The sequence below is a fragment of the Actinoallomurus sp. NPDC052274 genome (genome assembly GCF_040679475.1).
Lineage (GTDB): Bacteria > Actinomycetota > Actinomycetes > Streptosporangiales > Streptosporangiaceae > Actinoallomurus > Actinoallomurus liliacearum.
On the sequence record NZ_JBFAUT010000030.1, the window covers coordinates 1 to 56,736 of the forward strand.

Below are 56,736 nucleotides of genomic sequence, written 5' to 3' on the forward strand. Positions count from 1 at the left end.
TCGTCCGGCGCGCCCATCAAGCCGAAGCACGCAGGCACCACGTCAAGCGACGACTGCGCCTCCAGGTCATCCAGATCTAGCTATGTAGTACTAGGTGTTGGTGATCCCTGGTGTTCGCTGCTCTCTAGGGGCAGTGAACACCAGAGATTCGGCCCGGCGTCATCATCATTCCGCCTGGTGCTGCTCCGCTTCCCCGCCGGTCGGTCGGTCAGAGGGCCAGGCGGAGGAGGATGGTGACGAGGACGCCGCACAGGATGGCGGGCAGGTCGGGCCAGCGCAGCAGGCGCGCGGCGCCCGCGCCGCCCAGGCCGGCCACGACGGTCCAGTCGAACTTGCTCCAGTGCGCGCCCGCGACCTCGGCGACGATGAGGGCGGCGAGCAGGGCCGGCGCCAGCATCGCGATGACGTCCCGCACCCGCTGCGGCAGGGCCCGCCCGCCCAGCACGGTGGGGCCGAGGGCCTTGAACAGCACGTTGATCACGGCGACCGCGAAGATGGCCGGCCACAGGGACATGATCACTCCTTCTCTGCGTAGCGGTCGGCGGGCTCGTCCGTCACGTCTCCGGCACGGTCGTCGGCGGCGCGGTCGTCGCGCGTACGGTCGCCGGCGGCGCCGCTGGAGGGGAGGAGACCGAGCAGCGCCGCCGACGAGGCACAGAGCAGCGCCACCCCGGTCGGGACCACGAGGACGAGCAGCGCGGCGATCACGGTGGCGAGGGCGGCCGCGCGCCGCGCCGCCGCCGACTCGCGGAGCTCGTCGATCAGCAGGACCAGGAAGAACGCCGGGAAGATCACGTCGAGGGCGAAGGTCTGGACGACGTGCGGTGACGGGTGCAGCACCGCGCCGATCGCCGTGCCGCACACCCAGGCCGGCCACTGCGGGAGCGTCGCGCCGATCATGCGTTCGGGATCGAAGCGGCCCTCCCCCCGGTGCGCCGCCACCCACGAGCCGTCGACCACCGTCTGGCCGATGAGCGCCCGGCGAAGGACGCCGCCCCGCAGGCTCGGCGCGACCGCCACCGCCATGGGGATGAACCGGGCGTTGATCAGCGCGGCCGCGGCCACCGCCGGGACGGCTCCGCCTCCTCCGGCGAGCGCGGTGGCGAGCGCGAACTGCGCGGAGCCGGAGAAGACGACGAGCGAGCACACGATCGCCGGCGCCATTCCCCAGCCGAGCGTCCGGGCGCTCGCCCCGAACGTGATCGCGAGCGCGAAGGACGCGGCGGCGAGGCCGAGGCCGGTCCAGATCCCCTCGCGCAGCCGCTGCCGGGGCGTGCCTTCGAGGCGCGGCTCAGCCGGCGAGACGTCGGGCATGGAGCATCTCGTAGAAGGGGAGGTGGTGGCGGAGGTGGTCGCCGTAGACGGGATGCGCTTCCACGTCGATGTCATTCTCCTCCGTGATCCGGGTGAAACCGGTGCTCTTGGCGGCGTCGGCGTGCCAGCGCCCGGACGGCGCCCATTCCTTGCGCTCCCCGGCCTCCCAGGACATCGCCTCGGGCAGGAAGGGGATGCCGACGCGCTCGCAGTAGGACTTGACCACGGCCTCCGGCCGGTCGAGCAGGTCGTCGGAGTCGATGACCACCGGCTCACAGCCGGTCACGTGCTCGACCTGCGTGAAAAGCTCGTACTGCGTCTCGAACCCGATCTGGTGCCGGACGACGTCGGGGTTGAGCCTCTGGTAGGAGGCGATCGTGTCGCGCGGGTGCCGGATCAGGAAGGTGTGCACCGCGTCGGTGGTGAGGAACTCCCGGTCGGCGAGCACCCCCGGGTAGCGCTCGTCGGTCGTGTCCTTGATGAAGACCGGCTTCCGCGCGGCGAGCGACCGCAGCCGTTCGATGAGCGCGGGCTCGGACGTGACGCGGTCGCCGTCGATATCGACGTATCCGAATTCGGCCAGATAAGAGAATGGCTCGTGCACCGGCGTGAAATCGCCGCGCTCGGCCATCATGCGGAAAAAGGCGGTGGACCGGCTGCGCGGCGCGCTCCACAGCACGAGAATTCCGGGCAGCGAGGATCGGTCTGACATGGCTGCTCCCGCAGACGGGCGACGTGAACGGAATCGCCTCCAGTCCATCCCGAGGCGCCGCCCGAGGGGGTAATCACCATGACGAACCTCCTCGTCACAGCATCAACGCGGGGCCGATTCGGTTACCGGCGGCTCTCCCTACCGTGGATCGTGAAGTCGAAGGAAAGGGAGAACCGTGCCTACCTGTCCCGAATGTTCCGCTCAGATCGGTGTCGACAACGAGCCCCAGCTGAACGAGATCGTGCAGTGCCCGGAATGCGGTTCCGAACTCGAGGTCGTGAAGACGTCGCCGGTCGGGCTCGCCACCGCTCCTGACGTCGAGGAGGACTGGGGGGAGTGAGCGGGGCCGCGGAGTCGGGGCCGATCGGCATCGTCGCGTCACGCGTGCGCCTCGACGAGAAGCGCATCATGGCGGCGTTCGACCGCCGGGCGGTGAAGTACGACTACGTCGACAGCCGTACCTGCTGGTACGAGCTGGACGGGACAGCCCCGCGATGGCCCGTCGCGCTCAACCGGGAGATCGGCCAGGTCCGTGCCGCCGCGGCGGCGCGGGGCCTGGAGGCGAACGGCGTCGAGGTCCTCAACGGCTCGGCCGCGATCGAGCTGTGCGGCGACAAGTGGCGCACCTCGGTCGCGCTGCGCGACGCCGGCCTGCCCGTGCCCCGCACCGCGCTCGCCCTGACCCCCGAGTCCGCGCTGGAGGCCATCGAGCGGATGGGATACCCGGCGGTGATCAAACCGCTCACCGGGTCCTGGGGCCGGCTGGTCACCGCGCTGCATGACCGGCACGCCGCGACGGCCGTCCTGGAGCACGTCGCGGCGCTCCCGTCCCCCCAGTCCCACATCGTCTACGTGCAAGAGATGGTGCCGACGCCCGAACGCGACATCCGGGTGATCGTCGTCGGCGGCGAGGTCATCGGCGCCACCTACCGGCGCGGCGACCAGTGGCGTACGAACGTCGCACTCGGCGCCACCACCGAGGTCTGCCCCCTCACCCCCGAGCTGGAGCACCTGGCCCGGTCCGCCGCGCTGGCGGTCGGGGCCGACATCGCCGGCGTCGATCTGCTCGAGGAGCCCGACGGCCGGCTGCTGGTCCTGGAGGTCAACTCCGGCGTGGAGTTCTCCGGGTTCCAGGCGGCGATGGGCGACCATGTCGACGTCGCCGGCCGAATAGCCGACCACGTGTTGACAAGGATGGTCTGATCATGCTCAGGGTCGCCGTAGTCGGCGGTTCCGGATACATCGGCGGTGAGCTGATCCGGATTCTGCTCGGTCACCCCGAGGTCGAGCTCTGCGCGGCCACGTCGAACCGGTTCGCGAACCGGCGCGTCGACTCGGTCCACCCCAACCTGCGCAACGTCTGCGACCTCACCTTCACCCACCCCGAGGACCTGGGGACGTACGACGTGGTCTTCCTGGCCGTCCCGCACCTGGAGAGCATGAGGCAGGCGTCGGGGCTGCTGAAGCTGGGTGACGTCGTCATCGACCTCACGGCCGACTTCCGGCTGCCGGACGAGGAGGTCTTCCGGCGCTACTACAAGGTGCCGCACGAGGCCCCGGAGCTGCTCGGCGAGTTCGTGGGCGGACTGCCCGAGCTGCACCGCAAGGAGCTGCGCGACGCCGACCGGATCAGCGTGCCCGGGTGCATGGCCACCGCCGCGATCCTCGCGCTCTGGCCGGTCGCCGACGTGGGCCTGCTGGAGCCGGACGTGTCCGTGGACGCGCGCACCGGATCCAGCGGCTCGGGCGCGTCGAGCGGCCCCGCCGACACCCACTCCGAACGCGCCAACGTCCTTCGGGTGTTCGCCCCCATCGGGCACCGCCACGAGGCCGAGATCGAGCAGGCGACCGGATTGCGGGTGACCATGACGGCCACCGGCGTCGACGCGGTACGCGGCGTCCAGGTGCTGTGCCGGGGCCGGTTCGTCGGCGAGGTCGACGAGAAGCTGCTGCGGACGATCTACCGGGAGTACTACGGGGACGAGCCGTTCGTCCGCGTGGTGGCCCAGCGCCGCGGCGTCTACCGCCTGCCCGAACCCAAGATCCTGTCCGGTTCGAACTTCTGCGACGTCGGCTTCGCGCTGGACACCGCGGAGCGCCGCCTCGTGCTGATCGGCGCGCTGGACAACCTCGTCAAGGGCGGCGCGGGCAACGCGGTGCAGTGCATGAACGTACGGTTCGGCTGGCCCGAACGGCTGGGACTGGAGTTCCCCGGCCTGCATCCGAACTGAGCCGGCGCCCGAGTCGAAGGGGAATTCCAATGGCCGGGATCACGGTGATCAAGTGCGGCGGCCACGAGGCCGTCGATCCGGGAGCGGTCTGCGCCGATGTGGCGGAGCTGTACCGCCAGGGACGGGACGTCGTCCTGGGCCACGGCGGGTCCGCCGACATCGAGTCGCTGGCGGAGCGGCTGGGCGTCCAGCGGCGTCGGCTCGTCTCGCCCGACGGCGTCTCGGCCCGGTACACCGACGACGCGATGCTCGAGGTGGTCACGCTGGCGCTGGCGGGCCGGGTGAAGCCACGGCTGGTCACCGCGCTCGCCGCCCACGGCGTTCCCGGCGTCGGGCTGACCGGGCTGGACGGCGGCCTCCTGCGGGCCCGCCGCAAGGCCGTGCACCGGGCCGTCGTCGACGGCCGGCGCGTCCTCGTCCGCGACGATCACAGCGGCCGTGTGAACGCCGTCCGCGCCGACCTGCTGACGGGACTGCTCGACGCCGGTCTCGTCCCGGTCGTGTCGCCACCGGCGCTCGCCGAGGACGGCACCCCGGTCAACACCGACGCCGACCGGGCGCTGGCCGCCGTCGCCGCCGCGCTCGGCGCCGAGACGCTGATCATGCTCACCGGCGCACCGGGCGTCCTCGCCGACGTCTCCGACGAGCGTTCCGTGGTGCCGGTCTACCGGGTCCCGGCCACCGGCGCGCCGTCGGACGTGTCCGGCGGGATGCGGCTCAAGCTGGTCGCCGCCCGTGAGGCGCTGCTGGGCGGCGTGACGCGGGTGCTGATCGCCGACGGCCGCTGCGCGAACCCGGCGGCGCGAGCGCTGTCCGGAGAGGCGACCCGGATCGAACTGGACGAGGACAACACCGAGGAGATGACGGCGTGACCGACATGAGGACGGAGGAGTCCCCCCGTCAAGACGATCCGATAACGGAGGAGTACGCGGTCGACCTGCTGCGCCGGATGCTGGAGATCCCGTCACCGTCGTACGAGGAGGGAGCGCTTGCGGAGTTCCTCGTCGAGCGGATGCGCGGGCTCGGATTCTCCGCGTACGTCGACGAGGCCGGCAACGCCATCGGCGAGATCGTTTACGGCGACGGGCCGACGGTCATGCTGCTCGGGCACATGGACACCGTGCCCGGCGAGGTCCCCGTACGCTTGGAAGGCGGCAGGCTGTACGGCCGCGGCTCGTCGGACGCCAAGGGCCCGCTGGCCGCGATGATCTGCGCGGCGGCCCGCGTCACGGACCTGCCCGGCCGGGTGGTCGTCGTCGGCGCCGTCGAGGAGGAGACCGCGCTCTCGCGCGGGGCGATGAAGATCCGCGAGTCGCTCCCGGCCCCCGACGCTCTGATCATCGGCGAGCCGAGCGGCTGGTCGACCGTCGTGCTCGGTTACAAGGGCAAGCTCGACCTGCGGTACGAGGTGGAGTGCGAGCCGATGCACCCGACGCGGCCGCTGCCCAAGGCCGCCGAGCTGGCCGGCCGCTGCTGGGCGACGCTCCTCGACCTGCTCGGCCCCGACGTCGGCCACGACTCGTTCGACCGGCCCGGCGCCGACCTGATCTCCTTCTCCGGCGACCTGCTCCGCGCGGACGCCGAGTTCAGCATCCGCACGCCACCGGGCTTCGACGCCGAGGAGTTCGTCGAGCGGCTCCGGGCACGGACGCCGCACGGACGGCTGACCGTCATCAACTCGGTGGCCGCGCACCGCGTCGGCCGTACGGACCCGGTGGTGCGGGCGCTGAGCGCCGGCATCCGCGCCCACGGCGTACGCCCCGGGGCCAAGCTCAAGACCGCGACCGCGGACCTCAACATCCTCGCCGAAGAGTGGCACGTGCCGATGGCCACGTACGGGCCGGGCGACAGCGAGCTCGACCACTCCGCCCACGAGTCGACCGAGGTCGCCGACTACCTCCGCGCCATCTCCGTCCTGACCACCGCGCTGTACCGGCTCGCCGACGGCCCGGCCGGCGACCGGGAGCCCGCGCGCCCCCTCCCGCTGCGCCGCCCCGCCGACGACGCGGCCGGTACGGATGACGGGAGCGGGCAGACCGATGGCACGTCCGGTAAGGACGACCCGCGGGGACTGACAGAGCTCGAAGACCGCGCCGCCCGGATCCGCGAACGGATCATCGAGATGTGCACCGGGCGCAGCGGCGGCCACCTGGGCGGGTCGATGTCCCTCGTCGAGATCCTGGTGACCCTGTACTCGCGGGTGCTCCGGATCGACCCGGACGACCCGGAGGCGCCCGACCGCGACGTCATGATCCTCAGCAAGGGGCACGGGGCGATCGGCCTGTACGCGACGCTCGGTGAGTACGGCTTCTTCCCCGCCGAACGGCTCGGGGACTACGGAAAGCCAGGGTCGCCGTTCATGGCCCACCCGAACACCCGCCTGCCCGGCGTCGAGGTGCCGTCCGGCGCGCTCGGGCACGGGCTGCCCCTCGCCATCGGCTTCACCCTCGCCGCCAGGCTCGACGGCGCCGACCGCCGGACCGTCGTGCTGATGGGCGACGGTGAGCTTCAGGAGGGTTCGGTCTGGGAGGGCGCGATGGCCGCGAGCAGCCTTGGCCTGGACCGGCTCACCGCCGTGATCGACCGCAACCGGCTGCAGATCACCGGCGGCACCGAGGACGTGGTCGGACTCGAACCGCTGGCCGACCGCTGGCGAAGCTTCGGCTGGACGGCGCGGGAGGTGGACGGCCACGACCTGGGCGCGCTGCTCGACGCGCTCACGGCGCCGCCCGAGCCCGGCCGCCCGACCGTGGTCATCGCCCGGACCGTCAAGGGCCGCGGCCTGCCCTACATCGAGGGCGACGTGCGCAGCCACTTCGTGAAGTTCAGCGACCGCCAGCAACGGCGCGCCCTGACGACCCTGCAGAAGGCCACGCGGAAGGAGGAGGCATGAGCGAGCCTCTGGTCACTCCCCCGACGAAGGAGGACGCATGAGTGATGAGACGCCTCCGGACCGGAACGTCTTCCGCGACACGCTCGTGCCGCTGATGGCCGAGGACCCGCGGCTGGTCTGCCTGGACAGCGACACGGGCCTGTACAACGGCACGGACTTCGGCCCGGCCGCCGACCGGTACATCAACCTGGGCATCGCCGAGCAGGACCTCATGGGCGTCGCCGCGGGCCTGGCCAAGAGCGGCCGGATCCCGGTGGTCAACACGATGGCGACGTTCGCGAGCACCCGGGCGCTGGAGTTCGTGAAGATCGACATCGCGTACAACGCGGTGCCGGTGCGGATCGCGGCGACGCACAGCGGACTGTCCGCGGCGAGCCTCGGCCCCACCCATCACAGCCTGGAGGACCTGGCGGTGATGCGGGTGCTGCCGAACATGACGGTGCTCGTCTCGACCGGTGGGGAGAGCACCGCGCAGCTCTTCCGGCAGAGCGTCGACCTGCCCGGCCCCGTCTACCTGCGGCTGGGCCGCGGGGCCACGCCGCAACTGCCCGAGGACGCGCCGCCGGTCCGGATCGGTGAGGCGCAGGTCCTGCGGCACGGCGAGGACGTGACGCTCGTCGCGTGCGGCCCGTATCCGGTGCACGCGGCGCTCCTGGCCGCCGAGCGGCTCGCCGAGCGCGACCTGTCGGCGAGCGTCCTGAACATGCACACGATCAAACCGCTCGACGTGGCCACGCTCGTGGAGCACGCGCGCGAGAGCCGGCTGGTGATCTCCGTCGAGGAGCACTGGGAGCACGGCGGTCTGGGCGCCGCCGTCAGCGAGGCGCTGGCCGGCCGGCTGCCCGTGCTGGTCCGCCGCGTCGGAGTGTCCGACGAGTTCGTCTCCATGGCCGGCGACCATCCCTACCTCCTGGAACGGAGCGGCATTACGCCGGACGCGGTGGTGGACGCGGTTCTCGAGGCGCTGGGCGACATCGACTGAGGGGCGATACCGGGATGACGGTGACGGAGAGGGAAGACCGACTCGAGGACGTGCGGCGGGCGCTCCTGGACCTCCGGTGGCGCCGCAGCCGCGCGGCGCAGCACGCCGCCGCGCCCATCACCCCGGTGGACCGGGGCGGCCGGCACCCGCTCACGTTCGAGCAGGAACGCCTGTGGTTCGACGCGATGGCCGGGCTGCCGCCGGAGGTCGCGGTCGAGGTGGTGGCCGTGCGCCTGCGCGGCCGGCCGGACGCGGTGACGATCCGGCGCTCGCTGGCGGCCGCGATCGCCCGGCACGAGCCGCTGCGGACGCGCTTCGACAGCGCGCACGGCGTTCCCCACCAGATCGTCGATCCCCCGCCGGACGGCCTGCCCTCGGACGCGGTCCCCGTCGTGGACCTGCGCGGGGCCGACGGGCCGGACCGCGACCGGCGGTGCGCCGAGGTGCTGCGCGCGGCCGTCGAGCACCCCTTCGACCTCGCCGCGGGCCCGCTCCTGCGGTTCCGTCTCCTCCTGACGGGAGAGGACGAGAGCGTGCTCGTCCTGGCCGCCCACCGGATCGTCGCGGACGCCTTCTCCCTCCGCGACGTCGTACGGGAGGTGTGCGGCCGGGTCCCCTGGGAGGGCGGTGGCCCGGCGGCGCAGTCCGTGGACTTCGCCGCGTGGCAGCGGACGTACCGCGGCGGGGAGCACCTCGAACGCGAGCTGGACCACTGGACCGAACGCCTCGCCGACCTGCCCGCCCTCGACCTGCCGACCGACGCCCCGCGGCCCGCCCGGCGGTCGTGGGCCGGGGCCGTGCACGAGTCCGCGCTGCCGCCCGAGCTGTACGCGAAGGTCCGCGGCCTCGCCGACCCGCGCGGCGTGCTGCTGGCCGGGCTCCTCCTGGTCCTGGCCCGGTACACCGGCCAGGACGACTTCGCCGCCGCCGTGGTCGTGGACGGCCGGACCCGGGAGGCGCTGCGGGGGGCGGCCGGCCCGTACGCGCGGACGCTCGTCGTGCGCGCCGACCTGTCCGGCGACCCGGCCTTCGGCGAGCTCGTACGACGCGCCGAAGAGTCGCTCACCGAGGCCCTGGACCACCGAGACACCCCGTACGGGACGCTGGCCGACGCGCTCGGCGCCGACCCGGCGCAGGTCGCGTTCTCCCTGGTCGAAGGGGTGCACGAGCGGTTCGGCGAGCTGGCCGTCGAAGAGCTGCCCGTCGCCTGCGGCGGCGACCGGTTCGACCTGACGCTCCAGGTGGTCGAGACGCCGGACGGCGGGGCGCGGCTCCGCATCGCGTACGCGACGGAGCTGTTCGAGGCCGGCCGGATCGAGCGGCTCGCCGGTCACCTGCGCACGGCCCTGGACGCGGCCACGGACGACCCCGACCGGCCCATCGGCCGCGTGCCGATCCTCGGCGCGGACGAACGCCGGCGGATGCTGTGGGAGTGGAACCCCGAGCCCCGGCCGCACCCGACCGACGGGCGGCTGCTGCACGAGGTCGTCGCGGAGCGGGCGGCCGAACGGCCCGACGCGCCCGCGGTCCGCTTCGAGGGCCGGACGGTGTCCTACGCGGAGCTGACGGAGCGCTCCGACCGGCTGGCCCGTCTGCTGGCCGAGGAGCACGGCGTCGGCACCGGGCGGCTCGTCGCGCTGCTGCTGGACCGCGGCCCCGACGCGCCGATCGCGCAGCTCGCGGTCGTCAAGGCCGGCGGCGCCTGGCTGCCGCTCGACCCGGGGTACCCGCCGAAGCGGATCGCGTTCCAGCTCGAGGACTCCCGCGCCGACCTGGTGATCACGACGAGCGCCCTGGCCGACCGGCTGCCGGACGGCGTCGACCTCCTGCTCCTGGACGACGACGACCTGCGAGACGCGCTCGCGAGCCGGGAACCGGGCCCACCGCCCTGCCCGGCCGGCCCCGACGACCTGGCGTACGTCATCTACACCTCCGGCTCGACCGGCACGCCGAAGGGCGTCATGATCAGCCACCGCGCCGTGGTGAACTTCGTGGCCAACTGCCGGGACCTGTTCGGCATCACCCCCGACGACCGGATCCTGCAGTTCGCGAACCTGGCCTTCGACGTCAGCGTCTTCGACATCTACGCCGCCCTCGGACACGGCGCCGTGGTGGTCGCGGCGCCGCGCGAGGAGCTCCTCGACCCCGACCGGCTCACCGCGCTGATGCGCGAGGAGCGCGTCACGCTGTCCGACCTGCCGCCCGCCGTCCTCAAGCTGCTCGACCCCGAGGCGCTGCCCGACCTGCGGGCGCTGTTCGTGGGGCTGGAGCCGTTCCCCGGCGAGCTCGTCAACCGGTGGAACACCGAAGGGCGGCAGTTCCACAACGGGTACGGGCCGACCGAGGCGACCGTCGCGTGCATCGACTACCGGTGCCCGCACGAGCCGCTGCGCGCGATGCCCCCGATCGGCCGCGCGATGGGCAACCACCGCGCGTACGTCCTGGACCGGAACTTCGAGCCGGTGCCGGTGGGAGTGCCGGGCGAGCTGTTCATCGGCGGCACCGGGCTGGCCCGCGGCTACCTGAACCGCGCCGAGCTCACCGCCGAACGGTTCATCAAGGACCCGTTCACGCCCGGGGAGCGGATGTACCGCACCGGCGACCTGGTGCGCTGGCGGTCCGACGGCAACCTGCAGTTCGTCGGCCGGGCCGACGACCAGATCAAGATCCGCGGCCTGCGGATCGAACCGGGCGAGGTCGAGCACGCGCTGACCTCCCGGCCGGAGGTGCGCGAGGCCGCGGTCGCGGCGCAGGACGGCCCCGGCGGGCAGCGCCTCGTCGCGTACGTCGTCGGGGACGGGTTCGACGCCGACGCGCTGCGCGACGGCCTGGCCGACGAGCTGCCCGCGCACATGGTGCCCGCCGAGCTGATCCCGCTCGAGGAGATCCCGCGCAACGCCAGCGGCAAGCTCGACAAGTCCCGTCTCCCCGCCGCGGGCGAGGGGGGATCGCCCGGCCCGGCTCGGGACAACGCCGCCGACCGGCCGCCGACCGCGACCGAACGTACGCTCATCGACCTGATCCGCGACGTCCTCGAGCTCGGCGACGACCCGGTCGGCCCCGGCGACAACTACTTCTCCGTGGGCGGCAACTCGCTCAACCTCATCCGGCTCCTCAACCGGATCGAGGAGCAGACCGGCGTACGGCTGGAGAACCGCGACGTGCTGCTCGCCCAGGACATCCGGAAGATGGCGTCGCTGGTCGACGAGCGCGGCGGAGGCGGCGCGACGGACGGCGACTCCGGCTCCAGCTCTGGCTCCGGCTCTGGCTCCGGGCCGGCGACGCCCGACTGGCTCGTGCCGATCCGCACCGAGGGCGACCGCACCCCGTTCTTCTGCATGCACCCCTCCGGCGGGTCGGCCGTCCCGTACCTCCGGCTCGCCGGGCTGCTCGACGAGCGGCAGCCGTTCTACGGCATCGAGGCCGTCGGCCTGCACGGCGAGGCCGACCCGCCCGACGTCCCGGGGATGGCCGCCCGCTACCTGGAGGCCGTGCGCGAGATCCAGCCGCACGGCCCGTACCTGCTGGGCGGCTGGTCCATCGGCGGGACGCTGGCCTTCGAGATGGCCCGGCAGCTCCAGGCCGACGGCGAGACCGTACGTCTGGTGGTGCTGATGGACTCGGCGGTGCCTCCGCAGCTGAAGGAGCCGCCCACGCACACGGAGATGCTGGAGTCCTTCGCGCACGACCTGTCCGGCCTGCAGGGCAAGGAGCCGCCGCAGGTCGACTGGGAGCGGATCGTCGAGCTGCCCCCCGAGGAGCAGACCGCCGAGGTGGTGGACGCGCTGGAGCACAGCGGCCGCATCCCTGCCGACATCCGCGACGAGCTCGGCCGGCGGATCCAGGTGTTCATGGCCAACGCGGCCACCGCCCTCACCTACCGGCCCGGCCACTACGACGGCTCGCTCGTCTCGCTCGGCGCGAAGGAGGGCCAGTACGACGGCGGGTGGGAGCAGCTGATCTCGGGCGACATCGTGGAGCGCACCGTGCCGGGCACCCACTACACGATGCTCCAACAGCCGAACGTGGACACGCTCGCGGCCGAACTGGGCCGAATCCTGGACGAGGCTGCCGCCGGTCGCGAGACCGGCGGCGAATGAGGTGATGTCGGTGGAGTACGGGCTCAGTCCCGACGAGGAGTCCTTCCGGCGGGAGGTCTGCGACTTCCTGTCCCAGGACGCGGTACGCAAGGTCGTCGACGAGGTCCGGCACCGACCGGCCCGCGACGAGCCGGGGCTGCTCGAGGTGTACCGGTGGCTCGGCGAGCGGCGCTGGCTCGCCGTGAACTGGCCCGAGGAGTACGGCGGGCTCGGCCGCGGGATCGTCGAGAAGTCGATCCTCACCGAGGAGCTGATCCGGCACGGCGTGCCCGACCTGGTGCACATCGTCAGCGTCGACATCGTCGGCCTGATCATCCAGATGGTCGGCACCGAGGAGCAGAAGAACCGCCTCCTGCCCCCGCTCGCCCGCGGCGAGCAGGCGGCGAGCGTGCTCTACAGCGAGCCCGGCGTCGGCTCCGACCTGAGCGCGCTGCGAGCCCGTGCCGTCCCCGACGGCGACGGCTGGCGGCTGTACGGACGCAAGATCTACAGCCTGAAGTCGCAGTTCGCCGACTTCGCGCTCTGCGCCGCCCGTACGACCGAGTCCGAGGTGGCGGCGCACGGCATCACGCTGTTCGTCGTGCCGCTGCGCACGCCGGGCGTCACCGTCCGCACGATCCCGAGCATCTCCGACGACGCCTTCAGCGACGTCAGCCTGGAGGGCATCCGGCTGACCCGCGATGACGTCCTCGGCGAGGTCGACGAGGGCTACCAGGTGATCAACCGGGTGATCCCCGTCGAGCGGACCGGCCTGGAATTCCAGGCCAAGGCCCGGCGGCTGCTCGACCTGATCGTGCGCCGCCTCGACGAGATCGGCGAGCTGGGCGACCCGTGCGCCGCCGAACGCCTCGTCGACCTGCACGCGCAGGCCCGCGCCGCGGAGCTGTTCTCCTGGCGCGTCATCACCGAGCTGCGCGAGGGCCGTCTCGAAAACGTCGGGACCGCGATGGCCAAGTGGTACGCCACCGAGCTGTTCAAACGGATCACCCACACCGGGATCGACCTGCTGGGACTCGACGCGGTCCTGTCCGCCCGGGACGACCGGGCCCTGTACGACGGCGTGCTGGAGAACGGCCACCGCGAGGCCACCGGCTTCACGCTCTCCGCCGGGACCTCGGAGATCATGCAGTACCTGATCGCCTCCGTCGGCCTGCAGCTGCTGACCTGACGCCCCACCGAGACGAGGAGGACCACCGTGCGGTTCGCACCGAGCGACCGGCAGCGCGAGATCCGGCAGCGCTTCGAGCGTCTGTTCACCGACGAACTGGTTCCCGCCATCCGCCGGACGGGCGGCCGGCAGGTCGGCGGCCCGCTGACCGAGCACGACGTACGGGCCCGCCGGCTGATGTGGGAGGCGATGGTCGACCTCGGCGCGGTACGCCTGGGTCTGCCCGCCGCTCACGGCGGCGAGGACGCCGGGCTCTCGGGCGCCGTCGTCCTGGCCGAGCTGGCGGGCGCCGCGCTGTACCAGAGCCCGCTCCTCGACACCCTGTTCGCCGCCGACCTGCTGCGCGGCGCGGGCCCGGCCGGCGCCCGCGGCCTGGACCGCATCGCCGAGGGCGCGACGGTCGCGGTCGCGGCCCGGGACCGGGGCGACCGCACCCTCACCGAGCCCGCCCCGATGCCCGCCGACGGCACCGTCGAGATGACCCGTCGGTACGTGCCCTTCGCCGCCGACGTCGACCTCCTGCTCGTCGCCGGCACGACGCCGAACGGACTGCGGTGCGGGCTCATCCCCCGTGACGACGCCGCCGTCACGGTCACCCGGCACGAGGACATCGCCGAGGGCGACCTGTACACCGTGGACTTCGACCCCGTCGTCGGGGCGACCGGCGACTGGATCGGCACGCCGGGCGCGCTCGCGGACGCCTGGGCCGCGGCGGTGTCCGCCGCCCGGATCCGGCACGCCGCCCACCTGGTCGGACTGGCCCAGGGCGCGCTCGACCTCACGGTCTCCTACGCGCGCGAACGCCGCCAGTTCGGGCAGCCGATCGGCCGCTTCCAGTCCCTCGCCTTCCGGCTGGCCACGGCGGCCACCGACGTCGAGGCCGCCCGGCTGCTCACCCACCACGCGGCCTGGCTCGCCGACAGCGGGGGCGACGCCACGATGAGCGGCCTGGAGGCGGTCGCCACCGCCGGCGACACGGCGCGCCGGGTGGCCGCCGAGGCGGTGCAGATCCACGGCGCGGTCGGCATGACCGACGACTGCGACGCCCAGCTCTTCTACCGCCGCGCCGCCATCGACGCCGCCTTCCTCGGCAGCCCCGCCCGCCACCGCCGCGAGGCCGCCCGCTTCCTCCGAGAGCAGCCATCAGCCCCCGCCGTCTGCCTCGACCGCGCCACCGCCTGACACCCACCGGGGACATGGGGACCTTGCCGCCGCTGGCGACGGGCCAGATCCGACAATCCGGCATTCAACCGGCCACACCAGCGGCAAGGTGGCAACAGCGACGGCTAGGCCGACACCCCACTCACCGCGTCGACGGGCTCTCACCGGGCCGGACCGCTCTCGTGGCCCTGGGCTTGAGCGGCAGTCGAACGGGCCCGTGGCGGTAGCGTGACGCGCCTGGCACCGGTCCGATCGTGGAGCTTCCTTGGCGTTTCTGATTGTCATCATCCTGCTGTTGCTGATCGCCGTCGGTGTTCAGGTGGCTCGCGGAGGGGCTCAGCGCAGCACGGCCAAGGCACTGGCGGCCTGGGCCGCTTCCAACGGATGGTCTCTCCAAGGGGGAGACGCCTGGGCCGAGTGGCGGGATCGCGTCCCTGGCCTGCCGGGATTCGCAGTCCGGCGGATGGCGTCCGGGACCGTCGACGGCTTCCCGGTGACGATCGCGGATGCCATGTACATGACATCGCGCTCGGGCGAGGGCCGGCGCGTCATCCACGATCTGGTCATCCTCTGCGTGCGCCTGCCTGGTCCGGGCCCCGAGACCCGAGTCGAGGCGCGCGGGGCGATCTCGAACGTGCTGCGCACGGTGGGCCTGAAGCATCAGTTGTCCATCGAGATCGGCGACGCGGACTTCGACCGGCGATTCGCGATCGTCACCGACGACCCGGAATGGGCCGCCCAGATCTTCTCGCCCGGGCTCATCGAAGCGATCAGCGCGGACGACGTCCGCTCGTGGACGCTGCACGGTGACGAGTTGCTGATGGTCAAGAAGGAGCGGTTCAGAGTAGGAGCGCGAAGGCCCCTTCCCGCGGCGCAGAAGTCTCGGAGAATGCCCCAACAGCCGCCCGGCTTGGCGCGCCTTGCCCTCTTTGCCAGACGAAACGCCCGACGTTAACCGAGACTTCCGCACATCCGCCCCCGGCATCTCGGCCGCCCGTATCGAAGAACACAGAACTTTGCCGCCGTTGGTGACGCGGCACATCAGACGATCCGGACGTTCGGCCGGCCACACCGACGGCAAAGTGGCAACAGCGACGGTCAGGCCGCTCCCGAACTGGGACGCGCGGCGGCCTGACGCTCTTCTCAGTCGCGTCTACGCTCCGTTGCATGACGGGATACGTACAGGTGTCGACGGCCGCAGGGAGTCGTGATGCGGCGATCAGCCTGCTGAACTCGGCGGTCAAGGCGAAACTGGCCGCGTCCGGGCAGGTGTCCGGACCGTTGGCCACCGCATTCTGGCATCTCGGTGAATTCGGGACCGGCGAGGAGTGGCAGATCATCCTCAAGACGACCAAGGACTGCTATCCGGACCTCGAGGCACATCTCATCGCCGCGCATCCGTGGGACAACCCGGAAGTCTCCTTCACTCCCTTGGGAGGCTCGGAGGCGTACCTGGAATGGGTGACTCGGGCGACGTCCTGAGAAGCCACTCAGCCTCACCGATGAGATCCGCAACGGCATAAGCAAATGGGCCGTCAGCCGTCCGTCGTACGGCACAACTCTCTGTAGGCCTCCTGGAGCTCGGCCGCCCCCGGTACGCCGGCGGTCCGCACCGCGCTGATGACCTCTGCGGCGCGCCAATAGTTCGACGGCACGAGTACGCCGCTCGTGACGGCCGTCAACGTCTCCTGGGCGGCTTCGTCCGGCCGATCGGCTGCGACCAGGGCAAGCGACAGGTCCAGTCGTGCAGATGCCACGCGACGTGCCCGCACCCTGCCGTCCGCAGGTGCCTCCATCCTGGCGAGTACCTGCCGGGCATATGGCTCGGCAGCGGGATCACCGAGCCACGCCAGCGTCGTCGCGGTGTAGGCGTCGGCCTTCGCCGGGTCGTACTGATAGTGGTGCTCTGGCCGGTCGGGCGCCGGCAGGTTGGCGGTCAGTGCGGCAACCCTGTCGATCTGTGTATGTGTCTCACGGGCCGCCCCCAGGCGGGCCCAGGCCCGCCCTTCCTGCGCGGACGCTTGGATATAGGCCGAGCTTCCGACAGGTGCGACGGCCTGGGCGCCCTGGGCCAAGGTCACGGCCTGCCGGTAGCCGCCATCCGTGAGCGCCTGCCACGCCTGGGTCTCCAGGCACCAGGCCGCCATCTCAGCGTGCCGGGCGTCCTCGGCGAGACCGGCAGCCGTGCGCAGCCGGGCCTGGGCGGCCGAACGCTGATGCAGGTCGATGTGGCATGTCGCCTCGAGCAGGGAAAGCCAGCCCCCAACGACCAGAAGTCCTCGATGCTCGGTCAGGGTCTTGCGGGCGTCGAGCAACCGCGTGACATAGGCCAAGTGCTGGCGTATCCGCTCAAGCAGCTCGGCCGGTGGCGTCCGTGGGTAGGCGACGGCCAGGTCATCAACGGCTTGCCGAAGCCGCTGAAGCGTCTCGGCACCGACGTCGGTCGCCGCGGCTCTACGCGCGAGTTCCAACGACTCGATCTCGTCGTCAGGCGCCGCATCTGCGAGCGACTTCGGTCGGCCCTGGCCGGCCGGTTCTGCTCTCTTCGCCGGCTGCCTCGTACCGAACAATTCCTCTACGGGAAGGTCGAACACCGTGGCATACAGCATCTGGTACCGCGGGCCGGGTGGGTGCTCGCCGGACTCGTGGCCACGGATCGTCCGCCGTAAATCCTCCAGCTTGGGCATGCTCCGACGGTCGCGTTCGCTGGCGACATCGCGGAGTGCTTCGGCGAGCGCGGCGACGCTCATACAACGCTTGAGGCGTTCGGAGCGCAGGCGCGCGCCAATGCGTTTCGACTCGGCTGACATGTTGCGTGCACCTCGGCCGGGGGGATTCGCGGATACGAGCTCTCGTGTCCGTGTACGTCCCCCAGTATCACGGTGACGACGCCTGGCCCGCAGGTCTTCACTCTAAGTGACTGGCCAACCACGGATTTCAGGAGGTCGGGTGCAAGCCCACACCACGCACACCCCATCGACCGACGTCATCAAGGCAGCGGTTCTACGGCTCGCACCTCTTCTCATACGGCAGGGCCTGAACGTCACCGTTGACCGAGATGGAACCGTCGAGGTGCGCAATCCTCGCAACGCCCGGATGAGCCAGCCGCTTGTTCTCCGCGTGCACCAAGGCGGCCTGTGGTGGCACTGGCAGTGGTCCGGGACGACCCGCGACGCGCCATCCGAGTACGAGCCGATGGTGCCCGCAGAAGACGTCGATGAGGCGGGCCGCCGCATCGTCAACGTGCTCCGCACCGACGGGACGGCCGGAGCCGAGCGGTGATCCGGCGGATTCTCGCCGTCGTCGGCATTCTGGTTCCTGAACCCGACCGACCTGCGGCACCGCGGCCTCCTCGACGTGTGCGGTCGGACCCGTCCCCCGCCGAACTCGCCGCGATCCAGGCCGCCGCGCCGAACTGGCTGGTCATGTGGTGCTGGTACCCGCGCGAGTACGCCGCTCTCGCCAAGTTCGGCGCGGAGCCCACCATCATCTACGACCGCGACCCACGGCAGCTTCTGCGGCACTGCCAGGAGGTTGAACTCGCCGCCGCGCACGGCGGTCCTGTGATTCCACGGACTTTCTCAGGTCCGAAATCCGCCCAGACTCCGTACGGCCGTTCACCCCCCTGAGAACGGTCGTGCGGGCAGGAGGCCTCGGGGCGGCTTGAGGGGGTCGCTCCCGAGGCCTCCATCTCCTTCACAACGAGGGCAGGGAGGAGGTGGAGTTCGTGAAGGAAGCGGTGTGGCGCAAGGCCGTGCGTCGGTGCGGTGGTTATACCGGCGAGGACGGTGAGGCCTGCGTCGAGATCGCCGTCATCGGCATGCGGTGAGTGATGGTGCGTCCCCCCGAGGCGAAGTCGGGGGGACGCACCCACGATCCTAAGGACTGGCCAGTGCACTTCCACGCGTACCTGTACCGCGGCCCCGGCGAGGCGATCAAACCGTTCGACGACGCACGCCGCGCCGGCACCACCGAGTTCCAGACCGCCGTCGTCCCGCCCGAGGCCACCAGCGCCTGGCTCACCAAACCCGCACGGATGGTCAAAGGCACCTGGGACGACCCCACCGACGCGGTGGCCTGGCTGGCGCAGCAGTACGCCGACATCGCCGACCAGCGGATGCACCTCGAACAACAACGGCAGGCGCCGTCCCTGGAGACCATGGCCGCGAACGCCCTGGACATCCTGCGCCGGGGCAACGACGTCGTGTGGGCGTGGTGGCTGCGAGGCGGCGGCTTCGTCGACCTGGCCGTGGCCTGCTGCCCCAATCGTGACGGCGATGGCCGCTGTCCGCTCGGGCGCACCGATCGGCGGCCGGACGACCTGCGCCGTTGAGGCGCCTCGGCCAGGGGGCGCACGTCGCCTCGGCCGTACATAAGTCTCGGAGAACGCCAGAAGAGTCGGCCTATTTAACGCGCTTTGTCCTTTATGTCGGGCGGGGAACGTGGAGTTCACCGAGCATTCTGCGCGCGCGCCCCGTTTCACCACGGTGCACCGAAATCGGGGTGGACCGGTCCATTGACAACTTCTCGCCCAGCCGCGTACGCCGGTGTCGGCCCCGGCGTACGCGGCCGTTGACTCAGGAGCGTTGGGGGGACTCGGCTTCCGAGTGATCGGTCTGTTCGTCGCCGGAGTCGCCGCGGCGGGCGGCGAGGGTGGCGAGGTAGAGGGCGACCAGGACGACCGCGCAGCCGCCGAGTTGCAGCAGCGTGGGACGCTCGCCCAGGATGACGGCGCCCAGGAGCACCGAGCCGACCGGCTGGAGCAGCAGGAGCGCCGCGCCGACCGAGGCGGACATGCGGGGCAGCGCGCTGGCGATGAGCAGGTAGCTCGCCACCTGCCCGGCCAGGGCGATGGCGGCCAGCCAGCCGAACGCCGGCCAGCCCGGCAGCAGGTCCAGGCCGTGCCAGAATGGGCCGACGATGAGCGCCACGACACCGGAGGCGGCGGCCGACTCGGTGACGGGCACGACGATGTGGTCGTCGTCGCTGGCCTGGCGCAGCAGGAAGAGGAAGCCCGCGTAGCAGAGCGCCGCGGCTGCGGCGAAGATCGCGCCCTGCGTCGGGTTCTTCCCGGAGCCACCCCCGACGACGCCCCCGGCGAGCGCCACCCCGGCGAGCATGACCGGCACCACCGCGGCGAACGCCGCGGTCGGCCGCTCCCGGAGGAAGATCCAGCCGAGGAGGGGCACCAGGATCACCTGGGCGTTCACGATGACGGTCGCGATGCCGGCGCCGCTGTCGGCGATCGCCTGGTTCCACAGCAGGATGTCACCCGCCAGGAGCACACCGGCGATGTAGGCCATCCACCGCGAGTTCGGCGGCCGGGCCGACGCCGTCCGCGCCTCGGAGAGCGCCATCGGGATCAGGAACGGCATCGAGAGCAGGCTGCGGAATAAGGTGACCGTTCCGGTCGAGACGTGCGTGAGAGGCACGAAGACCGAGGACAGGGCGACGCAGACGGCGCCCGCCAGCATGATCGGTACGGGCATCCGCGTGGCGGCCCGGTTGAGGAGGTCGACGACCGATCCGGAGCGGGACCGCGCCGTGTCGGCGCGCTCCCGCGTCGCGACGTCATCGCGTCGGTCGAGCATCTCGCGGCCCTTCCGTGGTTGGGTTCGTCTGAGCACGCGCTTGCCTTACCCACGTCCTGACAGGACTACCCGGGAGAAGTCACTGCCGGATGACCGCCTCGATGAAGTGCGGTCCGGACTCGGACAGGGCGGCTTTCAGCGCCCCCGCGAGCTCCTCGGCGGTGGTGACGCGGATGGACGGGACGCCCAGCCCCTCCGCGAGCGCGCTCCAGCCGATCTCCGGCCCGTTCAGGCTCAGCAACGACCGGGAGGCGTTGCCGAACGGCCGGTCCGCGTTCTTCATCTCCATCTTGACGATCTCGTAGCTCTGGTTGTTGCACAGCACGGTCGTGACGTCGAGGTCCTCGCGGGCCTGGGTCCACAGCGCCTGGATGGTGTACAGGGCGCTGCCGTCGGCCTGGAGGGCGATCACGGGGCGGTCCGGGCAGGCGATGGCCGCGCCGGTGGCGAGCGGCAGCCCGTGCCCGATCGCGCCGCCGACCTGGGCCACCATGCAGGTGTGCTCGGGGGCGGGGATCGCGGCCTGGTGGTAGTCGAAGCCGGCGGTGAGCGACTCGTCCACCACGATCGCCCCCTCGGGCTGCCCGGCGGCCACCGTGACCGACAGCGTCTCGGGCGTGAGGACTCCGGAGGGGACGGTGAGCTGCCGGTGCCGCGTGGTGCCGCGTGCGGGCGGCGTCCCTTCCCCGCCGGCGACCCGTTCGGCGAGGCGCTCCAGGGCGTTCACGGCGTCGTCGGAGGAGTCCTGCGGGGCGCCGGCCAGCGACTGGACGGCGGCGTCGGCGGGGACGAGGCTGCTGGGCAGGCCGGGGTAGCCGAAGGAGCTGACGGGCTCGCGCGCGCCGACGAGGATGACCGTCTCCACCCCTTCCAGGGTGGCCGCGGCGTCGGCGTACACGTGCGGGAGGCGCATCGGCGCGGGCAGGCCGCCGCCGCGTTCGACGCGCGCGGGGAAGGTCTCGTGCACCAGCCGGCAGCCGGTGGCGCGCGCGATCGCGTCCGCCGCCAGCAGACCCGGCCGGGACAGTGCCAGGCCGCCGAGGAACAGGACGACCGGACCGGAACCGCGCAGCGCGTCGGCCGCGGCCGCGACGCGTTCCTCGTCGACCGGAGTCCACGCGGAGGCGCCGGCGGCGTGGTCCGGGGCCAGGACCGGCGAGGTGGAGTCGCCGGACTCGACCTGCTCGTCGGCGAGGTCGGCGGGCAGGATCAGGCAGACGGGGCCGCGCCGGGACCGTTCGACGGCTTCGGCGAGGTCGGCGGCCATTCCGGCCGCGGACGTCGACCGCCCGGTCCACGTGGAGAAGGGGGCGGCGACCGCATCGAGGTCGGTGGTCAGCGGGGCGTCCGCGGCGAGGTGCCAGGTGGCCTGGTCACCGACCAGGGCCACGACCGGGGTGCCCGCGCGCCGCGCGTTGTGCAGGCAGGCCAGGCCGTCGGCGAGGCCCGGGCCGAGGTGCACGAGCGTCAGGGCGGGCCGGCCCGTCATCCGCCCGTACCCGTCGGCGGCGCCGACGCAGACGGCCTCGTGGAGGCCGAGCACCGGCCGGATGCCGCCGACCCGGTCGAGCGCGCTCACCAGTGGTAGTTCGGTGGTTCCCGGATTCGCGAAGCAGACGTCGACTTCGTGGGCCGCCGCCGTACGCAACAGGCTCTCAGCGCCGTTCATGACCGTTCATTCCTCGTGTGGGCTCGGGAAAGGGCGATGACTCCGATCAGGCGTGCCTGCTCGTTATTCTCACGACCCCGCCAGCCGCACCCAATCATTGTTTCAATGACGACGAGAGCAAAATGTAAGCGTGATGATTACCGAAAATTCAACCCCTTAAAAACGCCGGAACGGGGCATTATCGGAACCTATGAAGGCACTACTGCTGCTCCCCCTTGTGGGAACGCTGGTTCCGGTGGTGTACGACCGCCGGGGCCCGGAGTTCTTCGGGGTCCCGTTCTTCTACTGGTACCAGCTGGCCTGGGTTCCGGTCACCATCGCGCTCATCGTGATCGTCTATCGCGCGACCAGGGATGATCCGCAATGAAATGGACCGAGCTGACGATCCTCATCGTGGTGTTCGCCCTCGTCACGGGCATGGGATTCGCGGCATCCCGGTGGCGGCGCGCGGAGCATCTCGACCACCTGGACGAATGGGGGCTCGGCGGCCGGAATTTCGGTTCCTGGCTCACGTGGTTCCTGATCGGCGGCGACTTCTACACCGCATACACTTTCGTCTCCGTTCCGGCCCTGGTCTTCGCGGCCGGCGCGACCGGTTTCTTCGCCGTGCCGTACTCCATCGTGGTCTATCCGATGGTCTTCCTGCTGCTGCCGCGGCTGTGGACCGTCTCGCGGCGGCACGGGTACGTCACGGCGGCCGACTTCGTCCGCGCCCGGTACGGCTCGGGCCTGCTCGCGCTCGCCATCGCGGTCACCGGCATCGTGGCCACGATGCCCTACATCGCGCTGCAACTGGTCGGCGTCGAGGCGGTGCTGAAGGCCACGGGCGTGCACGGCGACTGGCCGATCGTCCTGGCGTTCGCCGTCCTGGCCGCGTACACGTACCAGTCCGGACTGCGGGCGCCCGCGCTCATCGCCTTCGTGAAGGACGCGCTGATCATCATCGTGGTGCTCGTGGCGGTGCTGTACATCCCGGCCAAGCTCGGCGGCTGGGGTCACATCTTCCACGCCGCCGACGCCAAGTTCGCACACTCGAAGGGCACCGGCGACGGGACGCTGCTGCCGTCCGGCACCGCGCTCGGATACTCGACGCTCGCGTTCGGCTCGGCGGCGGCTCTGTTCCTCTACCCCCACTCGGTCACGGGGGTGCTGGCGGCGAAGAACCGCGACGCCGTACGCCGGAACATGGCGGCGCTGCCCGCCTACTCCCTGATCCTCGGACTGCTCGCGCTCCTGGGGTACATGGCGGTCGCGGCCGGCATCAAGCCCGTCACGTCGGGCGGCAAGCCGGACGCCAACACCGTCGTCCCGCTGCTGTACGACTCGCTGCTGCCGCACTGGTTCGCGGGCGTCGCCTTCGCGGCCATCGGGATCAGCGCCCTGGTCCCGGCGGCGATCATGTCGATCGCGGCGGCGAACCTGTTCACCCGGAACGTCTTCACCGAGTACGTCCGACCGAACGCCTCCCCCGCCGCCCAGGCGCGGGCGAGCAAGCTGGCGTCGTTGGTGGTGAAGGTCGGCGCGGTGGCCGTCATCCTGCTGATCAACCCGCAGTTCTCCATCGACCTGCAGCTCATCGGCGGTGTCATCGTCCTGCAGACCCTGCCGGCGCTGGTGCTCGGCCTGTACGCCCGCCGGCTCCATCGATGGGCGCTGCTGGCCGGCTGGGCCGCCGGCATCGGCAGCGGCCTGTGGATGCTGTACGTCACGCCGGCCGTGAACGTGTCCACCGGACAGCAGATCCGCCCGCACTGGGGCAGCGCGCAGTACGCGCTGAGTCACCTGGGCCTGCACACCGAGCTGACGGTGTACGCGGGGGTCCTCGCCGTGGCGGTCAACCTGCTCGTCGCGCTGGCGCTGAGCCCGGTCCTGCGACGCCTCGGCGCCCCGCAGGGAGAGGACGGCACCGTGGAACCGGCCGACGCCGCCGACGCCGCGATCGATCCGAAGGACTCCGTGATCCGGCGGCCGGCGGAGACCGACGAGGCCGTGCCGGACGGCCCCACCGCACCGGCGCAATCCCAGCGGTCTACACGCCGAGGCCCCGACCGATGATCTCCTTCATGATCTCGGTCGTGCCGCCGAAGATCGTCTGGATGCGCGCGTCGAGGTACGCCTTGGCGATCGGGTACTCGCTCATGTACCCGTAGCCGCCGTGCAACTGCAGGCAGCGGTCGATGACCCGGTTGCACAGCTCGGTGTTCCACCACTTGAGCATCGAGGCCTCCTCCGCGCCCAGGCGGTCGGCGGCGTGCTCGACGATGCACCGGTCGGTGAAGGCGCGGGCCACCGTCAGCTCGGTCTTCATCTCGGCCAGGGTGAAGCGGTTGTGCTGGAACCGCCCGATCGGCCGGCCGAACGCCTCCCGGGTCTTGCAGTACTCCAGGGTCTGCTCGAAGGCCCGCTCCGCGCCGGCCAGCGCGCCGACGCCGATCGACACGCGCTCCCTCGAGAGGTTCTGCATGAGGTAGATGAAGCCCTGACCCTCCTCGCCGAGGAGGTTCGCCCGGGGCACCCGGACGTCCTCGAAGTACAGCTCGGCGGTGTCCTGGGCGTGCATGCCGATCTTGTCGAGGTTGCGGCCGCGCTCGAAGCCCTTCATGCCGCGCTCGACCACGATGAGGCTGATGCCCTGGTGCCCGGCGTCCGGATCGGTGCGCGCGACGACGATGACCAGGTCGGACAGGATGCCGTTGGAGATGAAGGTCTTCTGCCCGTTCAGGACGTAGTCGTCGCCGTCCCGTACGGCGGTGGTGCGGATGCCCTGCAGGTCGGAACCGGCGGCCGGCTCGGTCATGGCGATCGCGGTGATGATCTCCCCGGAGCAGTAGCCGGGGAGCCACCGCTGTTTCTGCTCGTCGGTGGCCAGGCGGTTGAGGTACGCGCCGTTGATGTCGTTGTGCACCGAGAAGCCGGGGCCGTGGATCCCGGCGCGGGCCAGTTCCTCGTTGAGGACGACGTAGTAGCGGTAGTCCGGGTCGCCTCCGCCGCCGTACCGCTCGTCCATGTCGATGCCGAGCAGTCCCTGCCGCCCGGCGGCCAGCCACACGTCGCGGGAGACGACGCCGTCCTTCTCCCACTGCTCGTGGAACGGCTCGATCTCCTTGGCGATGAACGACCGCACCATCTCGCGGAAGGCCTCGTGCTCGTCGGTGAAGATCTCGCGCCGCACTTTCGGCCTCCCTCGGCTCGAACCAATCGACGTCAGTAATTTATCACTTACGCACGAGCCGACAGAATGTGATTCGGTCCACTGCCGCTCAGGCCGGGCCGGCCTCGCCACTGCGGTCGAGCCAGCTCTGCAGGCCGTCGAGGAGCCGTTCGACGGCGAAGGTGAAACTCTCGTCCTGCAGGTGGTCGGCGTCCAGATCCTGGTTCTCCCGCCACCAGCCGCCGTAGTCGGGGTAGCGGGAGGCGACGTCGTCGATGTACGGCCGCATGTCCTCGACCGCCTCGTTCGCGGTCTTGCCCGGAGCGAGCGACCTCCGCCACGCCGCCTCCATCGTGGCGGAGCCGATGACGTGGGACATCAGCAGCGAACTGGCGTAGGCGACCGGCATGCCCGTGAAGCCCGCGGCCGTCAGCACTCCGACCATGCGATCGCTCATGCGCATCGCGTTGGGCCCCAGGGCGGGGCGGACGCCGAACAGGCCGGCGACCCAGGGATGCCGGAGGATCATCTCGCGCAGCCCGTGCGCCAGGGCGGCGGCCGCGGTCCGCCAGTCCGCGGCCCCGACCTCGGGGACCTCGATCTCCCCCATGACCTCGTCGAGGACCAGCTCGAGCAGCTCGTCCTTGGTCGCGACGTACCAGTACGCCGAGGTCGCCCCGGCGGCCAGCCGGCTGCCGAGACGGCGCATGCTGAGGCCGTCGAGCCCCTTCTCGTCGAGCAGCTCGATGGCGGTACGCACGATCTGCTCGCGGCTCAACGTCGGCTGCGCACCGCGCGAGCGCGGCGGCCGCGTCCAGACGGAGTTCGCCAGGGGGTCAGCGTTCGACGACATTCGCGGTCCTTCAACAGGGTCACTTGCAGCACCAGCCTATCGGCGCTCGCACGGTGTTCGAGTTTACTAATACACCGTGCGAGAGCAGTGGTACGGTGTGCGAGAAAAATCGAACACCGTACGAACGGACGCCCATGTCGACCTCTCATCCGCGCCGCTGGTGGATCCTCGGCGTGCTGTGCCTGAGCCTGCTGGTGCTGGTCATCGACAACTCGGTGCTCAACGTCGCCATCCCGTCGCTCATCCGCGACCTGCACGCGAGCAACTCCGACATCCAGTGGATCCTCGACGCCTACATCCTGGTCTTCGCCGGGCTGCTGCTGACCGCCGGCAGCCTGTCCGACCGCCACGGCCGACGCCGCGGGCTGATCATCGGGCTGGTCCTGTTCGGCGGCGCCTCGCTGGCCGCGTCGTTCGCGGGCAGCCCCGGCCAGTTGATCGCGACCCGCGCGGCGATGGGCGTGGGCGGCGCGTTTCTGATGCCCGGCACCCTGTCCATCCTGACGACGGTCTTCGACGACGCGGAGCGCAAGAAGGCCATCGCCATCTGGAGCTCGGTCCTCATGCTCGGCGCGGTGGGCGGCCCCACCTTCGGGGGCCTGCTGCTGCAGCACTTCTGGTGGGGGTCGGTGTTCCTGCTCAACGTGCCGATCGCCGCGCTCGGCATCCTGGCGGCGCTGCTCATCATCCCCGAGTCGCGTGGACCGGCCGGCCGCCCGGACCTGGTCGGCGCGATCCTGTCGATGGCCGGGGTGACCGCCCTCGTCTGGGGCGTGATCTTCTCCGCCAAGGACGGCTGGTCCACGCCACAGACGCTGGGCGGATTCGGCGTGGCCGCGGTGGCGCTCACCGCCTTCGGCCTGTGGGAGCGGCGGTGCCCGGAGCCGATGCTGCCGATGGCCCTGTTCCGCGACCGCAACTTCAGCGGCGCGAGCCTGTCGATCGTCCTGCTGTCCTTCTCCGCGGGCGGCTGCCTGCTGGCGCTCACCCAGTACCTGCAGTTCGTCCTGGGCTACGGACCGATGAAGGCCGGTCTCGCGCTCATCCCCCTCGTCGTCGCCGCGATGGCCTTCAACGGCGTCGGCGTCGTCGTGGACAAGCGGTTCGGCGCCCGTGTCGCGCTCGCCGCCGGGCTCATCCTGGTCGCCGGGGGCTTCGCGGCGCTCGCCTCGATCGCCTCCGGCGACGGCTACCTGAAACTGGCCGTCGCCCTGGTCATCCTGGGCGCGGGCAGCGGAACGGCCGGACCCGCCGCGTACGGGACGCTGCTGGCCGCCCTGCCACCCGAGCGCGCCGGTGTCGGCTCCGCCGTCAACGACACCGTCCAGCAGGTCGGCCAGGCGCTCAGCATCGCCGTCCTGGGCAGTGTGCTCACGGCCGCCTACACGGCCGCGATGCCGGACGGCGCCGGGCCGGCGCGGCACTCGATCGGCGAAGCGCTGGCCATCGCGGCCGCCCGCGGCGACACGGCGCTCGCCCGTACCGCCAAGGACGCCTTCACCCACGCCATGCGGACCACCTCGATCGTCGGCGTGGTCGGCGGGATCGCCGCCGCGATCCTGGCCTTCTCGGTGCTCCGCCCGAAGGCGCGCCCCGCACCGGAACCGGCCCCGGAACCCGTCACGGAGGCCGGCCACTGACCGCACTGCCGCAGCCGGATGGCCGGATGTGACAGAACCTGGTCATGGCGGACGCAGCGGTGAGCCGATGACAATGGACGCATGCCCGTTCCGCACCGTGTCGTCATCGCCGTCTTCCCCGATGTCGATCTCCTCGACGTCACCGGACCCGCGGAGGTGTTCGCGGTCGCGAATCGGGAGATGTCCGGCCGGACGCCCTACCAGGTGCTGCTGGCCGGGCCGGACGGCGGCCAGGTGCGCACCAGCGCCGGCGTCCGGCTCGCCACCGACCTGACCTTCGACCAGGTCCGCGACCGCGTGGACACCCTGGTGATACCCGGCGCGGTGGATCGCGACGGCCTGCCGGTGATCGATCCGGACCTGGTCGGCTGGATCGCCGACACCGCCCGGCACGCCCGCCGGGTCGCCTCGGTGTGCGTCGGCGCGCACCTGCTGGCCGCCGCGGGGCTGCTGGCGGGCCGGACCGCGACCACCCACTGGGCGACCGCCGAGCGGCTGGCCACCGACCACCCCGACATCACGGTGGACCCCGACCCGATCTACGTCCGGTCGGGGAACGTGTGGACCGGCGCGGGCATCAGCGCCTGCATGGATCTCACACTCGCCCTGGTCGCCGAGGACCACGGCGAACGGCTCGCCCTGACGGTCGCCCGGCAGTTGGTGATGTACCTCAAGCGACAGGGCGGGCAGAGCCAGTTCAGCGTCCCGCTGTGGCAGGCCCCGGCCGAGCGCCGCGACATCGACGAGCTGCGGGCGTGGATCACCGCGAACCTGGCCGCCGACCTGTCGGCGGCGGCGCTCGCCGAGCGCCTGTGCCTGAGCGAACGGCACTTCACCCGGGTCTTCCGCAAGGAGACCGGCACCACGCCCGCGGCCTACGTCGAGGCGGCGCGGGCCGAGGCGGCGCGGCGGTTGCTGGAAGGCACCGACGAGCCGCTGAAACGGGTCGCCGACCTGTGCGGCCTGGGGTCGGTGGAGACCCTGCACCGGGTGTTCCGGCGGCGGCTCGGTACGACCCCGGCGGCCTATCGGCGCCGGTTCCGCACCGCCGCCTGACTCTCTTCTCTCTTCCCCGGCCTGGACCGGCCGGTGGTTCGCCCTGCCCGATTTCCGAGCTCAAGGAGGACAAGATGACCGTTTCGACCACGCTGCGCGAGGTGATCGGCTTGGACGGCGCGCTGCCGTCGCTGTCGGCCGGCACCCTGATCCTGATCGGCTTCCAGAACACCTACCGCACCGGCGTCATGGCGCTGCCCGGCGCCGACCGCGCCCTGGACGCCGCCGCCCGCCTACTGGACCGCGCCCGTGCCGCCAGGACCCCGGTCGTGCACGTCGTCAACGACGGCGGCGAAGGCAGCCCGTACGACATTCGCGCCGAGATCGGGCGGATCGACGCCCGTGTCGCGCCGCAGAACGGCGAACCGGTCGTGGTGAAGGGCTTCCCGAACTCCTTCCACGAGACCGACCTCCTGGAGGTGCTGCGTCGGCAGGACGCCGGCCCGGACCTGGTGCTGGCGGGTTTCATGACTCACATGTGCGTCCAGTTCACCGCTCAGGGCGCTTTCAACCTGGGCTACCGGCCCACCGTCGTGGCCGAGGCCTGCGCGACCCGGCCGCTGGCGGGCCCGGACGGCGCCCCGATCGCGGCGGACGCCCTGCACGCCGCCGCCCTGACCACGATCGGCGATCTGTTCGGCCCGGTCGCCGCCCGTGTGGCCGACCTGCCCGACTGAGCGGCCCCGCCGGACCCGGACCGGGCTCTTCCGGTACGGCGCCGGCTCCCGCCAGGGCCTGTCTCGAGCCGCCGGCCGCGCGGTAGGGCAGCGGGACTTCGAGACCGGCCCTCGGGCGCGGATCAGGCGGTGAGGCGGGCGACGGCGGCGTCGACGCGCTCGTCGGTGGCGGTGAGGGCGACGCGTACGTGCCGGTCCCCCGCCGTGCCGTAGAAGTCCCCGGGCGCGACCAGGATGCCCAGCTCCGCCAGTGCCTTCACGGTGTCCCAGCAGGACTCGTCACGGGTCGCCCAGAGGTAGAGCCCGGCCTCGGAGTGGTCGATGCGGAAGCCGTGCGCCTCCAGGGCCGTGCGGAGGACGGCGCGCCTGCGGGCGTACCGCTCGCGCTGCTCCTCGACGTGCGCGTCGTCGCGATAGGCGGCCGTCATGGCGGCCTGGACCGGCGCAGGAACGATCATGCCGGCGTGCTTGCGCACCTCGAGCAGCGCGGTGATCAGGACCGGGTCCCCGGTGATGAAGCCGGCGCGGTATCCGGCGAGGTTGGAGCGCTTGGACAGCGAGTGCAGCGCGATCAGGCCGCGGTGGTCTCCGTCGCAGACGTCCGGGCGCAGCACCGAGACCGGCTCGGCCTCCCAGCCGAGCTCGATGTAGCACTCGTCGCTGATGACGACGGCGCCGCGCTCCCGCGCCCACGTGACGACCTTGCGCAGATGGTCGGCGGGCAGCACCTTGCCGGTGGGGTTCGACGGCGAGTTGATCCAAACGATCTTCGGAGTCTCCGGTCCGAGGGAGAACAGTCCGTCGACCGCTCGCGGCGTCGCGCCGGCGAGCCGCGCGCCGACGTCGTAGGTCGGGTACGCCAGCTCGGGGAAGATCACGGTGTCGCCCGGTCCGGCGCCCAGCAGCGTGGGCAGCCAGGCGACGGCCTCCTTGGTGCCGATCACGGGCAGGACGGCGGCCGGATCGGCCTCGACGCCGAGCTTGCGGGTCAGCCAGCCCGCCACGGCGTCGCGCAGCTCGGGGGTGCCGTACGTGGCGGGGTAACCGGGCGCGTCGGCGGCGTCCATCAGCGCCTGCCGGACGATCCGCGGCGTCGGGTCGACCGGCGTGCCGACCGACAGGTCGACGATGCCGCCGGCGTGTTGCCCCGCCTGCTCCTTGTACGGAACGAGCAGGTCCCAGGGAAAGTCGGGCAGCGTCCTGATCAAAGTGTGTCCCCCCAACGTCCGCGCGCCGTCTGCCGCTCACCGGCAGACGGCGCGCCTCGGCCTGTGCTGAGCTCTCGCGTCCGGAAGCACCGGGCGGCGTGGGCTCAGGCCTCCTCGCCCTGCGGCGGCAGCGCCGCCACGATCGGGTGATCCTTCTCGATCTTGCCGACCTTGGAGGCACCTCCCGGCGAGCCCAGATCGTCGAAGAATTCCACGTTCGCCTTGTAGAAGTCCTTCCACTGATCCGGCGTGTCGTCTTCATAGAAGATCGCCTCGACCGGGCACACCGGCTCGCAGGCGCCGCAGTCGACGCACTCGTCCGGGTGGATGTAGAGCATGCGCTTGCCCTCGTAGATGCAGTCGACGGGGCACTCCTCGATGCATGCCTTGTCGAGCACGTCCACGCAAGGCTGCGCGATGACGTAGGTCACGTGCTACTCCTCAACCTCTGTGGCCATCGCCACGCTCGCAGCGGTGTCATTGCCTAGTATTGCCGCTGTGAGCCAACGCTTTCACCATGGGGGGCGTCACATCGGCCCGCGTTTCTCCGCCCGGTATGTCGTTTCGATAACTCCGTCCGATATCGGACGCCGCGTGTCTCTACGACGCCGTGTTCCCAGCGGAGCGTACAGCGACGTCGTCGGCGAGCTGCAGGGGTGGGCCGACGGCCGGCTGACCGTGCGCCGCCGCGATGGCTCCGTCGTCGAGGTGGCCGAGGCCGACCTGGTGGCGGGCAAGACGGTCCCCCCGCCGCCGCCACGCCGAGCACCCCGCTCGTAGCGTCCGGCGCCGCCGGTCCCCGACCGGGCCGGGCAGGGCGCGGACGCGGGCCCCGGCCGCCGGAGGCCATGAACCAGGCCGGTGAACCGGCCCCGGCATGGGTCACCTGATGGAGCCCGCCGCCGGTCGGGGCGCGGTCAGGGCGACGGCCAGTCGGGGACCTCCGCGGGCAGGTCCCGGCTGACCTTCATGGGGAACTCGGCCGGGCGCTTCTCCAGGAACGACGTCACGCCCTCGGCCGCGTCCGGGGCGGAGCCCAGCGCGTACATCAGGCGGGAGTCGGCCCGGTGCGCGTCCCACGGCGAGGGCGCGCCCAGCCCCGACCACATGAGCCGCCGCACGGCCGCGACGGCCACCGCGGAGGTGTTCGCCGCGATCTCCCCGGCCAGCGCGTACGCCGCGGCGAGAAGCTCGTCCGCGGGATGGACGTAGGACACCAGGCGTCCGCGCAGCGCCTCCTCGGCGTCGAAGACCCGGCCCGTGGCGGCCCACTCCATGGCCTGGGCGATGCCGACGATGCGCGGCAGGAACCAGCTCGACGCGGCCTCCGTGACGATGCCGCGCCGGGCGAAGACGAAGCCGAACCGCGCGCCCTCCGCGGCGAGTCTGATGTCCATCGGGAGGGTCATCGTGACGCCCACGCCGACCGCCGGGCCGTTGATCGCTCCGATCACCGGCTTGAGCGAGCGGGCGATGCGGAGCGCGACGGTGCCCCCGCCGTCGCGCGGCGCGCCGTCCTCGAAGGTGTCCTCGCCGCCGAACATGTCCCTGGCGGCCTTGTAGTCGAACGTCGAGCCGCCGCGCTCCAGGTCGGCCCCGGCGCAGAAGGCCCGGCCCCGGCCCGTGACGACGACCACCCGGACGTCGTCGTCCGCGTCCGCGTGGTCGAAGGCGTCGATCAGCTCGCCGCGCATCACGAGCGTGAAGGCGTTGAGCCGCTCGGGGCGGTCCAGCGTGATGGTCGCGATCCCGTCGGCGACGGTGTAGTCGATCTCGGTGTACGTCACTGCTGCTCCTCGCGCCCGCGAACGAATACAGAATCGGATTCTAGAGGCGGGCCACGCGCCGCTCCGGCGGACCGCGCCCTGCCCTCTTTCAGCGGGTCACGCGCCGCCCCCGGCGGATCGCGCGTGCGCCGTGTCCTCGTCGGCGGGGCAGCCGACGAGCGGCGGCAGGGCGGGGGCCAGCACCTCACGGCTCCAGTCGGCCACCGTGCCGGCGTAGCCGTCGGGCGGAGCCACCTCCAGGATCCCGCCCGAGGTCGCCGTCAGCCGGGTGACCACCGGAGCGCCGTCCAGGAAGGGAGTGGCGCCCCAGAAGGCCCAGAAGTCGTCCGGCTCGATCCGCGGGTGGTCGTCGAGCCTGCGCGTGGGCCGCGCCGGATGCTCCCGGCACCACCGCCACTGGTCGGTGAGCAGCCGGGACGCGATCGCGCGCAGGAGGTTGAGCGCGGGCAGGTCCTGGGTGCAGGCGACCTCGTCGATCACGAGGTCCGGCAGGCCGAACCGGCGCAGCCCGAGCAGCGTGATGCGCAGGCACGAACACCCGGCCGCGCCGCCGGAGCCGGGACGGCGCGCCGCCTCGTCCGCCTCGTAGCGGGTGCCGAACCACTGGTCGCCCATCCGGAACCAGCCGCGCTCGGCGCGCGCCAGGCCGTCGCGCAGGAGGACCTGCCGGGCCTGCGGATCGATGAGGACGCCGTTCGTCGCGTCGGCGAGGGCCCGGGCCACGGCGCGCGCGACCTGCTCGCGGCGCGGCTGCTCGACGGTCAGCGCCTGGTGCACGAGCAGGATCTGGTGGGAGGACTCGCGGATGCGCCGCCGGTCCTCGTCGCAGGCCAGGACGTCGTCGAGGCGCCAGGTCGCCTCGCCGGCGTCGATGGTGAAGATGCCCAGCCGCGGGGTCTTGAGCGCCTCGATGGCCGGTTTCCGGAACGGCTCGGGCACGCGCCACGGGACGACCGCGTAGGGGTCGACCGGCGGCTCGCTGGTCGCGACCACATAGTGCGAGGTGACGACCTCGGGTACGGACAGCAGGAAGGGGGACATGACCGCCTCTCTGACGTTCGGAACGGATGGGGCGCCGGCTCAGGCGGCCGTGCGGCGTGGCGCCTCGGGGACGTAGGGCATGGCCAGGTCGACGACGTCGTTCCACCACAGGGCGGCGGGGGCGTCGAAGTCGGCGGGCGGCCCGGCGACGAGGTAGGGCAGGGCGTCGGCCCCCTCGGACGGGGCGGGACTCAGGCGGACGCGCACGGGCGCACCCGCCGCGCCGGTCGGCGCGGCCGCCCAGTAGCGCCAGACGTCGGTGCCGTCCACCGTCCTCTCGGCCGGGACGCGGCGGAGCCGCGCGCCGGGGTTGCAGGCCAGCCACGCCCAGTGCTCGTCGAGGAGGCCGACGGCCAGGGAGCGCAGCAGCGTCACCGCGGCGAACAGGTTGCCGCCCGGCACCGCGGCGGCCTCCAGCTCGGGGAACCCGAAACGGTGCAGCCCGCACGTCACCAGGTGCAATTCGCCGCCCTCCCCGCCGGTGACGAACGTCGCGAGCCAGTCGTCGGCCAGGCAGAACTCCGGGTGCTCGGCGCCGAACCGGAAGGCGTGCGGCAGCACCTGGTGCGACCACGCGTCGTACACGACACCGTCGCAGGCCTCGGCGACGACCCGGGCGACCTCGCGGGCCGCCTGGGCGTGCTCGGGCTGGGAGACGGGCGGGGCCTGCCCGGTGATCACGATGTGGTGCCGCGCCTTGTCGAGGAGGTGCGCCTCGTCCGGCCGCGCCCACGCGGCGGAGCCGATGAGGTCGGCGTATCCGGACTCGGCCGCGGGCCGGCCGCGGAGCCGAAGGAGCGGCGAGCCGAGCAGCTCGGCCGCTAACGGCAGGCGCACCCGGCCGCGCGCCACCGCGGCCGGATCGTCGAGGGCATGCGCGGTGGCCACCACGAAGGGGGCGGCGACGGACGCGGGAACGGTCAGGTCGATCATGGATCTGCCTCCGGGAACCGGTCTTCCTCCGGGAATCGGTCTCCCGCAAGCCTCGCCCGGCGAGTGCTCCCGCCGTAAGGCCCGTCCCCCGACCTGTGGATAACCGCCCCGGGAGTCGACGCCACTCCTGACGGATCGTGACGCTGATCACGGCGAGCGATCCAGGATGCGAGACGTTACGGCAGTTGGCAGCTATGTCCTATATGTTGCGCTCATGCAATGGGCCGTGGCGACGTACGACACCGCGTTCGGGTACGTCTCCGCGCACGGGGCGCCGCTGCTCGACCTGCTCGATCCTCAGCCCGATGAACGCGTCATCGACCTGGGCTGCGGAACGGGCGTCTCGACCGCCGAGATCGCCGCGCGTGGCGCGGAGGTCATCGGGATCGACGAATCACTCGAGATGGTCAACGCGGCGCGCTCCGAGCATCCGCACCTGTCGTTCGCCGTCGGCGACGCGCACGACTTCACGCTCAGCGAGCCGTATGACGCGGTCTTCTCCAACTCGGCGTTGCACTGGATGACCCGCGACCCCTCCGCGGTCATCTCGCGGGTGCACGCCGCGCTGCGGCCGGGCGGCCGCTTCGTGGCGGAGATGGGCGGAGCGGGCAACTGCGCGGAGCTGATCGCCGCGGTGCAGACGGCCTGGCGCGTCTTCGGCCTGCCGGAACCGGAGCTGCCCTGGTATTTCCCCACCCCCGCCGAGTACGCGACCCGGCTGGAGGAGGGCGGCTTCGTCGTACGGCTCCTGGAGTACTTCGACCGGCCGACGCGCCTGGCCGAGTGCCCGGAGGGCGCCGCCGACTGGGTCCGGCTCTTCGCCCCCGAGCTGATCGCCGAGGTTCCCCCGGAGATCGCCGGACCGCTCCTCGACCGGGTGAACCAACTGGCCGCGCCCGCCCTCCGCCGTGAGTCCGGGTGGATGGCCGACTACGTACGGCTCAGGTTCGCGGCCGTACGCCAGCCGGGCGGCGACGAACTCGTCCAGCCGCCGACCCCGCAGGCACCGCCGACCCCGCACACGCCGCCCGGCCCGACGGGGCCGTCGGGCCGCCTGTCGGACCTTCCGCACGTGCGGTCGGCCCCCCAGTCGCCCTCGGCGCCGTACTCGCCGTCCGCTCCGCAGCCGCATTCGGCACCGCGGGCCTGAGCGTCCCCGCCCGGCCGGTACGCCGGTCACAGCGGCGTCCCCGGCCCACCCGGCCGTACGCCGAAAGACGGGACGGCGGCACCCCTGCACGGCCGTACGCAGGAAGACTGGCGGGCAGCCCCCGTCCTGCCGTTCGCCGGAAGGCTGGAGGGCGGCACCCCCGTCCGGCCGCAGAGGGGTGGCGCAGGGCGCTCCCGGCGGACGCCCGATCATGGCGCGACGGTGCGGTCGGCGGGCTTGTGGGTAGGGTCGTCCGCATGCTGCGCCTGTACGATCCCGGAACCGGGCGCCTCACGGAGATCGTCCCGGCTCGCCCCGGAGTCATCCGGGTCGCCTGCTCCGATGAGCTCCGCGCCCAGGTGGTCGCCGACCTGATCCGCCGGCTCGCCGTCCGCCACCGGCTGCGCGCGCTGGGGATCTGGAACACCGTGCCGGGAGCGTCGGACCTGGGCGTACGCCCGGCCGAGCTGACCTCTGGGCCCGCCGACGTGCACGTCGGCGCGACGGTCGGCCGCTGGGTCCCGGTGCCGTGGGACGGCCTCGACCCGCTCGCCGCGCGCCTGGCGCTGCTGGAGACCCACTACCGCGCGGACCTGCCGCACAGCCGTACGGACCTGGCCGCGGCGGACGCCTCGCTCACCGCGTGGCGGCGTCGCGTCGCCGGCTGGGCCGAGTCCCCCGGGCGGCCGCCGGAGCGCTCGTACGTCACGGAGGCGGTCGCGCACCTGGACGCCGACCTCGACACACCGGCGGCGTTGTCCTGCCTGTCCCGGCTCGCCGAGGACGACTCCGTACCGCCCGGCGCGAAATTCGAGACGGCGGTCGAGCTCGACATGATTCTGGGCCTCGACCTGGTCCGGCTGATCGGTCGCCTCTAACCGGAGATAGGTCCGCGACCGATTCACCCGTTCTTGGGAACCTCTTTTCTTGCCCCTACCGCCTCAGTAAGCTCATGAGGTAATTTCCCCCGATGCCCGGGAATTGACGATGCGATTCCGCATGTGCGTCGGTTCGCTCCTCTTGGCGAGCCTGCTCACAGCCTGTGGCGGCCACGCGACCGGTGGCTTCCACCCCAGCGGGCAGGCCCAGGGGGGCGATTCCCCCATGGCGTCCTCATCCCCCGACACGACGCCGCAGCCGGACGCGCCGACGGACACCGCGAACGGCCCGACGAGCGGCGGCCCGCTCCCCCGGACCCCTCAGTCCGCCCTCGCCGCCTACCGCGAGTACCAGCGGATTTACGAGCAGGCGTACGAGACGAATGACCCAAGCGGGCTCGGCGCGGTCGCCATGGACCCGCTTTTGTCGAGCATCGACAAGAACATCGCCAAGATCACGCGACAGGGCGTCTTCTGGCGATTCCACAATGTCCTCAATCCCCAGGTTCAGGGGCGTTCCAAGGACGACTCGATCGTCGTGATCCTCGACTGTGTGCGGACCCTGGGGTCCTATCGCTTCTCCGCCAAGACCGGGAAGCGACTGGCGTCCTTCCACGACGGCAGCCACCTCTACCAGGCGATCATGCGCTACGCCGACGGCACTTACAAGATCTCCGACGCGACGGAGGGCAGGAAATGCTGACCAGACGATCTTCCATCGTCGCCCTGCTGACCCTCGTGCCCGGCGCCGCCGTCGGCCTGGCGTCCGGCACGGCGTCCGCAGCCCCGATGTGCCTGCCGAACGCCTGCGCCTATGGCAGCGTCACCATCCCGGGCAGCGGCGGCGGCACCAGCGGCGGCACCGGAGACGGCGGGGGCGACAGCGGCGGGGGGCCCGGCCTCGGTTGCCCGACCGTGGGCGGCCAGGTCGTCTGCGCGCCGAACGCTCCCGCACCCAGGGCGCCCCGACAGATCCCCACGAGGGAGCTCGTCATGCAGGCGCGGCAGGAACTCGAACTCCCCGTTCCGAAGATCGGCACGGCGCCGAGCCCGCGCTCCTACATCCAGATCAAGACCGGGCTGTGGGTGACCGACGTCGGGGACAAGACGGCGGAGGCCGCGGTGCCAGGCCAGGATGTGACGGTGACCGCCACGGTCGCGAACGTGAAATGGGAGATGGGCGACGGGACGGGAGCCTTCGACTGCGACAGATCGACGGCGGGCACACCCGGTGGGACCGACTGCGGATACACCTACCAGAGGTCGTCGGCGAGCCGGCCCGGCGGCAGGTACACCGTCAGGGCAACCATCGGCTACACCATCAGCTGGACCTGCGAAGGCGCCCAGTGCCAGGGCAACGGCGGAACTCTCGATGACCTGATGACCGGCCCGCCCGGGAATCTCGGCCTCATCGTCGGTGAGGTGCAGACCCAGGCCCAGCCCGGCTGACCCGGCCCCCGCCCTGGAGGAGCAATCCGTGTTCCGACCGCGTACGCACGTCCCCGCCCTCCTCGCCATGGGCGCCCTGCTCACCGGGTGCGGCGGTGGGGGCGGCCACAAGGCCGGGTCCGCATCGCCGTCCGCCCGTACGACGTCGGCGAGCCCGTCGCCGACACCGAGTTACGCGCCCGGCCAGGTGGCGGCGGCCCTCCTGTCGGCCCGCGACGTCGACCCGCACGTCAGGGAGGAGCCGCTCAGCACACCGGCCCTCAAGGATCACGCCGTCCCGTCATGCTCACTGTCGGCGATCAAACCGTCGGGGAGCCCGAAGGTAAAGGTGCGCGAGTTCAACGCCGGTCAGTACGCCGGAGCGAACTTCGGGCAGATCTCCTTCACCTACCCGGACGCCGCCGCCGCGGTGGCCATGTTCGCGACCATCCGGACCAAGGTCATGGCGTGCCCGGCGAAGAAGCACGTCCCGCAGAAGACCCTCTCGAGCGAGCGCATCGCCCTGGCCCACGATGACACCTGGCACGCCTCGGACGAGACCATGCCCGGCTGGTCGCACGTACGGGGCTTCGAGAAGTCGGTCTTCTCCCCGTCGTCGAGCGTGATCAACGTCTTCTACCGGGCGTACGACTACGTGAACCGCGGCAACGTCGTCCTGGTCTCGATGTACTGGGAGCGCGTCGGGCCGAAGTCGTCCGGAGACGCGGTCGCCAAGAAGGCGACGGCGCTGCTGACAAAGCAGTTGGCCCGGCTGCCGTAAGCCGGGGCGCACGACTGAGCGACTCCGCCGGCCGCGGCGGGCCCGGCAGGGTCACGCCTCGCCGAGGCGGCGGCCCGCCACGACGATGCCGTCCTCGTCGGCGTACAGCCAGGCGCCGGGCCGGAACTCGGCGCCGCCGAACACCACCGGAACGTCGACCTCGCCGACGCCGCCCTTGGCGCTCTTGCGGGGGTTGGAACCGAGGGCCCGGATCCCCAGATCGAGTTCGCGCAGCGCCACCACGTCGCGGACCGCACCATTGATCACGACTCCGGCCCAGCCGTTGGCGACCGCCGATCCGGCGATCATGTCGCCCATGAGCGCGGTGCGCAGCGAGCCGCCGCCGTCGACGACGAGCACGCGGCCCTCCCCCGCCGTGGCGAGCACCTTCTTGAGCAGCGCGTTGTCCTCGTGACAGCGGACGGTCGCCACCGGCCCCGCGAAGCATGCGCGGGCCCCGTACGACCGGAACTGCGTCTCGCAGCTCGCCAGCTCGGCGCCGTACTCGTCGAAGAGATCAGCCGTCGTGAAGTCCATCTACCGGATGGTAACAACGGACGGATCAGGCGTCCGGTCCCCGCCGGTCAGGCGTCCGGTCCGCCGGTCGGGCGGCCGAGCAGCCGGGACAGGACGATGGAGGTCTTGGTCTGCACGATGTTCGGTTCGTTGCGCAGCCGCTCGAGGGCCTGTTCGAGGGCCTGGATATCGTGGGCACGCAGGTGGACCAGCGCGTTCGCCTCTCCGGTGACCGTGTAGGCCGCCACCACCTCGGGATGCCGGCGGATGCTGGCGGAGATCTCCGCGGGGGACGTACGGCCCGCGCAGAACAGCTCCACGAACGCCTCCGTCGTCCAGCCCAGCGCCGAAGGGTCGACGACCGCGGCGTACCCCGTGATCACCCCGTCGTGCCGGAGCCGGTCGACCCGGCGCTTGACCGCCGGGGCCGACAGCCCGACCTCGTCGCCGACCTGCGCGAAGGACGCGCGGGCGTTCTCCAGCAGACACGCAACGATTCGCCGGTCTATGTCGTCAAGACGCAATGATCAGACCCTCTCGCGCGCACATCCGTTATTGGTGTTGCGGACAAGCCGACCTTACGCTGCGGGTGGTGCCTCACCAACCCACTGGGCGCGTAATCGGGCCCGCATTGCCAGGAGCACAACATCGATGACGATGCAGACCCTTGCCCGCGATGGCGCGGGCATCTCGGCGGGGCAGCCGGCACGGACCTACCTGATGTGCCCGCCGACCTACTTCGACGTCCAATACGCGATCAACGCGTGGATGGACCCGACCACCCCCGTCGACCGTGACCGAGCCCGCCACGAGTGGGAACGCCTGCGCGCGACCTACGTCTCACTCGGCCACACCGTGCACGTCCTCCCGCCCGTCCCCGGCCTGCCGGACATGGTCTTCGCCGCGAACGGCGCGACCGTCGTCGGCGGCATGGTGCTGGGCGCGAGGTTCCGCCACCCCGAGCGCGCCGCCGAGGCGGACGCGCACCGGATGTGGTTCGAGGAGCACGGCTACCGGCGCATCCGCACCGCCGAGCACGTGAACGAGGGTGAGGGCGACTACGCCTTCGCCTACCGCGCGATCGTCGCGGGCCACGGCTTCCGTACGGACCCGGTCGCGCACAACGAACTGCACGACGCGTTCGGGCTGCCGGTCGTCAGCGTCCGCCTGATCGACCCGCGGTTCTACCACCTCGACACCGCGCTGTGCGTGATCGACCCCTTCACGGCGGCGTACTACCCCGGCGCCTTCGACGAGGACGGCCTGATCAAGCTGCAGGCACTCTTCCCCGAGCTGATCGAGGCGACCGAGGAGGACGCCCTGGCGTTCGGGTTGAACGCGGTCAGCGACGGCCGGAACGTGATCGTTCCGGACGACGCCATGACGCTGATCGCACGGCTCACGGAGCGCGGCTTCCACGTCATCCCGATCGAGATGACGGAGCTGCGCAAGGCGGGGGGCGGCCCGAAGTGCTGCACCCTCGAACTACGCCCGTAGCAGGGACAATGGGACTCGGGAGACCCCGCGGGTCCGAGAAGGAGCACTGTTGAACACGCAGGAGCTGCGGGCGCTGTCGGAGCTGCACAGCGCGCACAACTACCACCCGCTGCCGATCGTGATCGCCGACGCCGAGGGCGCCTGGGTGACCGACGTCGAGGGCAAGCGGTACCTCGACATGCTGTCGGCGTACTCCGCCGTCAACTTCGGGCACCGCCACCCGCGGCTGGTCGAGGCCGCGCGGCGGCAGCTCGACCGCGTCACGCTGGTCAGCCGGGCGTTCGACCACGACCAGTTCGGGCCGTTCGTCGCCGAGCTGGCCGAGCTGGCCGGCAAGGAGATGGTCCTGCCGATGAACAGCGGCGCGGAGGCCGTCGAGACCGCGCTGAAGACCGCCCGCAAGTGGGGGTACGAGGTCAAGGGCGTGCCCGCCGAGCAGGCGAACATCGTCACGTTCGAGGGCAACTTTCACGGCCGGACGACGACGATCGTCAGCTTCTCCACCGACCCGGACGCCCGCAACTCCTACGGCCCGTTCACTCCCGGGTTCCGCACCGTGCCGTACGGCGACATCGAGGCGCTGCGCGCGGCCGTCGACGAGAACACGGTCGGCGTGCTGATCGAGCCGATCCAGGGCGAGGCCGGCGTGAACGTCCCGCCGAGCGGGTTCCTGGCGGCGGTGCGCGAGATCTGCACCGCCCACGGCGCCCTGATGATCGCCGACGAGATCCAGTCGGGCCTGGGCCGTACCGGCACGACGTTCGCGGTCGAGCACGAGAACGTCGTGCCCGACGTCTACATCCTCGGCAAGGCGCTCGGCGGCGGCATCCTGCCGGTCTCCGCCGTCGTCGCCGACCGCGACGTCCTCGGCGTCTTCAAGCCCGGCCAGCACGGGTCGACGTTCGGCGGCAACCCGCTCGCCTGCGCGGTGGGCCGCGAGGTCATCGCGATGCTGAAGACCGGGGAGTTCCAGGAGCGCTCCCGCACGCTGGGGGCGCACCTGCACGCCCGGCTCGGCGCGCTGCCGCCGGAGCACGTCCGCGAGGTGCGCGGCCGCGGCCTGTGGGCCGGCGTGGAGCTGAACGGTAAGGCGCGCCCGGTCAGCGAGCGGCTGATGGAGCGCGGCGTGCTGGCGAAGGAGACGCACGAGACGACGCTCCGGCTCGCGCCGCCGCTGGTCGTGAGCCAGGAGGACCTGGACTGGGCGCTCGACCAGCTGGAGGCGGTCCTCACCGAGATGTGAGGCTTCCGGCGGCCGACGTGTGGCCGCCGACCGGCCGTTCGCGGAGGTCCGGGCCCCGAGGGGTCCGGGCCTCCGTCCGTGTCACCCCTTATCGCCGTAAATCCGTTTGCAGGCCGTCGAACCGGCGTTCTATAGTCCAACTGGATTAATCAGCACGGATCAGAAAAGACGACCATGCCACGACCGCTCACGCCTCTCGGATTGGCGGTGCTCAGGCTGCTCCACGACGAGCCCCTGCACCCGTACGAGATGCAGCAGCGCATCCGCGATCACGCCATCGACCAGGTGGTCAAGGTCGCGCACGGGTCGCTCTACCACACGGTCGACCGGCTCGCCGGCCAAGGACTGATCGAGCCCGTGGAGACGACGCGCGAGGGGCGACGCCCCGAGCGCACCGTCTACGCGATCACCGAACAAGGCCGGGACGAGGCGAATTCCCGGCTCCGCGACTTCATCCGCCGCCCCTCGCAGGAGTACCCGGTCATCGGCATGGCGCTGTCCTTCCTGGCCATGCTGCCGCCGGACGACGCCGTCCACCTGCTCGACCTCCGCGCGGTCGCCCTCGAGGGCAGGCTCGCCGCGCACGACATCGTCGTCGACGGCCTGTCCAAGCAGGGGCTGCAGCGGATCCAGCTGATCGAGATCGAGTACTGCGACGCGCAACTGCGGTCCGAGGTGGAGTTCCTGCGCGCGCTCAGCGAGGACATCAAGAGCGGCCGGCTGACCTGGCGGCCTCCCGGCCGCCCGAACGGGGAGAACAACGTCACATGAGGAAATGGCATGGCAACCCCTGGGCGATCTTGTTGACGCTCAGTCTCGGGTTCTTCATGACCCTGCTGGACCTGACGATCGTGAACATCGCGATGCCCAGCATGATCGACAAACTGGGCGCATCGCTGGACGAGGTCCTCTGGGTGGTCAACGCCTACGTCCTCGTCCTCGCGGTCCTCCTGATCACCGCGGGCCGCCTGGGCGACCTGCGCGGCCAGCGCAACCTGTTCATCGCGGGCGTGGCCGTCTTCACCATCGCCAGCCTGCTGTGCGGCATCTCGCAGAACCCGGCCGAGCTGATCGCCGCCCGCGCGGTGCAGGGCCTGGGCTCCGCCCTGCTGATGCCGCAGACGATGGCGATCATCATCGCCACCTTCCCGGCCGAACGCCGGGGTGCGGCACTCGGCATCTGGGGCGCCGTGGCGGGGGTCGCGACGATCGCCGGGCCGACGCTCGGCGGGCTCCTGGTGACCGCCCTCGACTGGCGGTGGATCTTCTTCGTCAACCTGCCGATCGGCGTGCTCGTCCTCGTGCTGGCGTTCACGGTCATCCCCAGCGTGCGGATCGAGCGCAGCCACCGTCTCGACCTCGTCGGCGTTCTGATCGCCACGGTCGCGCTGTTCTGCCTCGTCTTCGCCCTCACCGAGGGCCAGCGGTACGACTGGAACGGCGTCATCTGGGCACTGTTCGCGGCGGCGGCCGTCATCTTCGCGATCTTCCTGGTGCAGCAGCGCACCCAGCAGACCCGCGACCCGCTGGTCCCCTTCGTCCTGTTCAAGGACCGTAACTTCACGGTCCTGAACTTCGTCGGCGCGGTCCTGTCCATCGGGATGATCGGCGTGTTCCTGCCGCTCACCATCTACCTGCAGTCCGTGCTCGGCTTCAGCGCGCTCAAGGCGGGCCTGGTCATGGCCCCGTCCTCGGTCATCTCGATGTTCCTCGCGCCGGTCGCCGGCCGGATGGCCGACAAGATCGGCGGCAAGTTCATCCTCATGGCCGGGCTCACGCTGTACGCGGTCGGCATGGGCTGGATCGTGCTGATCGCCGACGTCGACTCGAGCTGGCCGACCTTCCTGCCCGGGCTGATCATCTCCGGGATCGGCATCGGCGGCGTCTTCGCGCCGATGGCCACCGAGGCGATGCGCGGCGTCGACCCCCGCATGGCCGGCGCGGCCTCCGGCGTCAACAACACCACCCGCCAGATCGGTTCGGTGGTGGGCAGCGCCGCCGCGGGCGCCATCCTGCAGAACCAGCTCGCCTCCCACCTCCGGGACGAGGCCCAGAAGCGCGCCGGCACGCTTCCCGCCGAGGCGCGCGGCCCGTTCGTCCAGGGGTTCAAGGACGCGGCCAAGGGCGGGCTCGAGGTGGGCGCCGGCCAGACCGGAGCGGCTCAGCACCTGCCGCAGGGCCTCCCCCAGCAGGTCGTCCACCAGATCACCCAGGCGGCCCAGAGCGTGTTCGGCCACGGCTTCGTCGACGCGATGAAGCCGACGATGCTCCTGCCGCTCGCGCTGGTCTTCGTCGGAGCCGCCTCCTGCTTCGCGGTGCGGGGCTACCGGCGGAACACCGCGGACCGCTCGCCCGAGACGGTCGAGGCGACCACCGGCTGACCCGGGCGTGGGACTCCCGCGACCCGCGAGCATCGAGCGCGCACGTCCACCCGGGCGTGCGCGCTCCGCGCGTTCTTCAGGACTCGCTCCCGGGCCTAAGAGGATCGGTGCGGGGGCGCCGGTACGGACGTCGTACCGCGCAGGATCCAGGGGTTGGCCGAGCGGGTCACCGCGATCGCGACGACGGCGGCGATCGACCCGCCGAAGATGAAGACGTACCCGGCGGTGGTGCCGGTCACGATGAGGTCGCCCTCCGGGCGCCGGCTCGACAGCAGCACGACGACGATCAGCCACGGCACGGCCAGGGTGGCCGCGCCGAGCTTGCTCTCCATCGCCCACCCGGCGAGCCGGAACGCCGCGAACTCGACGAGGGACAGCAGGACGGCCGCCACCGGGAAGCCCGCGAGCGTCCAGGAGAACTGGAACGACGTGATCAGGCCGAAGAGCAGGCCGAGCACGACGAGCACGCCGTACGCGACGCCCGTCACGAGGATCGACTCCTGCGACGGCTCCTGAGGGGCGTGCGGGCCCGTCCATTGCTCCACAGCGGGTCAGGGTACCGGGTGCGTCAGACCGGTCTCGCGGCCGTCCGCTCCGAGCGTGCCCGGCTCCCCGGCGAGGAGCGTGTAGTGCTCGACGCCCGGGAGCGGCTGGCCGACGTCGTTGGACAGCGCGAAGTACGGCGGAGCGACGGTGATCTGAGTCCGGTGCGCCCGCATCGCGGCGATCTTGGCCGGCAGATGGTCGCGGGCGTCGACGCACGTGGTCACCTGCTCGTCCGGCACTCCGAAGCCGAACTCGGCGACCGAGGCGACCTTCGCGAACGGCCCCTGGCCCACCGCCTCCTCGAGCGTCGACAAGGGCACGGCGGTGGCGTAGAACCGCGCGGGCCGCCACGGCTCGCCGGTGCCGAAGGACGGGTCCGCCGCCCGCTCGAACGCCCGCCACGCGACCCGGTGCGCCTGGATGTGGTCCGGGTGACCGTAGAAGCCGTTCGCGTCGTAGGTGACGACGACCTGCGGGCGGACCTCGCGCATGACGGCGACGAGCTCCGCGGCGGCCTCGTCCACGTCCGCGCGCCAGAAGGCGCGCGGATGGTCGTTGGACGGCACGCCCATCATCCCCGAGTCGCGCCAGCGCCCCGGGCCGCCGAGGAACCGGTGGTCGGTCACGCCGAGCGCGGCGCACGCCTCGGCCAGCTCGCCGACGCGGTACTCCCCCAGCGCGTCGCCGCTCAGGTGGCGCAGCTCCTCGGGGATGACCTCGCCCTCCTCACCGCGTGTGCAGGTGACCAGGCAGACGCGGGCGCCCTCGGCGGCGTACTTCGCCATGGTCGCCCCGGTCTCGATCGACTCGTCGTCCGGATGGGCGTGCACGAACAGGATGCGCGGGTCGGCCATGGGCCGCAACGCTATCCGGCGGGCTGGCTCGCCTTGGCGCCGCCCTGATCCTTTCCACCGCCCGTCGGGTCTCCGGTCGGCTCCTTCGGGCCCCCGGTCGGCTGCTGGTCGGTGGGCGCCGAGGTGGTCGGCTCGTGGCTGGTGGGCGCCGCCGTCACCGTCCTGGTGGGGAGCGAACGGTGCGTCGGCCGCTGGCTGTAGCTCGGCTCGGGCCGCGAGCCGCTCTGGACCGGCCGCTGCGGCTCCCCGCTGTCCTCGGGCTGCTCGCTGGAGGTCTGGGCGCTCGGCGCCGGGCCGGGCGCCGGCTTGTTCCCATGGTGGCCGGCCGCCCAGACGACCACCGCGGCGAGCACCACCGCGAGGACGAGCCCGGCCACCGCCGCCAGCACCAGCCCCGGCGACGCGCCCCGGCGGGCCACGCCGGCCGGCTGCGTCATCCCGGCCTGATGCGGCATCGTCGGGCCTCCGGCACCCGCGCCCGCCGCCGCCATCGCTCCGAGGCCGCCCGCCGCGATCGTGGGCGCGGCGGGCGTGACCGGCGTGGTCGGGACGGCGCCGGCCGCCCTGGTCTCGGCGAACGCCGCGCCCTGGTCCAGGATCGCCGTCTGCGGGCCTCCGCCGACCACCGGAGCGGCCGGGGTGACGCCCTCCTCGCCCAGCAGCCGCATCAGCAGTTGCTGGGCGGTGGGCCGTACGGCCGGGTCCTTGGCGAGGCAGTCGGCGACGATGCCGCGCAGCGGCTCGTGCACGCCGCCGAGGTCCGGCGGCTCGCTCAGGATGCGGTTGATCACCGCCATCACGGTGTCCTGCCCGAACGGCGCGGTGCCGGTGGCGGCGTACGCCATCGTCGAGCCCCAGGCGAAGATGTCGGCGGCCGGGGTGATCTCCCTGCCGGTGAGCTGCTCGGGCGCCATGTAGGCGGGGGTCCCGATGGCGGAGTTGGTCATCGTCGCGGCCGCGTCGAGGGCCTTGGCGATGCCGAAGTCGATGACCCGCGGCCCGTCGGGACCGATCAGGACGTTCTGCGGCTTGAAATCACGGTGGACGATGCCCGCCTGGTGGATGGCGACGAGCGCGGTGACCGTGCCGATGGCCAGCCGCTCCAGCTCGGCGCCGGACCGGGGGGACTCTCCGGTGACCAGTTGCTGCAGCGACGGGCCGGGGACGTACTCGCTGACGATGTACGGCCGGTCGCCGTCCACGTCGGCATCCAGGACCTGCGCGGTGCAGAACCGGGCGACGCGCTTGACGGCGGCCAGCTCGCGCAGGAACCGGCCGCGCGCGGTGTCGTCCTGGGCGAGGTCGCCGCGCAGCAGCTTGATGGCCACCGGGTCCCCGGCGGCCGAGCGGCCGAGGTAGACCGTGCCCTGGCCGCCCTCCCCGAGGCGGCCCGTCACTTCATAAGACCCCAACCGGTCCGGATCACCGGGCTGTAGGGGACGGGCGTCGGGCATCAATACTCCTGGGGGAAACGGCTTATGGACGGCAACAGTCTTCCGCATGACCGGCGGGCTTGCACGGAGCATTGACGGCCTGCTGGCAGGATCGAGACATGACGACGAGCTTTCCCCGGCAGAGCGCGCGTACACGGCGTTTCACCCTCGGAGCGCCCCGCGGTTTCCTGGTCTCCCCCGACGGTTCACGCGTCGTGTTCCTCCGCACGCGCGGCGGAACGGACCCCGTCACCTGCCTGTGGGCGCTCGACGTCCCACGCGAGGGCGCCGAGGCGAAGGAACGCCTGATCGTCGACCCGCGCGGCCTCGACCTGCCCGGCGAGGAGGACCTGCCGGCCGAGGAGAGGGCCCGCCGGGAACGCGCCCGCGAGCAGGCGGGCGGAATCGTCACGTACGCCACCGACGAGGCACTCACGCTCGCCGCGTTCGCGCTTTCCGGGCGGCTGTTCGTCACCGACCTCGACGCCGCCGTCCGCCCCCTGGACGCCGCCGTCCCGGCCTTCGACCCGCGTCCGGACCCGACCGGCGCCCACGTCGCGTACGTCTCCGGCCGCGCCCTGCGCGTGATCGAGGTGGCGACCGGCGCGGACCGCGCGCTGGCCGAGCCGGAGGGCGAGCAGGTCTCGTACGGCCTCGCGGAGTTCATCGCCGCCGAGGAGATGCAGCGCATGCGCGGGTACTGGTGGGCGCCCGACGGCACCGCCCTCCTCGCCGCCCGCGTCGACGAGTCGCCGGTGCGCCGCTGGCACATCGCCGACCCCGCGAACCCGGCGACGCCGGCCCGGGAGGTCGCCTACCCCGCCGCGGGCACGCCCAACGCCGACGTCTCCCTCTTCGTCCTCGGGCTGGACGGCGCGCGGCGGGAGGTCGAGTGGGACCGGGAGACGTTCCCGTACCTCGTCACCGCCCGCTGGGACTCCTACGGCGTGCTGCTCGTCGTCCAGACCCGCGACCAGAAGACGATGCGGGTCCTGGCGGCCGACCCGTCCACCGGCCGGACCACGCTCGTCCGGGAGGACACCGACCCGGTCTGGCTGGACATCGTCCCGGGCGCGCCCGCCCGTACCGGTGCGGGCGACCTCGTCTGGGTGGCCGAAGACGGCCACGACGCGCGCGGGCTGATCGTCGGCGGCGAGCGCGTCACCCCGGACGGCCTGCACGTGCGCGCCGTGCTCGACGTGGACGGCGACACCGTCCTGTTCACCGCCTCCGAGGAGCCCACCGAGATCCACGTCTGGGCGTACGGACCCGGCGGTCTCGCCCGGCTGAGCGACGGCGCGGGAGTGTACGGCGGCCGTCGGCGCGGCGGCACGACCGTCGTCACCGGGAGCCGGCTCGACCGGTTCGGCGCCGAGACGACCGTGCTGCGCGACGGCGCCCCCGTCGGCCGGATCGTCTCCCACGCCGAGCAGCCGTCCCTGGACGTCGGCGTCACCCTGATCCGGGCCGGTGAGCGCGAGCTGCGCACCGCCGTGCTGCTGCCGGCCGGCCACACCGGGGACGAGCCGCTGCCCGTGCTCATGGACCCCTACGGCGGGCCGCACGCGCAGCGGGTCCTCGCCGCGCGCCGCGCCTTCGCCGAGCCGCAGTGGCTCGCCGACCAGGGATTCGCGGTCGTCGTCGCCGACGGGCGCGGCAGCCCCGGCCGGGGACGCGACTGGGAGCGCGCGATCCACCACGACCTCGCCGGGCCGGTCCTGGACGACCAGATCGCGGCGCTGCGCGGGGCCGCCGAGCGATTCCCCCTCGACCTGTCGCGGGTGGCCATCCGGGGCTGGTCGTTCGGCGGGTACCTCGCCGCGCTCGCGGTGCTGCGCCGGCCGGACGTCTTCCACGCGGCGATCGCGGGCGCGCCGGTCACCGACTGGACGCTGTACGACACGCACTACACGGAGCGTTACCTCGGCGACCCCGGCGCGGACCCGGAGCCGTACGAGCGGTCGAGCCTGTTCGGCGCCGTGTCCGGCGGTGACGCGCCCGCGGACGTGACGCGGCCGCTGCTGCTCATCCACGGGCTGGCCGATGATAACGTCGTCGCCGCGCATACGCTGCGTCTATCCTCGGCATTGCTGGCCGCCGGCCGGCCGCACGCCGTCCTGCCGCTGTCCGGCGTCACCCACATGACGCCGCAGGAGGTCGTCGCCGAGAACCTCCTGCTCCTCCAGATCAGGTTCCTTAAGGAAGCGCTCGCGTGACCGTTGCCCCCACGCCCGGTAAAGGGCACCATTCTTCAGACGGTGCGACCGGCACCCCGACCCCCGACGAGACGTGAGCGAGATAATCGAGCACTCGACCTCGGTCGTTCCCGGCGACGGCAAGCTGGAGATCCTCCTCATCGAGGACGACCCGGGTGACGCGTTCCTCTTCGAGGAGCTCCTCGACGAGGAGCTGCCCGACGCCGCCATCATCCAGGCGCGCACGCTCCGTGAGGCCCGTGAGCGCCTGCGACCCGGCGTCCACTGCGTCGTGGCCGACCTGTCGCTGCCCGACGCCGAAGGGCTCGACCTGCTGCGTCAGGTGCTCGACATGGCCCCGCGCTCGGCCGTCCTGGTCCTGACCGGCCGCAGCGACGCCGCGGTGGGCGTCGCCGCCGTCGCCGCGGGCGCCGAGGACTACCTGATCAAGCACGAGGTCGACGGGCCGCTGCTGGCCCGCGCCATCCGCTACGCCCTGGAGCGCAAGCGCGCCGAGGACTCCGAGCGCGAGCTCATGGAGGCCCAGATCCGGAGCGAGGAGAACGCCCGGATCGAGCTGGGGCTGCTGCCCGTACCGCTGATCAGCGACCCGGATCTGCACCACCACACGCGCTACCGGCCGGGCCGGGAGCGTGCCCTCCTCGGCGGCGACTTCTACGACACCGTGCAGACCTCCGACGGGGCGGTGCACCTCGTCATCGGTGACGTCTGCGGGCACGGGCCGGACGAGGCGTCGCTCGGCGTGCGCCTGCGGATGGCCTGGCGCACCCTCGTCCTGGCCGGGCACTCCGGGACGGACCTGCTGGACACCCTGGACACGGTCCTGTGCCACGAACGCTGGTCCGAGGAGATCTTCACGACGCTCAGCATGATCACGATCGCGCCGGACCGGCGGAGCGCGCGGTTCCACATGGCCGGCCATCCCGCGCCGGTGCTGTTCGCCGACACGACGGCCAAGGCGCTGCCCGACGATGCGTACGGGCCGGCGCTCGGCCTGTTCCCCGGGTCCGAGTGGCCGGCCGCGGAGATCGAGCTGACCGGCGACTGGTCGCTCATGCTCTACACCGACGGGCTGATCGAGGGCCGCATCGGCGGCGGGCCGGACCGGCTCGGCACCGAAGGGCTCGTCGAGCTCGCGGCGAGCGCCCGCGCCCGGGGCCTCAGCGGCGACCTGCTCATCGACCACCTCGTCGCCGAGGTGGAGTCCCTCAACGGCGAGGCGCTCACCGACGACCTCGCCGTCGTCATGCTCTCCGGAAAGGGCGCCCGGTGACCGCTCCGTCGACACGTCGCCCGCGCCAGGCGCCCGCGTTCCAGGTGGACGCGGAGGGCGTGCCGAGGCTGGGCGTCGGCCACTGGTACACCCTCGGCCTCGTCCTCCTGCTGCTCGCCGTCGTCGCCGTGGGCACCGCCGTCGGACTCGCGGTCCGGGACGGCAGCAGCGCCCGCTCCGCGCTGCTCCGGCACGTCGACCCCGCCGTGCTGGAGTCCGGCCGGCTCAGCACGTCCGTCTCCACTGAGGGCGGCGCGGTGCGGACCTACGGCCTGACCGGTGACAAGACCACCCCCGCCGCGTACCGAGCCGCCAAGAACGAGACGGCGGCCTCCCTCGCCGAGCTCACCCGGCTGCTGCGGAACACCCCCCACGCCGGCCCGGCCCGGGAGGCGGTCGCGGAGGTCGGCTCCCAGGTGGCCGCCTGGCGGCGCGACTACGCCGACCCGCTCACCGCCGGGACCGCGAAGCCGTCCCCCGCCTTCGGTGAACAGCGGTTCGCCGCGGTCCGTACCGCCGTGGCGACCGCCCGCACGCGGCTGGCCGAGCTGCAACGCCGGTCCGCCGACCGGCTGGACCATCAGGTCGACCGGCTCTACGAGACGCTGGTCGGTGGGGCGGTCGTGCTGGTCGTCGGCGCGCTCGGCCTCACCCTCCTCATCCTGCGCACCGTGCTGCGCCCGGTCTCCGCGCTCACCGGCCAGGTCCGCCGGGTCTCCCAGGGCGACCTGACGCACCCGCTGCGGGTCTCCGGGCCCGCCGAGATCGCCGAGCTGGCGGCGCACGTCGACGCGATGCGCAACCACATCCTGGAGGAGTGGCGGGAGGCGTCCGAGGCACGCGCCAAGCTCGACGAGCAGACCAAGGAGCTGCGCCGCTCCAACGCGGAACTGGAGCAGTTCGCCTACGTCGCCAGCCACGACCTGCAGGAGCCGCTGCGCAAGGTGGCGAGCTTCTGCCAGATGCTCGAACGCCGCTACTCCGACGTCCTGGACGATCGCGGCCGGCAGTACATCGACTTCGCGGTCGACGGCGCCAAGCGGATGCAGTCGCTCATCAACGACCTGCTGAACTTCTCCCGCGTCGGCCGGGTGAACCGCGACATGACGGTCGTGAACTGCGAGACCGTCCTCGCGGCCGCCATGGACAACCTGGGGCTGGCCCGTTCGGAGTCGGACGCCGGCATCACCTGGGATTCGCTGCCCAAGGTGATCGGCGACGCGACGCTGCTCACCCAGCTCCTCCAGAACCTCATCGGCAACGCGATCAAGTTCCGCAGCGAGGAGCCGCCCCGGGTGCGGATCTCGGCCGAGCGCGACGGTGACTTCTGGGAGTTCGCCTGCAGCGACAACGGGATCGGCATCGACGCCGCGTACGCCGAGCGGATTTTCCTCATCTTCCAGCGCCTGCACCCGAAGGACGAGTACACCGGAACCGGCATCGGTCTGGCGCTCTGCAAGAAGATCGTCGAATACCATGGCGGACGGATCTGGCTGGACACCGAGCCGGAGCAGCAGGGCACGACGATCCGATGGACGCTGCCCGCCATCGAGGACACCGACGACAGCGACGACAGCACGGAGACCTCTGAAGCATGAGCGAGCGCAGCGAGCGAACCATGAGCACAGCGTCTCTGGTCACTCCTCCGACGAAGGAGGGCGCATGGACCTGACGGTACGGCCCATCGAAGTCCTGCTCGTCGAGGACGATCCCGGCGACGTGGTGCTGACCAAAGAGGCGTTCGACGACAACAAGGTCAGCAACAAGCTGTCGGTCGTCAGCGACGGCGAGGAGGCGATGCGGTTCCTGCGGCGCGAGGCCGACTACGCCGACGCCCCGCGCCCGGACCTCGTCCTCCTCGACCTGAACCTCCCGCGCATGGACGGCCGGCAGGTGCTGGAGGAGATCAAGGCCGACGAGACGCTGCGCACCATCCCGGTCGTCGTCCTCACCACCTCCGAGGCCGAGGAGGACATCCTCCGCAGCTACCGGCTGCACGCGAACGCGTACGTCACCAAGCCGGTCGACTTCGACCAGTTCATCAAGGTCGTCCGCCAGATCGACGACTTCTTCGTCAGCGTCGTCAAGCTCCCACGCGGCTGAGGACCGGCTCCTCGGTCACTCCTGGCCGTGCCAGGAGCGCCACAGCGCCGCGTAGGAGCCGTCCCGGGCGATCAGGTCGTGGTGGTCGCCCAGCTCGGTGATCCGGCCGTCCTCCACCACGGCGACCCGGTCGGCGTCGTGCGCCGTGTGCAGCCGGTGCGCGATCGCCACCACCGTACGGCCGTCGAGGACGGCGGACAGGCTGCGTTCGAGGTGCCGGGCGGCCCGCGGGTCCAGCAGTGAGGTCGCCTCGTCCAGCACGAGCGTGTGCGGATCGGCCAGGACGAGACGGGCGAGCGCGAGCTGCTGCGCCCGGGCGGGCGACAGCGCCGCGTTGCCGGTCCCGACCTCGGTGTCCAGCATCGCGTGGGCCCAGGACGCGTCGACCGCGTCCAGCGCCCGCGCCAGCTCCTCGTCGGTCGCGTCGGGGCGGGCCAGCTTCAGGTTGTCGCGGACCGTCCCCCGGAACACGTGGTGTTCCTGGGTGACCAGGGCGACGTTACGGCGCAGGTCCTCCAGCGGAAGGTCCACCAGCGGCACCCCGCCGACGGTGACCGCGCCGGCGCGCGGCCGCAGCACGCCGACGAGCAGCCGGCCGAGCGTGGACTTGCCCGCGCCGCTCGGTCCGACCATCGCGAGCCGCTCGCCCGGGCGCAGCCGCAGGTCCACCCCGTGCAGGACGTCCTGGCCGTCCCGGTAGGAGTAGCGCACCCCGTCGACGGCCATCCGCTCGCCGTCGGGCCGCCGGTCGCTCGGCGTACGGTCCGCCGGCACCTCGGCGACGCCGAGCAGCCGGGCCAGCGACGCCCCGCCGACCTGCAGCTCGTCGACCCAGGACAGGAACCGGTCGAGCGGGTCGATGAGCTGCTGGACGTACAGCGTCGCGGCGGTGACCTGGGCCAGCGACGCCATGCCGTGCAGGTAGAACAGGCCGCCGATCAGCAGCGTCGCCGCCACCGGCAGCACGTAGCCGATCTCCACCAGCGGGAACCACACGGTGCGCAGCCCGAGGGTGTAGCGCTCGGCCTCCCACGCGACGGCGAGGTCGGCGTCCGTGCGCGCGACACGGCGGTCCTCCAGCCCCAGCGCCTCGACGGTGCGGGCACCGTCGACGGTCTCGCTGAGGCCGGAGGTGACACCGCCCCACGCCTGATTCTCCCGGAGGTAGCCGTCACGGGCCCGCTTGAGGTACCAGCGGGTGCCGGCCCACAGCAGGGGGACCCCGACCACGCACGGCAGCGCCGTCAGCGGCCCGACGAGGATCAGTGCCCCGATCGCGAACGCGCCGGTGACCATCGCGATCAGCGTCTCGGGCACGGCGTGCCGGACGGTCCGCGCCAGGGCGTCCACGTCGCGGGACGTGCGGGTGACCAGGTCACCGGTGCCCGCCCGCTCCACCGTGGACAGCGGCAGCTCCAGGACCCGGTCGACGAACTCCTCCCGCAGCCGGGCCAGCACCTTCTCACCGAGCCGCGCGGACAGGTAGACGGCGTACCGCAGCAGCACACCCTGCACGACGACGAACGCGAGGATGGCGAGCGCGATCCGGTCGACCGCCACGTGCGAGGACCCGTCGCGTACGTCCTGGACGAGCTCGCCCAGGAGCCGTGGGGCGACCAGCCCGGCGACGGCGGCGAGGCCGTGCACGGCCAGCACCGTCGCGAGCTCCCGCGGGTAGGCCAGCGTCAGCCGCCGCGCGTAGGCCCGCACCTGGGCGGCCGAGGCGACCGGCAGGATCCCCGGCGCTTCGTTCATGACGCGCGCTCCTCACTGATCAGGTCCTCGCGGTTCACGGTGGCGGCGTAGGCGGGCGCGGTGGTGAGCAACTCGCGGTGCCGTCCGGTCGCCGCCGCCTTGCCGTCCTCCACGAAGACGACCTCGTCCGCGTGGTCGAGCACCAGCGGGCTGGTCGTGCACACCACGGTCGTACGGCCGTCGCGGAACGCCCGGAGGCGGCCGGCGATCCGGGCCTCGGTGTGGGCGTCGACCGCCGAGGTCGGCTCGACGAGGATCAGCACCTCCGGGTCGGCGGCGAGGGCACGGGCGAGCCGCAGCCGCTGCTGCTGGCCGCCGGAGAACTCCCGGCCGCCCTCGGCGACCGTGGAGCGCAGGCCGTCCGGGAGCTCCGCCACGACGTCCTCCGCGCAGGCGGCGCGCAGGGCCGCCTCGACCCGGGGCGCCGCCCTGCCGCCGCCGAGTTCGTCGGCCAGCCGCCCGGAGAACAGCCGCGCCTCGTTGTCGGCGACCAGTACGGCCTCCCGAACGGCCCGCAGGGACAACTCGCCCAGGGGGATCCCGCTCCAGGTGACGGGACCGTCGGCGAAGCGCCCGAGCCGGTCCGCGATGGCCTGCGCGTCCTCCGGCGAGGTCGCGGCGACGGCGGTGAGCCGCCCCGGCCGGACGACGACGCCGGACTCCTCGTCGACCAGGTCACCGCGGTCCGGAGACCGGGTCCCCGCGTCGGGCAGCTCCGGTGTCATCTGGAGGATCCGGACCACCCGGCGGGCGGCGACGTGCGCCTTGGTGATCTTGTCGGCGGCCTCGGTGAGGGTCCGCAGCGGGTCGATGAGGAACACCGCGTACCCGTAGAACGACACGAGCTGGCCCGTCGTGATCTCCCCGTTCAGCGCGAACCGCGCCCCCGCCCAGGTCACCAGCGCCACCAGCAGTCCGGGCAGCAGCACCTGCGCGCCGTCCAGCAGCGACTCGGTGCGCGCCACGCGGACGCCCGCCGCGCGGACGGCCTGGGACTCCGCGCGGTAGCGGGCCGCGACGACCTGCTCGCCGCCGATCCCGCGCAGCACGCGCAGGCCGGCCACGATGTCGCCCGCCCGGGTGGCCAGCTCGCCGTTCAGGTCCCGCTGCCGCTGCTGGTACCGGTGCAGCGGGCGCAGCAGCGGCCCGACCGCGAGGGCCAGCAGCGGCACCCCGGCCAGCACGATCAGGCCGAGCCGCCAGGAGGTCGTCAGCAGGATCACCCCGGCCACGGCGATCGAGACCACCGCCCCGCTGCCGCGCCCGACGATGTCCATCGCCGAGCCGATGTGCGACACGTCGGCGATCCCGACGCTGACCACCTCGCCGGTGGCCAGCCGTTTCGGCAGCGTCGCGCCGAGCCGTACGACCTGCCGGGTCGTCACCTGGATCGTGCGGAACGCCGCGCCCAGCCAGTTGACCGTGGAGAAGCGGTGCCGCAGCACGCCGGCCGCCGCCTGGACGAGGCCGAGGGCCAGCAGGACCCCGGACCAGGTCACCAGCGCCGCGGCGTCGCGGGCGCTCAGGCCCGCGTCGATCGCCCGCCCGATCACGGCGGGCATCAGGGCCTGGCTCACCATCCACCGGACCCCGCACCCGGCGGCGCCGACCATCGTGCCGGCCTGGGCGCGCGCCGCCCACCGCAGGTAGCGCGCGGCCGACCGGTGGTCGGGCGTGCCGGGGTCCGCCACGGGAAACGAGCGCATGGGAGACCCCGTTCGAGAGACGGCAGATCCCCCGACGCTACCCAGGCATCACGGTCAGTCGCGAACGATTTTCTCGTCGGCGAAGTGGCACGCGCTCGGGTGCGACGAGCCCGTCGTGGCGCCGTCCGCGCCCTCCTCGGCGCCGTGCGCGGCCCTCACCTGCAGGAGGGGTTCGTCGGTGGCGCAGACGTCCTGGGCCTTCCAGCAGCGCGTACGGAACCGGCAGCCGGACGGCGGGTTCGTCGGGCTCGGGACGTCGCCCTCGAGCACGACCGGAGTCCCCCGCCGCATCGGGTCCGGCACGGGCACGGCGGACAGCAGCGCCTGCGTGTACGGGTGCGTCGGGTGGTCGTAGATCTGCTCCTCGTCGCCGACCTCGACGACCTTCCCGAGGTACATCACCGCGACCCGGTCGGAGATGTGCCGGACGACGGCCAGGTCGTGCGCGATGAACACGTACGACAGGCCGAACTCCTGCTGCAGGTCGGCCAGGAGGTTCATGACCTGCGCCTGCACCGAGACGTCCAGCGCGGAGACCGGCTCGTCGCAGATGATGACGTCGGGCCGCAGCGCGAGCGCGCGGGCGATGCCGATCCGCTGCCGCTGCCCACCGGAGAACTGGTGCGGGTACCGGTTCACGTGGTCGGGGTCGAGGCCGACCACCTCCAGCAGCTCCTGGACCCGGCGGCGGCGCCCGCCCTCCGGGTCCCCGTGGATCGCGAACGGCTCGCCGACGATGTCGCCGACCGTCATGCGCGGGTTCAGCGAGGTGTAGGGGTCCTGCAGGACCATCTGCACCCTGCGGCGCA

The 56,736-nt window shown here is 72.1% G+C and carries 54 protein-coding genes (1 of these 54 only partly in view); 33 read left to right on the forward strand and 21 right to left on the reverse strand.

Going from position 1 to position 56,736, the window contains the following annotated elements; all coding sequences use genetic code 11:
* Positions 1-208: 208 nt before the first annotated feature.
* Genes AB0K82_RS24555 through AB0K82_RS24565 form a run of 3 tightly spaced genes read right to left on the reverse strand, consistent with a single transcriptional unit; the run spans position 209 to position 2,026 of the window.
* Positions 209-514, reverse strand: coding sequence for an AzlD domain-containing protein (locus AB0K82_RS24555; RefSeq protein WP_364400771.1), 306 nt, complete (start codon positions 512-514; stop codon positions 209-211).
* Between the two features lie 2 nt (positions 515-516).
* Positions 517-1,314: an AzlC family ABC transporter permease gene (locus AB0K82_RS24560; protein WP_364400774.1), complete on the reverse strand. Its 798-nt coding sequence runs from the start codon at positions 1,312-1,314 to the stop codon at positions 517-519.
* Entirely contained in the window at positions 1,292-2,026 is a 735-nt protein-coding gene (locus tag AB0K82_RS24565; protein WP_364400776.1) for a sulfotransferase family protein, read from the reverse strand. The genes AB0K82_RS24560 and AB0K82_RS24565 overlap by 23 nt, the downstream gene beginning before the upstream one ends.
* 175 nt (positions 2,027-2,201) lie before the next feature.
* On the opposite strand from AB0K82_RS24565, the gene lysW reads away from it, so the two are divergent.
* The 11 genes from lysW to cutA all read left to right on the forward strand — a co-directional run bounded on the left by lysW (position 2,202) and on the right by cutA (position 16,043).
* Positions 2,202-2,366 (forward strand): lysine biosynthesis protein LysW, encoded by a 165-nt coding sequence (gene lysW / locus AB0K82_RS24570; RefSeq protein WP_345354197.1) that lies wholly within the window; start codon positions 2,202-2,204, stop codon positions 2,364-2,366.
* Entirely contained in the window at positions 2,363-3,229 is an 867-nt protein-coding gene (locus AB0K82_RS24575; RefSeq protein ID WP_364400779.1) for a RimK family alpha-L-glutamate ligase, read from the forward strand. Before lysW ends, AB0K82_RS24575 begins: the two co-directional genes overlap by 4 nt.
* A gap of 2 nt (positions 3,230-3,231) precedes the next feature.
* Entirely contained in the window at positions 3,232-4,257 is a 1,026-nt protein-coding gene (argC, locus tag AB0K82_RS24580; RefSeq protein WP_364400782.1) for an N-acetyl-gamma-glutamyl-phosphate reductase, read from the forward strand.
* 29 nt (positions 4,258-4,286) lie between these two features.
* On the forward strand, positions 4,287-5,129 hold the full coding sequence (locus tag AB0K82_RS24585) for a [LysW]-aminoadipate kinase (protein ID WP_364400785.1): 843 nt from the start codon (positions 4,287-4,289) through the stop codon (positions 5,127-5,129).
* Positions 5,130-5,134: 5 nt separating this feature from the next.
* Complete coding sequence (locus tag AB0K82_RS24590) at positions 5,135-7,150, forward strand: M20/M25/M40 family metallo-hydrolase (protein WP_364401003.1); 2,016 nt, start codon at positions 5,135-5,137, stop codon at positions 7,148-7,150.
* Between the two features lie 37 nt (positions 7,151-7,187).
* On the forward strand, positions 7,188-8,132 hold the full coding sequence (locus AB0K82_RS24595; protein ID WP_364400788.1) for a transketolase C-terminal domain-containing protein: 945 nt from the start codon (positions 7,188-7,190) through the stop codon (positions 8,130-8,132).
* A 20-nt stretch (positions 8,133-8,152) separates the two neighbouring features.
* Complete coding sequence (locus tag AB0K82_RS24600; RefSeq protein ID WP_364400791.1) at positions 8,153-12,232, forward strand: amino acid adenylation domain-containing protein; 4,080 nt, start codon at positions 8,153-8,155, stop codon at positions 12,230-12,232.
* A 10-nt stretch (positions 12,233-12,242) separates the two neighbouring features.
* On the forward strand, positions 12,243-13,400 hold the full coding sequence (locus AB0K82_RS24605) for an acyl-CoA dehydrogenase family protein (protein WP_364400794.1): 1,158 nt from the start codon (positions 12,243-12,245) through the stop codon (positions 13,398-13,400).
* A 27-nt stretch (positions 13,401-13,427) separates the two neighbouring features.
* Positions 13,428-14,582, forward strand: a complete 1,155-nt coding sequence (locus AB0K82_RS24610) for an acyl-CoA dehydrogenase family protein (protein WP_364400797.1) — start codon at positions 13,428-13,430, stop codon at positions 14,580-14,582.
* 244 nt (positions 14,583-14,826) lie between these two features.
* On the forward strand, positions 14,827-15,516 hold the full coding sequence (locus tag AB0K82_RS24615) for a hypothetical protein (protein ID WP_364400800.1): 690 nt from the start codon (positions 14,827-14,829) through the stop codon (positions 15,514-15,516).
* 212 nt (positions 15,517-15,728) lie between these two features.
* A complete protein-coding gene (gene cutA / locus AB0K82_RS24620; RefSeq protein WP_364400803.1) occupies positions 15,729-16,043 on the forward strand; it encodes a divalent cation tolerance protein CutA in 315 nt (104 codons plus the stop codon).
* A 53-nt stretch (positions 16,044-16,096) separates the two neighbouring features.
* Here the strand turns inward: cutA and AB0K82_RS24625 are convergent, their stop codons facing one another.
* Positions 16,097-17,371, reverse strand: a complete 1,275-nt coding sequence (locus AB0K82_RS24625; protein ID WP_364400806.1) for a hypothetical protein — start codon at positions 17,369-17,371, stop codon at positions 16,097-16,099.
* A 139-nt stretch (positions 17,372-17,510) separates the two neighbouring features.
* Between AB0K82_RS24625 and AB0K82_RS24630 the strand changes: the two genes are divergently transcribed.
* The 3 genes from AB0K82_RS24630 to AB0K82_RS24640 all read left to right on the forward strand — a co-directional run bounded on the left by AB0K82_RS24630 (position 17,511) and on the right by AB0K82_RS24640 (position 18,894).
* Positions 17,511-17,843, forward strand: coding sequence for a hypothetical protein (locus AB0K82_RS24630; RefSeq protein ID WP_364400808.1), 333 nt, complete (start codon positions 17,511-17,513; stop codon positions 17,841-17,843).
* A 77-nt stretch (positions 17,844-17,920) separates the two neighbouring features.
* Positions 17,921-18,190 carry a hypothetical protein gene (locus AB0K82_RS24635; protein ID WP_364400811.1) on the forward strand — a complete coding sequence of 90 codons (270 nt, stop codon included), beginning with the start codon at positions 17,921-17,923 and terminating at the stop codon, positions 18,188-18,190.
* A 263-nt stretch (positions 18,191-18,453) separates the two neighbouring features.
* Positions 18,454-18,894, forward strand: coding sequence for a hypothetical protein (locus AB0K82_RS24640; RefSeq protein WP_364400814.1), 441 nt, complete (start codon positions 18,454-18,456; stop codon positions 18,892-18,894).
* A gap of 244 nt (positions 18,895-19,138) precedes the next feature.
* Here the strand turns inward: AB0K82_RS24640 and AB0K82_RS24645 are convergent, their stop codons facing one another.
* The gene (locus AB0K82_RS24645; protein WP_364400816.1) at positions 19,139-20,152 is read right to left on the reverse strand and encodes a DMT family transporter; all 1,014 of its coding nucleotides are present in this window, start codon (positions 20,150-20,152) and stop codon (positions 19,139-19,141) included.
* A 79-nt stretch (positions 20,153-20,231) separates the two neighbouring features.
* Entirely contained in the window at positions 20,232-21,821 is a 1,590-nt protein-coding gene (locus AB0K82_RS24650) for an acetolactate synthase large subunit (RefSeq protein ID WP_364400819.1), read from the reverse strand.
* Positions 21,822-22,011: 190 nt separating this feature from the next.
* Between AB0K82_RS24650 and AB0K82_RS24655 the strand changes: the two genes are divergently transcribed.
* Complete coding sequence (locus AB0K82_RS24655; RefSeq protein ID WP_364400821.1) at positions 22,012-22,188, forward strand: DUF3311 domain-containing protein; 177 nt, start codon at positions 22,012-22,014, stop codon at positions 22,186-22,188.
* On the forward strand, positions 22,185-23,876 hold the full coding sequence (gene mctP, locus AB0K82_RS24660) for a monocarboxylate uptake permease MctP (RefSeq protein ID WP_364400824.1): 1,692 nt from the start codon (positions 22,185-22,187) through the stop codon (positions 23,874-23,876). The genes AB0K82_RS24655 and mctP overlap by 4 nt, the downstream gene beginning before the upstream one ends.
* Here mctP and AB0K82_RS24665 read toward each other — a convergent pair.
* The gene (locus AB0K82_RS24665) at positions 23,851-24,993 is read right to left on the reverse strand and encodes an acyl-CoA dehydrogenase family protein (RefSeq protein WP_364400827.1); all 1,143 of its coding nucleotides are present in this window, start codon (positions 24,991-24,993) and stop codon (positions 23,851-23,853) included. The two genes, mctP and AB0K82_RS24665, sit on opposite strands and share 26 nt — an antisense overlap.
* A gap of 88 nt (positions 24,994-25,081) precedes the next feature.
* Positions 25,082-25,825 carry a TetR/AcrR family transcriptional regulator C-terminal domain-containing protein gene (locus AB0K82_RS24670; protein WP_364400830.1) on the reverse strand — a complete coding sequence of 248 codons (744 nt, stop codon included), beginning with the start codon at positions 25,823-25,825 and terminating at the stop codon, positions 25,082-25,084.
* Positions 25,826-25,959: 134 nt separating this feature from the next.
* Here AB0K82_RS24670 and AB0K82_RS24675 point away from each other — a divergent pair, with 134 nt between their 5' ends.
* From AB0K82_RS24675 to AB0K82_RS24685, 3 genes are all read left to right on the forward strand, one after another.
* Entirely contained in the window at positions 25,960-27,465 is a 1,506-nt protein-coding gene (locus AB0K82_RS24675) for an MFS transporter (RefSeq protein WP_364400833.1), read from the forward strand.
* 81 nt (positions 27,466-27,546) lie between these two features.
* Positions 27,547-28,521: a helix-turn-helix domain-containing protein gene (locus AB0K82_RS24680; RefSeq protein WP_364400836.1), complete on the forward strand. Its 975-nt coding sequence runs from the start codon at positions 27,547-27,549 to the stop codon at positions 28,519-28,521.
* Positions 28,522-28,595: 74 nt separating this feature from the next.
* Positions 28,596-29,198 carry an isochorismatase family protein gene (locus AB0K82_RS24685; RefSeq protein ID WP_364400838.1) on the forward strand — a complete coding sequence of 201 codons (603 nt, stop codon included), beginning with the start codon at positions 28,596-28,598 and terminating at the stop codon, positions 29,196-29,198.
* Positions 29,199-29,320: 122 nt separating this feature from the next.
* On the opposite strand, the gene dapC is transcribed toward AB0K82_RS24685, so the two are convergent.
* Together dapC and fdxA are read right to left on the reverse strand one after the other, a co-directional pair.
* Positions 29,321-30,403, reverse strand: a complete 1,083-nt coding sequence (gene dapC, locus AB0K82_RS24690) for a succinyldiaminopimelate transaminase (RefSeq protein WP_364401004.1) — start codon at positions 30,401-30,403, stop codon at positions 29,321-29,323.
* 107 nt (positions 30,404-30,510) lie between these two features.
* Complete coding sequence (fdxA, locus tag AB0K82_RS24695) at positions 30,511-30,837, reverse strand: ferredoxin (RefSeq protein WP_345354238.1); 327 nt, start codon at positions 30,835-30,837, stop codon at positions 30,511-30,513.
* A 163-nt stretch (positions 30,838-31,000) separates the two neighbouring features.
* Here fdxA and AB0K82_RS24700 point away from each other — a divergent pair, with 163 nt between their 5' ends.
* Positions 31,001-31,186 (forward strand): hypothetical protein, encoded by a 186-nt coding sequence (locus tag AB0K82_RS24700; protein ID WP_345354240.1) that lies wholly within the window; start codon positions 31,001-31,003, stop codon positions 31,184-31,186.
* A gap of 137 nt (positions 31,187-31,323) precedes the next feature.
* Here AB0K82_RS24700 and AB0K82_RS24705 read toward each other — a convergent pair whose 3' ends face one another.
* The 3 genes from AB0K82_RS24705 to AB0K82_RS24715 all read right to left on the reverse strand — a co-directional run bounded on the left by AB0K82_RS24705 (position 31,324) and on the right by AB0K82_RS24715 (position 34,167).
* The gene (locus AB0K82_RS24705; protein ID WP_364400842.1) at positions 31,324-32,193 is read right to left on the reverse strand and encodes an enoyl-CoA hydratase-related protein; all 870 of its coding nucleotides are present in this window, start codon (positions 32,191-32,193) and stop codon (positions 31,324-31,326) included.
* A gap of 96 nt (positions 32,194-32,289) precedes the next feature.
* Positions 32,290-33,234, reverse strand: coding sequence for a hypothetical protein (locus AB0K82_RS24710; protein WP_364400845.1), 945 nt, complete (start codon positions 33,232-33,234; stop codon positions 32,290-32,292).
* 39 nt (positions 33,235-33,273) lie between these two features.
* The gene (locus AB0K82_RS24715; RefSeq protein ID WP_364400848.1) at positions 33,274-34,167 is read right to left on the reverse strand and encodes a hypothetical protein; all 894 of its coding nucleotides are present in this window, start codon (positions 34,165-34,167) and stop codon (positions 33,274-33,276) included.
* 214 nt (positions 34,168-34,381) lie between these two features.
* Here AB0K82_RS24715 and AB0K82_RS24720 point away from each other — a divergent pair, with 214 nt between their 5' ends.
* From AB0K82_RS24720 to AB0K82_RS24740, 5 genes are all read left to right on the forward strand, one after another.
* The gene (locus AB0K82_RS24720; protein ID WP_364400850.1) at positions 34,382-35,317 is read left to right on the forward strand and encodes a methyltransferase domain-containing protein; all 936 of its coding nucleotides are present in this window, start codon (positions 34,382-34,384) and stop codon (positions 35,315-35,317) included.
* Positions 35,318-35,574: 257 nt separating this feature from the next.
* A complete protein-coding gene (locus AB0K82_RS24725) occupies positions 35,575-36,195 on the forward strand; it encodes a hypothetical protein (RefSeq protein ID WP_364400853.1) in 621 nt (206 codons plus the stop codon).
* A 226-nt stretch (positions 36,196-36,421) separates the two neighbouring features.
* Positions 36,422-36,898, forward strand: a complete 477-nt coding sequence (locus AB0K82_RS24730; RefSeq protein ID WP_364400855.1) for a hypothetical protein — start codon at positions 36,422-36,424, stop codon at positions 36,896-36,898.
* Entirely contained in the window at positions 36,892-37,644 is a 753-nt protein-coding gene (locus AB0K82_RS24735; protein ID WP_364400858.1) for a hypothetical protein, read from the forward strand. Before AB0K82_RS24730 ends, AB0K82_RS24735 begins: the two co-directional genes overlap by 7 nt.
* Positions 37,645-37,672: 28 nt before the next feature.
* A complete protein-coding gene (locus AB0K82_RS24740) occupies positions 37,673-38,404 on the forward strand; it encodes a hypothetical protein (RefSeq protein ID WP_364400860.1) in 732 nt (243 codons plus the stop codon).
* A 51-nt stretch (positions 38,405-38,455) separates the two neighbouring features.
* On the opposite strand, the gene rraA is transcribed toward AB0K82_RS24740, so the two are convergent.
* A complete protein-coding gene (rraA, locus tag AB0K82_RS24745; protein ID WP_364400863.1) occupies positions 38,456-38,941 on the reverse strand; it encodes a ribonuclease E activity regulator RraA in 486 nt (161 codons plus the stop codon).
* A gap of 47 nt (positions 38,942-38,988) precedes the next feature.
* The gene (locus AB0K82_RS24750) at positions 38,989-39,444 is read right to left on the reverse strand and encodes an Lrp/AsnC family transcriptional regulator (RefSeq protein ID WP_364400866.1); all 456 of its coding nucleotides are present in this window, start codon (positions 39,442-39,444) and stop codon (positions 38,989-38,991) included.
* A gap of 127 nt (positions 39,445-39,571) precedes the next feature.
* Between AB0K82_RS24750 and ddaH the strand changes: the two genes are divergently transcribed.
* The 4 genes from ddaH to AB0K82_RS24770 all read left to right on the forward strand — a co-directional run bounded on the left by ddaH (position 39,572) and on the right by AB0K82_RS24770 (position 44,041).
* The gene (ddaH, locus tag AB0K82_RS24755; RefSeq protein ID WP_364400869.1) at positions 39,572-40,417 is read left to right on the forward strand and encodes a dimethylargininase; all 846 of its coding nucleotides are present in this window, start codon (positions 39,572-39,574) and stop codon (positions 40,415-40,417) included.
* Positions 40,418-40,466: 49 nt separating this feature from the next.
* A complete protein-coding gene (rocD, locus tag AB0K82_RS24760; RefSeq protein ID WP_364400872.1) occupies positions 40,467-41,660 on the forward strand; it encodes an ornithine--oxo-acid transaminase in 1,194 nt (397 codons plus the stop codon).
* Positions 41,661-41,867: 207 nt separating this feature from the next.
* Positions 41,868-42,431: a PadR family transcriptional regulator gene (locus AB0K82_RS24765; protein WP_364400874.1), complete on the forward strand. Its 564-nt coding sequence runs from the start codon at positions 41,868-41,870 to the stop codon at positions 42,429-42,431.
* Positions 42,428-44,041, forward strand: a complete 1,614-nt coding sequence (locus tag AB0K82_RS24770; RefSeq protein WP_364400876.1) for a DHA2 family efflux MFS transporter permease subunit — start codon at positions 42,428-42,430, stop codon at positions 44,039-44,041. Before AB0K82_RS24765 ends, AB0K82_RS24770 begins: the two co-directional genes overlap by 4 nt.
* Positions 44,042-44,136: 95 nt before the next feature.
* On the opposite strand, the gene AB0K82_RS24775 is transcribed toward AB0K82_RS24770, so the two are convergent.
* Genes AB0K82_RS24775 through AB0K82_RS24785 form a run of 3 tightly spaced genes read right to left on the reverse strand, consistent with a single transcriptional unit; the run spans position 44,137 to position 46,895 of the window.
* Positions 44,137-44,586: a DUF6113 family protein gene (locus AB0K82_RS24775; RefSeq protein ID WP_364400879.1), complete on the reverse strand. Its 450-nt coding sequence runs from the start codon at positions 44,584-44,586 to the stop codon at positions 44,137-44,139.
* A 6-nt stretch (positions 44,587-44,592) separates the two neighbouring features.
* Positions 44,593-45,441 carry an N-acetyl-1-D-myo-inositol-2-amino-2-deoxy-alpha-D-glucopyranoside deacetylase gene (gene mshB / locus AB0K82_RS24780; RefSeq protein WP_364400881.1) on the reverse strand — a complete coding sequence of 283 codons (849 nt, stop codon included), beginning with the start codon at positions 45,439-45,441 and terminating at the stop codon, positions 44,593-44,595.
* 11 nt (positions 45,442-45,452) lie between these two features.
* Positions 45,453-46,895 carry a protein kinase gene (locus AB0K82_RS24785; protein WP_364400884.1) on the reverse strand — a complete coding sequence of 481 codons (1,443 nt, stop codon included), beginning with the start codon at positions 46,893-46,895 and terminating at the stop codon, positions 45,453-45,455.
* Positions 46,896-46,993: 98 nt separating this feature from the next.
* Between AB0K82_RS24785 and AB0K82_RS24790 the strand changes: the two genes are divergently transcribed.
* The 4 genes from AB0K82_RS24790 to AB0K82_RS24805 all read left to right on the forward strand — a co-directional run bounded on the left by AB0K82_RS24790 (position 46,994) and on the right by AB0K82_RS24805 (position 52,466).
* On the forward strand, positions 46,994-49,090 hold the full coding sequence (locus AB0K82_RS24790) for a prolyl oligopeptidase family serine peptidase (RefSeq protein ID WP_364400887.1): 2,097 nt from the start codon (positions 46,994-46,996) through the stop codon (positions 49,088-49,090).
* Between the two features lie 73 nt (positions 49,091-49,163).
* Positions 49,164-50,363: a SpoIIE family protein phosphatase gene (locus AB0K82_RS24795; protein ID WP_364400890.1), complete on the forward strand. Its 1,200-nt coding sequence runs from the start codon at positions 49,164-49,166 to the stop codon at positions 50,361-50,363.
* Positions 50,360-51,961 (forward strand): ATP-binding protein, encoded by a 1,602-nt coding sequence (locus tag AB0K82_RS24800; RefSeq protein WP_364400893.1) that lies wholly within the window; start codon positions 50,360-50,362, stop codon positions 51,959-51,961. The genes AB0K82_RS24795 and AB0K82_RS24800 overlap by 4 nt, the downstream gene beginning before the upstream one ends.
* 64 nt (positions 51,962-52,025) lie before the next feature.
* Positions 52,026-52,466 carry a response regulator gene (locus tag AB0K82_RS24805; protein WP_345354282.1) on the forward strand — a complete coding sequence of 147 codons (441 nt, stop codon included), beginning with the start codon at positions 52,026-52,028 and terminating at the stop codon, positions 52,464-52,466.
* A 15-nt stretch (positions 52,467-52,481) separates the two neighbouring features.
* Here the strand turns inward: AB0K82_RS24805 and AB0K82_RS24810 are convergent, their stop codons facing one another.
* The 3 genes in view from AB0K82_RS24810 to AB0K82_RS24820 are tightly spaced (at most 54 nt apart) and all read right to left on the reverse strand, a layout consistent with a single transcriptional unit that may run on beyond the window.
* The gene (locus AB0K82_RS24810; protein WP_364400896.1) at positions 52,482-54,221 is read right to left on the reverse strand and encodes an ABC transporter ATP-binding protein; all 1,740 of its coding nucleotides are present in this window, start codon (positions 54,219-54,221) and stop codon (positions 52,482-52,484) included.
* Complete coding sequence (locus tag AB0K82_RS24815; RefSeq protein ID WP_364400898.1) at positions 54,218-55,927, reverse strand: ABC transporter ATP-binding protein; 1,710 nt, start codon at positions 55,925-55,927, stop codon at positions 54,218-54,220. The genes AB0K82_RS24810 and AB0K82_RS24815 overlap by 4 nt, the downstream gene beginning before the upstream one ends.
* A gap of 54 nt (positions 55,928-55,981) precedes the next feature.
* A protein-coding gene (locus AB0K82_RS24820; protein ID WP_364400901.1) for a dipeptide ABC transporter ATP-binding protein crosses the window boundary here: on the reverse strand, positions 55,982-56,736 show its 3' portion. It continues 274 nt past the right edge of the window; 755 of the gene's 1,029 nt are visible here — the last part of the coding sequence; its start codon lies beyond the right edge, outside the window; it ends in the stop codon at positions 55,982-55,984.

Excerpts from the sequence above, each read along its gene's own strand:
- AB0K82_RS24555 (WP_364400771.1), bottom strand. The coding sequence starts at position 514 with ATGTCCCTGTGGCCGGCCATCTTCGCGGTCGCCGTGATCAACGTGCTG.
- AB0K82_RS24560 (WP_364400774.1), bottom strand. The coding sequence starts at position 1,314 with ATGCCCGACGTCTCGCCGGCTGAGCCGCGCCTCGAAGGCACGCCCCGG.
- AB0K82_RS24565 (WP_364400776.1), bottom strand. The coding sequence starts at position 2,026 with ATGTCAGACCGATCCTCGCTGCCCGGAATTCTCGTGCTGTGGAGCGCG.
- argC (WP_364400782.1), top strand. The coding sequence starts at position 3,232 with ATGCTCAGGGTCGCCGTAGTCGGCGGTTCCGGATACATCGGCGGTGAG.
- AB0K82_RS24585 (WP_364400785.1), top strand. The coding sequence starts at position 4,287 with ATGGCCGGGATCACGGTGATCAAGTGCGGCGGCCACGAGGCCGTCGAT.
- AB0K82_RS24590 (WP_364401003.1), top strand. The coding sequence starts at position 5,135 with ATGAGGACGGAGGAGTCCCCCCGTCAAGACGATCCGATAACGGAGGAG.
- AB0K82_RS24595 (WP_364400788.1), top strand. The coding sequence starts at position 7,188 with ATGAGTGATGAGACGCCTCCGGACCGGAACGTCTTCCGCGACACGCTC.
- cutA (WP_364400803.1), top strand. The coding sequence starts at position 15,729 with ATGACGGGATACGTACAGGTGTCGACGGCCGCAGGGAGTCGTGATGCG.
- AB0K82_RS24625 (WP_364400806.1), bottom strand. The coding sequence starts at position 17,371 with ATGTCAGCCGAGTCGAAACGCATTGGCGCGCGCCTGCGCTCCGAACGC.
- AB0K82_RS24645 (WP_364400816.1), bottom strand. The coding sequence starts at position 20,152 with ATGCTCGACCGACGCGATGACGTCGCGACGCGGGAGCGCGCCGACACG.
- AB0K82_RS24650 (WP_364400819.1), bottom strand. The coding sequence starts at position 21,821 with ATGAACGGCGCTGAGAGCCTGTTGCGTACGGCGGCGGCCCACGAAGTC.
- AB0K82_RS24655 (WP_364400821.1), top strand. The coding sequence starts at position 22,012 with ATGAAGGCACTACTGCTGCTCCCCCTTGTGGGAACGCTGGTTCCGGTG.
- mctP (WP_364400824.1), top strand. The coding sequence starts at position 22,185 with ATGAAATGGACCGAGCTGACGATCCTCATCGTGGTGTTCGCCCTCGTC.
- AB0K82_RS24670 (WP_364400830.1), bottom strand. The coding sequence starts at position 25,825 with ATGTCGTCGAACGCTGACCCCCTGGCGAACTCCGTCTGGACGCGGCCG.
- AB0K82_RS24675 (WP_364400833.1), top strand. The coding sequence starts at position 25,960 with ATGTCGACCTCTCATCCGCGCCGCTGGTGGATCCTCGGCGTGCTGTGC.
- AB0K82_RS24680 (WP_364400836.1), top strand. The coding sequence starts at position 27,547 with ATGCCCGTTCCGCACCGTGTCGTCATCGCCGTCTTCCCCGATGTCGAT.
- AB0K82_RS24685 (WP_364400838.1), top strand. The coding sequence starts at position 28,596 with ATGACCGTTTCGACCACGCTGCGCGAGGTGATCGGCTTGGACGGCGCG.
- AB0K82_RS24710 (WP_364400845.1), bottom strand. The coding sequence starts at position 33,234 with ATGTCCCCCTTCCTGCTGTCCGTACCCGAGGTCGTCACCTCGCACTAT.
- AB0K82_RS24715 (WP_364400848.1), bottom strand. The coding sequence starts at position 34,167 with ATGATCGACCTGACCGTTCCCGCGTCCGTCGCCGCCCCCTTCGTGGTG.
- AB0K82_RS24720 (WP_364400850.1), top strand. The coding sequence starts at position 34,382 with ATGCAATGGGCCGTGGCGACGTACGACACCGCGTTCGGGTACGTCTCC.
- AB0K82_RS24725 (WP_364400853.1), top strand. The coding sequence starts at position 35,575 with ATGCTGCGCCTGTACGATCCCGGAACCGGGCGCCTCACGGAGATCGTC.
- AB0K82_RS24730 (WP_364400855.1), top strand. The coding sequence starts at position 36,422 with ATGGCGTCCTCATCCCCCGACACGACGCCGCAGCCGGACGCGCCGACG.
- AB0K82_RS24735 (WP_364400858.1), top strand. The coding sequence starts at position 36,892 with ATGCTGACCAGACGATCTTCCATCGTCGCCCTGCTGACCCTCGTGCCC.
- rraA (WP_364400863.1), bottom strand. The coding sequence starts at position 38,941 with ATGGACTTCACGACGGCTGATCTCTTCGACGAGTACGGCGCCGAGCTG.
- ddaH (WP_364400869.1), top strand. The coding sequence starts at position 39,572 with ATGACGATGCAGACCCTTGCCCGCGATGGCGCGGGCATCTCGGCGGGG.
- AB0K82_RS24770 (WP_364400876.1), top strand. The coding sequence starts at position 42,428 with ATGAGGAAATGGCATGGCAACCCCTGGGCGATCTTGTTGACGCTCAGT.
- mshB (WP_364400881.1), bottom strand. The coding sequence starts at position 45,441 with ATGGCCGACCCGCGCATCCTGTTCGTGCACGCCCATCCGGACGACGAG.
- AB0K82_RS24785 (WP_364400884.1), bottom strand. The coding sequence starts at position 46,895 with ATGCCCGACGCCCGTCCCCTACAGCCCGGTGATCCGGACCGGTTGGGG.
- AB0K82_RS24790 (WP_364400887.1), top strand. The coding sequence starts at position 46,994 with ATGACGACGAGCTTTCCCCGGCAGAGCGCGCGTACACGGCGTTTCACC.
- AB0K82_RS24805 (WP_345354282.1), top strand. The coding sequence starts at position 52,026 with ATGGACCTGACGGTACGGCCCATCGAAGTCCTGCTCGTCGAGGACGAT.
- AB0K82_RS24810 (WP_364400896.1), bottom strand. The coding sequence starts at position 54,221 with ATGAACGAAGCGCCGGGGATCCTGCCGGTCGCCTCGGCCGCCCAGGTG.
- AB0K82_RS24815 (WP_364400898.1), bottom strand. The coding sequence starts at position 55,927 with ATGCGCTCGTTTCCCGTGGCGGACCCCGGCACGCCCGACCACCGGTCG.